57 protein-coding genes (2 of these 57 running past the window's edge) are annotated in these 57671 nt (G+C 41.1%); 16 read left to right on the top strand and 41 right to left on the bottom strand.

Features of this window, described 5'->3' with window-relative positions:
- The 4 genes in view from ABD772_RS05740 to ABD772_RS05725 are tightly spaced (at most 17 nt apart) and all read left to right on the top strand, a layout consistent with a single transcriptional unit that may run on beyond the window.
- Nucleotides 1-2080, top strand: the 3' portion of a protein-coding gene (locus ABD772_RS05740) for a BatA domain-containing protein (protein ID WP_345101654.1). The gene continues 2 nt to the left of window position 1, outside the view; 2080 of the gene's 2082 nt are visible here — the last part of the coding sequence; the start codon is cut by the window's left edge — 1 of its three bases falls inside, at nt 1; its stop codon occupies nt 2078-2080.
- 10 nt (nt 2081-2090) lie between these two features.
- Nucleotides 2091-3347, top strand: a complete 1257-nt coding sequence (locus ABD772_RS05735; RefSeq protein ID WP_345101652.1) for a dihydroorotase — start codon at nt 2091-2093, stop codon at nt 3345-3347.
- Nucleotides 3348-3349: 2 nt separating this feature from the next.
- Nucleotides 3350-4018, top strand: a complete 669-nt coding sequence (locus ABD772_RS05730; RefSeq protein WP_345101650.1) for a hypothetical protein — start codon at nt 3350-3352, stop codon at nt 4016-4018.
- A 17-nt stretch (nt 4019-4035) separates the two neighbouring features.
- Nucleotides 4036-4623: a DUF4199 domain-containing protein gene (locus ABD772_RS05725; RefSeq protein ID WP_345101648.1), complete on the top strand. Its 588-nt coding sequence runs from the start codon at nt 4036-4038 to the stop codon at nt 4621-4623.
- A gap of 98 nt (nt 4624-4721) precedes the next feature.
- Here the strand turns inward: ABD772_RS05725 and rseP are convergent, their stop codons facing one another.
- From rseP to ABD772_RS05690, 7 genes are all read right to left on the bottom strand, one after another.
- Nucleotides 4722-6080, bottom strand: a complete 1359-nt coding sequence (gene rseP / locus ABD772_RS05720; RefSeq protein WP_345101646.1) for an RIP metalloprotease RseP — start codon at nt 6078-6080, stop codon at nt 4722-4724.
- A gap of 3 nt (nt 6081-6083) precedes the next feature.
- The gene (locus ABD772_RS05715) at nt 6084-7262 is read right to left on the bottom strand and encodes a 1-deoxy-D-xylulose-5-phosphate reductoisomerase (RefSeq protein WP_345101644.1); all 1179 of its coding nucleotides are present in this window, start codon (nt 7260-7262) and stop codon (nt 6084-6086) included.
- Nucleotides 7263-7333: 71 nt separating this feature from the next.
- Entirely contained in the window at nt 7334-8875 is a 1542-nt protein-coding gene (locus ABD772_RS05710; RefSeq protein ID WP_345101642.1) for a GH3 auxin-responsive promoter family protein, read from the bottom strand.
- A 2-nt stretch (nt 8876-8877) separates the two neighbouring features.
- A complete protein-coding gene (locus tag ABD772_RS05705; RefSeq protein ID WP_345101640.1) occupies nt 8878-9606 on the bottom strand; it encodes a hypothetical protein in 729 nt (242 codons plus the stop codon).
- 6 nt (nt 9607-9612) lie between these two features.
- Entirely contained in the window at nt 9613-10581 is a 969-nt protein-coding gene (locus ABD772_RS05700; RefSeq protein WP_345101638.1) for a glycosyltransferase family 2 protein, read from the bottom strand.
- A gap of 164 nt (nt 10582-10745) precedes the next feature.
- The gene (locus tag ABD772_RS05695; RefSeq protein ID WP_345101636.1) at nt 10746-11699 is read right to left on the bottom strand and encodes a glycosyltransferase family 2 protein; all 954 of its coding nucleotides are present in this window, start codon (nt 11697-11699) and stop codon (nt 10746-10748) included.
- A gap of 85 nt (nt 11700-11784) precedes the next feature.
- A complete protein-coding gene (locus ABD772_RS05690) occupies nt 11785-12513 on the bottom strand; it encodes a hypothetical protein (protein ID WP_345101634.1) in 729 nt (242 codons plus the stop codon).
- Nucleotides 12514-12544: 31 nt separating this feature from the next.
- On the opposite strand from ABD772_RS05690, the gene ABD772_RS05685 reads away from it, so the two are divergent.
- Nucleotides 12545-13261 (top strand): hypothetical protein, encoded by a 717-nt coding sequence (locus ABD772_RS05685; RefSeq protein ID WP_345101632.1) that lies wholly within the window; start codon nt 12545-12547, stop codon nt 13259-13261.
- 170 nt (nt 13262-13431) lie between these two features.
- Here ABD772_RS05685 and ABD772_RS05680 read toward each other — a convergent pair whose 3' ends face one another.
- Genes ABD772_RS05680 through ABD772_RS05670 form a run of 3 tightly spaced genes read right to left on the bottom strand, consistent with a single transcriptional unit; the run spans nt 13432 to nt 15083 of the window.
- Entirely contained in the window at nt 13432-14022 is a 591-nt protein-coding gene (locus ABD772_RS05680; protein WP_345101630.1) for a hypothetical protein, read from the bottom strand.
- Entirely contained in the window at nt 14009-14506 is a 498-nt protein-coding gene (locus tag ABD772_RS05675; RefSeq protein WP_345101628.1) for an RNA polymerase sigma factor, read from the bottom strand. The genes ABD772_RS05680 and ABD772_RS05675 overlap by 14 nt, the downstream gene beginning before the upstream one ends.
- Before the next feature lie 49 nt (nt 14507-14555).
- On the bottom strand, nt 14556-15083 hold the full coding sequence (locus ABD772_RS05670) for a hypothetical protein (RefSeq protein WP_345101626.1): 528 nt from the start codon (nt 15081-15083) through the stop codon (nt 14556-14558).
- Nucleotides 15084-15147: 64 nt separating this feature from the next.
- On the opposite strand from ABD772_RS05670, the gene ABD772_RS05665 reads away from it, so the two are divergent.
- The 5 genes from ABD772_RS05665 to rpmA all read left to right on the top strand — a co-directional run bounded on the left by ABD772_RS05665 (nt 15148) and on the right by rpmA (nt 18376).
- Nucleotides 15148-16533 (top strand): dicarboxylate/amino acid:cation symporter, encoded by a 1386-nt coding sequence (locus ABD772_RS05665; RefSeq protein WP_345101624.1) that lies wholly within the window; start codon nt 15148-15150, stop codon nt 16531-16533.
- Between the two features lie 139 nt (nt 16534-16672).
- Complete coding sequence (locus ABD772_RS17550) at nt 16673-16930, top strand: four helix bundle protein (RefSeq protein ID WP_425562819.1); 258 nt, start codon at nt 16673-16675, stop codon at nt 16928-16930.
- 72 nt (nt 16931-17002) lie between these two features.
- Nucleotides 17003-17506 (top strand): hypothetical protein, encoded by a 504-nt coding sequence (locus tag ABD772_RS05660; protein WP_345101622.1) that lies wholly within the window; start codon nt 17003-17005, stop codon nt 17504-17506.
- A gap of 71 nt (nt 17507-17577) precedes the next feature.
- Nucleotides 17578-17886 (top strand): 50S ribosomal protein L21, encoded by a 309-nt coding sequence (rplU, locus tag ABD772_RS05655; RefSeq protein WP_345101620.1) that lies wholly within the window; start codon nt 17578-17580, stop codon nt 17884-17886.
- A 52-nt stretch (nt 17887-17938) separates the two neighbouring features.
- Complete coding sequence (gene rpmA, locus ABD772_RS05650; protein ID WP_345101618.1) at nt 17939-18376, top strand: 50S ribosomal protein L27; 438 nt, start codon at nt 17939-17941, stop codon at nt 18374-18376.
- 102 nt (nt 18377-18478) lie between these two features.
- Here rpmA and ABD772_RS05645 read toward each other — a convergent pair whose 3' ends face one another.
- The 8 genes from ABD772_RS05645 to ABD772_RS05610 form a co-directional block, all read right to left on the bottom strand.
- Nucleotides 18479-20791 (bottom strand): GH92 family glycosyl hydrolase, encoded by a 2313-nt coding sequence (locus ABD772_RS05645; protein ID WP_345101617.1) that lies wholly within the window; start codon nt 20789-20791, stop codon nt 18479-18481.
- 42 nt (nt 20792-20833) lie between these two features.
- The gene (locus ABD772_RS05640) at nt 20834-22375 is read right to left on the bottom strand and encodes an alpha-amylase family protein (RefSeq protein ID WP_345101615.1); all 1542 of its coding nucleotides are present in this window, start codon (nt 22373-22375) and stop codon (nt 20834-20836) included.
- A 252-nt stretch (nt 22376-22627) separates the two neighbouring features.
- Complete coding sequence (locus tag ABD772_RS05635) at nt 22628-23014, bottom strand: energy transducer TonB (protein ID WP_345101612.1); 387 nt, start codon at nt 23012-23014, stop codon at nt 22628-22630.
- Nucleotides 23015-23027: 13 nt separating this feature from the next.
- Nucleotides 23028-24002, bottom strand: a complete 975-nt coding sequence (locus ABD772_RS05630; protein WP_345101610.1) for a polyprenyl synthetase family protein — start codon at nt 24000-24002, stop codon at nt 23028-23030.
- Between the two features lie 86 nt (nt 24003-24088).
- The gene (rnr, locus tag ABD772_RS05625) at nt 24089-26227 is read right to left on the bottom strand and encodes a ribonuclease R (RefSeq protein ID WP_345101608.1); all 2139 of its coding nucleotides are present in this window, start codon (nt 26225-26227) and stop codon (nt 24089-24091) included.
- A 98-nt stretch (nt 26228-26325) separates the two neighbouring features.
- Nucleotides 26326-28017, bottom strand: coding sequence for an ABC transporter ATP-binding protein (locus ABD772_RS05620; RefSeq protein WP_345101606.1), 1692 nt, complete (start codon nt 28015-28017; stop codon nt 26326-26328).
- A 1-nt stretch (nt 28018) separates the two neighbouring features.
- Nucleotides 28019-28726: a 3'-5' exonuclease gene (locus ABD772_RS05615; RefSeq protein WP_345101604.1), complete on the bottom strand. Its 708-nt coding sequence runs from the start codon at nt 28724-28726 to the stop codon at nt 28019-28021.
- Nucleotides 28727-28916: 190 nt separating this feature from the next.
- Complete coding sequence (locus ABD772_RS05610; RefSeq protein ID WP_345101601.1) at nt 28917-30017, bottom strand: beta-propeller domain-containing protein; 1101 nt, start codon at nt 30015-30017, stop codon at nt 28917-28919.
- A 364-nt stretch (nt 30018-30381) separates the two neighbouring features.
- Here ABD772_RS05610 and ABD772_RS05605 point away from each other — a divergent pair, with 364 nt between their 5' ends.
- Entirely contained in the window at nt 30382-30951 is a 570-nt protein-coding gene (locus ABD772_RS05605; protein ID WP_345101599.1) for a dihydrofolate reductase family protein, read from the top strand.
- Between the two features lie 496 nt (nt 30952-31447).
- Here ABD772_RS05605 and ABD772_RS05600 read toward each other — a convergent pair whose 3' ends face one another.
- Entirely contained in the window at nt 31448-31798 is a 351-nt protein-coding gene (locus ABD772_RS05600) for a DUF2200 domain-containing protein (protein WP_345101597.1), read from the bottom strand.
- 270 nt (nt 31799-32068) lie between these two features.
- Entirely contained in the window at nt 32069-33721 is a 1653-nt protein-coding gene (locus tag ABD772_RS05595; protein WP_345101595.1) for a reverse transcriptase domain-containing protein, read from the bottom strand.
- 383 nt (nt 33722-34104) lie between these two features.
- On the opposite strand from ABD772_RS05595, the gene ABD772_RS05590 reads away from it, so the two are divergent.
- Nucleotides 34105-35241 carry a WYL domain-containing protein gene (locus ABD772_RS05590; RefSeq protein WP_345101593.1) on the top strand — a complete coding sequence of 379 codons (1137 nt, stop codon included), beginning with the start codon at nt 34105-34107 and terminating at the stop codon, nt 35239-35241.
- Nucleotides 35242-35318: 77 nt separating this feature from the next.
- Here the strand turns inward: ABD772_RS05590 and ABD772_RS05585 are convergent, their stop codons facing one another.
- The 3 genes from ABD772_RS05585 to ABD772_RS05575 all read right to left on the bottom strand — a co-directional run bounded on the left by ABD772_RS05585 (nt 35319) and on the right by ABD772_RS05575 (nt 37399).
- Nucleotides 35319-36386 (bottom strand): DUF932 domain-containing protein, encoded by a 1068-nt coding sequence (locus tag ABD772_RS05585; protein WP_345101591.1) that lies wholly within the window; start codon nt 36384-36386, stop codon nt 35319-35321.
- Nucleotides 36387-36563: 177 nt separating this feature from the next.
- Complete coding sequence (locus tag ABD772_RS05580; protein WP_345101589.1) at nt 36564-36692, bottom strand: hypothetical protein; 129 nt, start codon at nt 36690-36692, stop codon at nt 36564-36566.
- Nucleotides 36693-36772: 80 nt separating this feature from the next.
- Complete coding sequence (locus tag ABD772_RS05575) at nt 36773-37399, bottom strand: hypothetical protein (protein ID WP_345101587.1); 627 nt, start codon at nt 37397-37399, stop codon at nt 36773-36775.
- 578 nt (nt 37400-37977) lie between these two features.
- On the opposite strand from ABD772_RS05575, the gene ABD772_RS05570 reads away from it, so the two are divergent.
- Together ABD772_RS05570 and ABD772_RS05565 are read left to right on the top strand one after the other, a co-directional pair.
- The gene (locus tag ABD772_RS05570; protein ID WP_345101585.1) at nt 37978-38820 is read left to right on the top strand and encodes a HamA C-terminal domain-containing protein; all 843 of its coding nucleotides are present in this window, start codon (nt 37978-37980) and stop codon (nt 38818-38820) included.
- Nucleotides 38817-41012 (top strand): DEAD/DEAH box helicase, encoded by a 2196-nt coding sequence (locus tag ABD772_RS05565; protein ID WP_345101583.1) that lies wholly within the window; start codon nt 38817-38819, stop codon nt 41010-41012. Before ABD772_RS05570 ends, ABD772_RS05565 begins: the two co-directional genes overlap by 4 nt.
- A 70-nt stretch (nt 41013-41082) precedes the next feature.
- Here the strand turns inward: ABD772_RS05565 and ABD772_RS05560 are convergent, their stop codons facing one another.
- From ABD772_RS05560 to ABD772_RS05475, 18 genes are all read right to left on the bottom strand, one after another.
- A complete protein-coding gene (locus ABD772_RS05560; RefSeq protein WP_345101581.1) occupies nt 41083-41259 on the bottom strand; it encodes a histone H1 in 177 nt (58 codons plus the stop codon).
- A gap of 67 nt (nt 41260-41326) precedes the next feature.
- On the bottom strand, nt 41327-42595 hold the full coding sequence (locus tag ABD772_RS05555; protein WP_345101579.1) for a hypothetical protein: 1269 nt from the start codon (nt 42593-42595) through the stop codon (nt 41327-41329).
- Between the two features lies 1 nt (nt 42596).
- On the bottom strand, nt 42597-43667 hold the full coding sequence (gene traM, locus ABD772_RS05550) for a conjugative transposon protein TraM (RefSeq protein ID WP_345101577.1): 1071 nt from the start codon (nt 43665-43667) through the stop codon (nt 42597-42599).
- Between the two features lie 60 nt (nt 43668-43727).
- On the bottom strand, nt 43728-43958 hold the full coding sequence (locus tag ABD772_RS05545; RefSeq protein WP_345101575.1) for a hypothetical protein: 231 nt from the start codon (nt 43956-43958) through the stop codon (nt 43728-43730).
- Nucleotides 43955-44581 carry a conjugative transposon protein TraK gene (gene traK / locus ABD772_RS05540; protein ID WP_345101573.1) on the bottom strand — a complete coding sequence of 209 codons (627 nt, stop codon included), beginning with the start codon at nt 44579-44581 and terminating at the stop codon, nt 43955-43957. Before traK ends, ABD772_RS05545 begins: the two co-directional genes overlap by 4 nt.
- A 1-nt stretch (nt 44582) precedes the next feature.
- Nucleotides 44583-45782 (bottom strand): conjugative transposon protein TraJ, encoded by a 1200-nt coding sequence (traJ, locus tag ABD772_RS05535; protein ID WP_345101571.1) that lies wholly within the window; start codon nt 45780-45782, stop codon nt 44583-44585.
- Between the two features lies 1 nt (nt 45783).
- Entirely contained in the window at nt 45784-46434 is a 651-nt protein-coding gene (locus tag ABD772_RS05530) for a TerB family tellurite resistance protein (RefSeq protein WP_345101569.1), read from the bottom strand.
- The gene (locus ABD772_RS05525; protein ID WP_345101567.1) at nt 46421-47089 is read right to left on the bottom strand and encodes a hypothetical protein; all 669 of its coding nucleotides are present in this window, start codon (nt 47087-47089) and stop codon (nt 46421-46423) included. Before ABD772_RS05525 ends, ABD772_RS05530 begins: the two co-directional genes overlap by 14 nt.
- The gene (locus tag ABD772_RS05520; protein WP_345101565.1) at nt 47076-47756 is read right to left on the bottom strand and encodes a conjugal transfer protein TraI; all 681 of its coding nucleotides are present in this window, start codon (nt 47754-47756) and stop codon (nt 47076-47078) included. The genes ABD772_RS05525 and ABD772_RS05520 overlap by 14 nt, the downstream gene beginning before the upstream one ends.
- A gap of 80 nt (nt 47757-47836) precedes the next feature.
- Nucleotides 47837-48211: a hypothetical protein gene (locus ABD772_RS05515; RefSeq protein ID WP_345101563.1), complete on the bottom strand. Its 375-nt coding sequence runs from the start codon at nt 48209-48211 to the stop codon at nt 47837-47839.
- A 4-nt stretch (nt 48212-48215) separates the two neighbouring features.
- Complete coding sequence (locus ABD772_RS05510) at nt 48216-50681, bottom strand: TraG family conjugative transposon ATPase (RefSeq protein WP_345101561.1); 2466 nt, start codon at nt 50679-50681, stop codon at nt 48216-48218.
- Nucleotides 50665-51000, bottom strand: a complete 336-nt coding sequence (locus tag ABD772_RS05505; protein ID WP_345101559.1) for a DUF4133 domain-containing protein — start codon at nt 50998-51000, stop codon at nt 50665-50667. Before ABD772_RS05505 ends, ABD772_RS05510 begins: the two co-directional genes overlap by 17 nt.
- A gap of 12 nt (nt 51001-51012) precedes the next feature.
- Nucleotides 51013-51291, bottom strand: a complete 279-nt coding sequence (locus ABD772_RS05500) for a DUF4134 domain-containing protein (RefSeq protein WP_345101774.1) — start codon at nt 51289-51291, stop codon at nt 51013-51015.
- Nucleotides 51292-51418: 127 nt separating this feature from the next.
- Entirely contained in the window at nt 51419-52009 is a 591-nt protein-coding gene (locus ABD772_RS05495) for a hypothetical protein (RefSeq protein WP_345101557.1), read from the bottom strand.
- Nucleotides 52010-52141: 132 nt separating this feature from the next.
- Nucleotides 52142-52948, bottom strand: coding sequence for an RteC domain-containing protein (locus ABD772_RS05490; protein WP_345101556.1), 807 nt, complete (start codon nt 52946-52948; stop codon nt 52142-52144).
- A gap of 317 nt (nt 52949-53265) precedes the next feature.
- Nucleotides 53266-54195 carry a helix-turn-helix transcriptional regulator gene (locus tag ABD772_RS05485; RefSeq protein WP_345101554.1) on the bottom strand — a complete coding sequence of 310 codons (930 nt, stop codon included), beginning with the start codon at nt 54193-54195 and terminating at the stop codon, nt 53266-53268.
- Nucleotides 54196-54203: 8 nt separating this feature from the next.
- Nucleotides 54204-54782 carry a GNAT family N-acetyltransferase gene (locus ABD772_RS05480; RefSeq protein WP_345101552.1) on the bottom strand — a complete coding sequence of 193 codons (579 nt, stop codon included), beginning with the start codon at nt 54780-54782 and terminating at the stop codon, nt 54204-54206.
- A gap of 42 nt (nt 54783-54824) precedes the next feature.
- Nucleotides 54825-55997 carry a hypothetical protein gene (locus tag ABD772_RS05475; protein WP_345101550.1) on the bottom strand — a complete coding sequence of 391 codons (1173 nt, stop codon included), beginning with the start codon at nt 55995-55997 and terminating at the stop codon, nt 54825-54827.
- A 762-nt stretch (nt 55998-56759) separates the two neighbouring features.
- Between ABD772_RS05475 and ABD772_RS05470 the strand changes: the two genes are divergently transcribed.
- Both ABD772_RS05470 and ABD772_RS05465 read left to right on the top strand, forming a co-directional pair.
- The gene (locus ABD772_RS05470) at nt 56760-57422 is read left to right on the top strand and encodes a sensor histidine kinase (protein WP_345101548.1); all 663 of its coding nucleotides are present in this window, start codon (nt 56760-56762) and stop codon (nt 57420-57422) included.
- Nucleotides 57419-57671 carry the 5' portion of a LytR/AlgR family response regulator transcription factor gene (locus ABD772_RS05465; protein ID WP_345101546.1) on the top strand. Its footprint extends 479 nt past the window's final position, so 253 of the gene's 732 nt are visible here — the first part of the coding sequence; it begins with the start codon at nt 57419-57421; its stop codon lies off the right edge, out of view. The genes ABD772_RS05470 and ABD772_RS05465 overlap by 4 nt, the downstream gene beginning before the upstream one ends.

Here is a 57671-nt window from a genome sequence, read left to right as displayed (position 1 = left end):
GCATTTTATATATCCTGCTTTCTTATTTGCATTAGTATCGCTGGTTATACCGGTATTGGTTCATTTGTTCAATTTCAGGCGCTATCAGAAAACTTATTTTAGTAATGTTCAGTTCTTAAAAGAGATACAGGAGCAGCAATCGTCTCGTCGCAACTTAAAAGAGCGACTTATCCTGGCTGCACGTTTACTGGTGTTAACTTTCCTGGTTTTGGCCTTTGCGCGACCCTATATCGCTAACCATACCAACACTAAAGCAGGTACACAAAGAGTGATCAGCATTTTTATAGATAACTCTTACTCTATGCAGGCCCTTAATCGGGAGGGCTCCTTACTTGACGAAGCTAAGCGACGTGCCAAAGAGATAGCCTCGGCTTATTCTATGAATGATAAGTTTCAGTTATTGACGCAGGATTTTGAAGGTAAGCACCAGCGATTATTAAGTCGCGATGAGTTCGATGATGCAGTTGATGTCGTACATATCAGTCCACGTAATCGTAGCCTGCAACAGGTTATTGATCGTCAGCAAAGCCTTTTGAGCATGCAGCCCGGTGCCAGCAGAACTATTGATATTATTTCAGATTTTCAGAAAAACATATCCAACGGCCGGCGTTTAAAAGTAGATACCGGGATACATGTAAGCCTGGTGCAGTTGAGCGCAAATACGCCGGCTAACGTAGCTGTCGATTCGGTTTGGCTGCTTAGTGCAATCCACCGCCCGGGTGAAACTGAAAAATTGGTGGTACGACTGCATAATTACGCCAATGAAAGCTCGACTAAAATTCCGCTTAAATTAGCCATCAATGGCGAACAAAAGGCTTTGGGTGGATTTACCATTAATGCCCACGCGATACAAAATGATACGCTGACGTTTTCGGGCCTTAAACCAGGTTGGCAGCGCGGCGAGATTACCTTGCAGGATAACCCGGTTACTTTTGATAACCAGTTTTATTTCAGCTTCAATGTAAAACAGCAAATGCCGGTACTGCTGATTGATGGCGGCACTGCTAACCCATATTTAAAAGCGCTGTTTAGTACCGACCAGTTTTTTACAGCTTCGCGTACTACCGATGGCAATGTTGATTATTCAGCACTGAGTAATTATCCTTTAGTTGTATTGAGCGACGTTAAGGCGCTCTCGGCCGGTTTAGCCCAGCAATTAAAAGTTTATGTGCGTAAGGGAGGCACACTGGCCGTATTCCCTGCTGTTGACGCGGATATAACTAATTACAAAGCGTTTTTACAGCAAATGGTTGCGGCTTATCCCGAAAAGTTGCTTACCGAAAATATAAAGGTATCCTCACTCAACCTACAAAATCCGGTGTTCAAAAATATTTTTGAGGATTTTCCGCAAAATCCCGATCTGCCGGTTATTAAAAAATACTATCAGCTGAGTTTGGCGCCTGGTATTAACGAAAACTTAATGCAGCTTCAGGGTGGTGGTGCATTTTGGGCCGGATATAACAGTGGCAAAGGAAAAGTTTATGTAGCCGCTGTGCCTTTAAATGAAGATTTCAGCAATCTGCCGCGCCATGCCCTGTTTGTACCGATTATGTTTAGGATAGCGTTATTAAGCGGACATGATCAGCCTTTATTTTATTTACTCGGCCATGATGAAACTATTGAGGCCCCGCCGGTTCAATCGTCCGACAAACAGTTGCTGAAACTGGTAAAAGGAAAGGAAAGTGTCATCCCTGATGTGAAACAACAAGAAGGGAGTACATTACTGTATGTATCTGATCAGTTACAGGAAACGGGTTTGTATGATTTAAAACGACAGGACAGCACCGTGTCTGTAATGGCTTTTAATGATAACAGGAGCGAGTCTGACCTACATTATTATACTCCGCCTGAACTGGATAAAATATTGGCCGATAGGGGCAATGTCATTGAACCAACCCGGGGGGCCGTAAAAGATATTATAAGCCAGGCAGATTTTGGTGTGCAATTATGGAAACTTTGTATAATTTTGGCATTGATTTTTCTGGCTGCTGAAATATTGCTTACCCGGTATGTAAACATCAAAACCACTGCCGATAAACAGGTTTCGCAACAACAAAAATCAACCTCAATCCACACATAAAGCAGCACAAATGAATTTGCTTATCAAATCCGCTACTATTGTTGACCCTAACTCGCTTTTTAATCAACAAGTTGCTGATATTTTTATAAAAGACGGAAAAATTGCAGAAGTTGCTAAAAACATCCAAGCCGACGCTGAGGTATTCGATGCAAAAGGCAAACAGGTATCGCCTGGTTTTTTTGACTTGAACTGCAATATCGGCGAATTGGGATTGGAGACTAAAGAAGATTTGAAAACCGGTACTGCTGCTGCGGCGGCGGGTGGCTTTACCGGCGTTGCATTGATGCCAAATACTCAACCGCCGGTACATTCAAAAGCCGAGGTTGAATATTTATTCAACCGTGCCAAGAACAATCTAGTAGATGTTTATCCGCTGGGCACTTTATCTCAAAAGCGCGAGGGTAAAGATCTGGCAGAAATGTACGATATGTATCAAAGCGGTGCTAAAGCCTTTACAGACGGTAACCGGCCTGTGCAGGATTCTGGTTTAATGGAACGGGCTCTGCTTTATACTAAAGGCTTTGAAGCTACAGTGTTTTCTTATCCTGAAGATGCGGCTATTGCAGGCAAGGCGAAAGTCAATGAAGGCGAAATGAGTACGCTGCTGGGTATGAAAGGTATCCCTTCATTAGCCGAGGAACTAATGATTGCCCGCGATCTTTACCTGGCTGAATATACTGATTCAAAGATCCATTTTACAACCATATCTACAGCGCGCTCGGTGAACTTGATTCGCGAAGCAAAAAAGAAAGGCCTCAAAGTTACCTGCGATGTGGCGGCACACCACCTGGTGCTGACAGATGAAGCTTTAGCAGGCTTCGACAGCCAATATAAAGTTAAACCGCCACTACGTACCCGTGCCGATGTTAATGCGTTGTTAAAAGGCTTAAAAGATGGCGTTATAGACGCTATTGTATCTCAGCATACACCGCACGAGATAGAATTTAAAGATGTCGAGTTTGAGGTAGCCGAGTTTGGTATAATTGGATTGCAAACAGCATTTTCACTGGCTTTACTTGCTGGTTTGGATATAGCCCTTATTGTTGAGAAACTAGCTGTCAATCCAAGAAATATCCTGGAAGTTGCGGTACCAACTATTGCAGCCGGGCAAAAAGCAAACCTTGTAGTGTTTGACAGTAATGCTGAATGGAATTTCAATAAAGAGAATAATCTATCAAAATCTGGCAACTCGCCTTACCTGGGGCAGAACCTTAAAGGCCGCATTTTATTAACTTGTAACAATAACAAAGTATATCAATCAAAATAAAAATGATCGATCCAAAAATAGACAGAGCACTGGGCGCAGCGCTGGAAGCTTTTTCAAAATACAGTGGTAATGACAGTTCGGAAATTACAGGTCAGTTCAAATCTGTATTTGATCTGGAAAATAACTTTTTAAGTAAAGTTGATGCCCTGGATAAGTTATTTGATAATCACCCTAAGTTTGACGTTTTACGTGAGGTGTTTTTTGATTTGCTGATGATCAATTTCTTTAGCGCTGATGTTAAAAAACTGGAAGAAGATTATCTGGACAGCCCTGAATGGGAAGATATCGAGGAACAAACGCTGGAAAGAGGTACAGAGCTTTTAAACCTGCTGCTTTATCTTAACGAGTGCGAAGACGAAGACATTGAACCCGAACTCGAAGATTATTTGAAGGAGTTTTTGCTGGTTGATGAGGACGAATTTCAGGACGAATACCGTATTTATGAGCCGGTAATTGCTCACCAGATATTGATGGAAAGCCCTGTTGATGAAATCGCGAACGTTGCCGGTAAGCTTTCTCAAGATTCAGAATTGAAAGAGCTGTTTTACCCGCTGATGTGCTTTTTCCAGAACCCGCAACCCACTACAGACGAAAAGAACCAAATTGCAGCCAAAGCCGTAAACAAGGATTTTGACATGGCTGTATTTAGCATACTTGAATCATTTGTTTAACCTAATTATTTGTCACCATGGACAATAACGTAAGAAAAGCCACCATAGGGAAACTTGGTGTAAGATATGGCCTTTTAATAGGTGTCATTTCAATCGTATTATCAGTAGTATTCAGAATTATTGATCCGCTGATGATGTTTACCAATTTATGGATACAATTGCTCAATGGTATTATCGGCATAGCATTGATTGTGATTTTGGGCATCGAGATAAGAAAAGCAATAGGAGGTTACTGGAGTTTCGGCGAAGCGTTCAGAGGATTGATGACGATGTCTGTATTTATTTTAATCCTGACCATTTTTTACGGCTTCGTTCTGTTTAAATTTGTTGATCCTGATATGCCAACCAAAATTAATGACGTCTCTGAAACGGTGATGTCTCAGCGACTGGCAAAAATGGGTATGGATCAGGAAAAGATCGATCAGACTACTAAAATGTTTGAGAACGGAGAATTTAAAGCCAAGTTGTTGCCTACTCTAAAAAATGAAGCTACTGCATTCTGCTTCGGCTTACTGTTTTATGTTATATTAAATCTGATTGTAGCTGCCTGCATAAAAAAACAAAGACCAATTACTGTTGAAGATGCTATTGACCCCACAGTTTAGCGAATAATTAATACGATCATAAACAAAGAAGCCGTCCGGACAATCCGGACGGCTTCTTTGTTTGGTTTTAATTTATTATTTGATTGGTCAGTTATCGATTACGGTTTGCTTTTCAATACTATTTTGATAATATCATTACCAAATACAAATACCATTAATGATATTATTAGGACAAATCCAACTATTTGTGAGCGTTCTAAAAATTTATCGCTAAGTGGTTTGCCTTTGATCATTTCAATAATCAGAAACACTGCATGCCCACCGTCGAGTGCAGGGATAGGCAATAAGTTTGTAAATGCCAGAGCTATTGACAGCAGGCCAACCATAGTCCAAAAACGTACCCATATTATTTCTTTGCCAAACTGAGTAGCAATAGCAACAGGCCCGCCAATTATTTTACCAAATTTAGCATCGCCTTTAAACACTTTGCCTATGGCTTTGGCGTTGGTTGCGAAAGTTTCCCAAGCTTTTTCTGCACCAACCGGTAGTGAACCGAAAAAGCCATAATGTATCGTTTTCTCTTCTGGCAGATCAAAGTGCGCAGCAACGCCAAAGCCACCGTCTTTCATGCCCAGTGTGCCATCTTTATTTACATTGACGGTTAGGGTTTTAAACGCATTGCCACGTTTAATTTCCAGTAATACAGGCTTGTTAATGTTCTTTTTCAACTCGGCCTGTAACTGATCGAAAAATTGAATTTTAATGCCGTTTACAGCTGTCACGCTATCGCCTTTCACTATTCCGGCTATTTGCGCGTTGCTGCCTTTTACTACCGAATCAATCGAGAACCTGGCACGTGGGAGCGGGCTGATAAATTGGCCAGGGCTGTTATCAGACAGGTCATTGATGATATTAGAAGGTACGGTAATGGCAAAGTCCTTGCCATTGCGTTGTACAGTTAATACGGTATGGTCAAGTAATACTTTAGCGCCCATCAGGTCCTCAAAACGGTCAACTGGTTGACCGTTTATCGCAATGATCTTGTCGCCTGCCTGCAAGCCAATTTTTTTACCAACAGCACCCGGTACAATGCCATATTTAACGGTTGAGTTAGCTATATAGCTATCCCCTAAACGCGCAGTAAGCATCCAAAAAATAAAAATAGCCAGAACTATATTCACAAAAACACCACCAAGCATTACAATTAAACGCTGCCAGGCAGGTTTTGAGCGGAATTCCCAAGGTTGCGGCTCGCCTTGCATTTGCTCCGTGTCCATTGACTCATCTATCATACCGGCAATTTTTACATAGCCACCCAAGGGCAGCCATCCTATGCCGTACTCAACATCTTTATAGGTGAATTTAAACAGGCTAAATCCCCAGGCATCAAAAAACAGGTAAAACTTATCTACTTTAATACCAAAAGCCCTCGCAGCTAAAAAGTGGCCCAGTTCATGCAAAATCACTAAAATCGAAATTCCCAGTATAAACTGGCCAATCATTATTACTATACTCATTCTTTATATTACGTTGTATGCCTTTTGCGGCATTTGTTTTATTAAATTTTGCGCAAATATGCGTGTTTCTTTATCAGTATTCAAATAATCGTCAAGCGTAGGCTGGGTATGAAAATCAATGTGACGCATACAGCTTTCAATAATTTCACTCATCGCCAAAAAGCTTAAACTATTAGCCAAAAATCCGGCAACCGCAATCTCATTAGCTGCATTCACAATGCATGGCATATTCCCGCCTCTGTTCAAAGCTTCAAACGCAAAACCTAAATTACGAAACGTCATCAGGTCTGGTTTTTCAAATGTCAGTTCAGGATAATCTATGAAATCAAAACGTTTAAAGTTGGTTTTTAAACGGGTTGGATAGGTCAGAGCATATTGTATCGGCAGCTTCATGTCGGGCAAACCCATTTGCGCTTTGATTGATCCGTCCTCAAACTGCACCAATGAATGAACAATAGACTGCGGATGCACAATCACCTGGATCTGGTCGGCAGATAAATCAAATAGCCATTTAGCCTCAATAACCTCTAAACCCTTGTTCATCAGCGTAGCCGAATCAATAGTGATCTTTGCGCCCATAATCCAGTTAGGGTGCTTCAGTGCATGTTCGCGTGTAACATTAGCCAATTGAGCCACGGTTTTACCGCGAAAGGGGCCACCTGATGCGGTCAGGATGATCTTCTCGATTGAACTGTAATCTTCGCCTATCAAACATTGATAAATAGCTGAATGTTCAGAGTCAACCGGTAGTATTTTGACATTGTGCTGTTTGGCCAGGTTGGTGATTAACCCGCCGGCTACAACCAGCGTTTCTTTGTTTGCTAACGCGATGGTTTTACCCGCCTTAATGGCCGATATAGTGGGTTCCAGCCCTGCGAAACCAACCATAGCCGTTAATACAATATCAATCTGCGGATCAGTAACGATATCAATAATAGCTTTAATACCCGATAAAACTTTAGTGGCGGTGCCGGCTAAAGCCTTTTTAACTTGGGTGTATTTGTCTTCATTGCAAATAACAGCATAGGCCGGTTTAAATTTTAACGATTGCTGTATCAACAGATCAGCATTGCTATGTGCTGTCAAAACGTAAGCATTAAAGAGCGAAGGGTTTTCGACAATCACTTCTAAAGCCTGTGTACCGATACTTCCTGTAGAGCCAAGAATGGCTATATTTTTCAAACTATTATTATTCAAATCGGCCCCCTCTGATCTCCCCCGCAGGGAAGATTTTTGTTAATCTTAATATATTTCTAAATGCCTGCTGAAGCTCTCCCTTCCGGGGAGGGTTTGGTAGGGGCTATACATCCTTTCAATCCGTCTGCAATCTTCCTGTCGTTAGACAAGCGCGGAACCTTATTTTGACCGCCCAGCTTACCCTGCAATTTCATATAGTTTATAAACGCATCTTTTTTTAAGCTTTGAATAATCAAAGGTTGCAAAATGTTACCGTCAATAAGGTCAAAATAATAAATATTTTTTGATTGTAAAGCTTTGTCAACTTTTAATGCAAAAGCTTTCAGATCTTTCGGCTCAGAGCCAAACTCGATAAACCATTCATGGTAAGGCAGTTTGCCTTGAGCCGGGTTTACCTGCGGTGCGACGGTAAATTCTACAATATCAACATTTTCCTCATTCGCCACGCTCATCAACGCATATTCAACCTCTTCGCCAATAACATGTTCTCCAAACGCAGAAATGTAATGTTTAATACGTCCGGTCACTAATATTTTGTATGGATCTTTAGATATAAACTTAACGGTATCGCCAATACTATATCCCCAAAGACCGGCGTTGGTATTTAAAATCAGCGCATAATTTTTATCCAGCTCCACATCCGCCAAACTGATACGTGTCGGATTTTTATTAAAATATTCATCAGTGGGTATAAACTCATAAAATATACCAGAGTTGACCAATAGCAGTAAGCCTTTTTCTCTTTGCGAATCCTGGAAAGCAATAAATCCTTCGGACGCCGGGTAGGTTTCAATAGTATCTATCGCAAATCCAATACTGTCCTCAATACGTGAGCGATAAGGTTCGTAATTAACGCCGCCATATACAAACAACTTGAAGTTTGGAAAAATGTCCCTAACCTTTTTACCGCCTGACATAGCCGACAATCTGTCAAAATACATCTGGCACCAGGGCGGTATGCCCGATATAAGGCGCATATCTTCGTCAACCGTTTCGTGAACTATGGCATCAACCTTTTCCTCCCAATCTTCGATACAGTTTACCTGATAGCTTGGCAGCCTGTTCTTTTGCAGATAGGGCGGTACATGGTGAGCGACAATACCCGACAGGCGACCGGTTGGTATACCCGCCTTTTCAGAAAGCTCAGGGCTGCCCTGCAGAAAGATCATTTTACCATCGACAAAATCAGACTTACCGGTTTCATGAATGTAAGCCAGCAAAGCGTTGCGTGCAGCCTTGATGTGTTCGGGCATACTTTCTTTACTGATGGGAATATATTTTACGCCCGATGTGGTGCCGGAGGTTTTAGTAAGATAAGTGGGCTTGCCTGGCCAAAGTACATTTTCTTCGCCATTGGTCACACGCGTAATGTAAGGGCTAAGCTCCTCATAGTCGCGGATTGGGACGTGTTTTTTAAAATCCTCGTAGATTTTGATCTGATTGAAATGGTGATCATGACCAAATGAGGTGTTTGTAGCCTGATTGATCAGATTCTTAAAAGTTTTTTGCTGTAATAACACTGCATCTTTGCGGATGCGATTAAGATCATGATTAACCCACGCCGCAAATACCTTACTTAATATGGCTTTTAAACCCATCACTAATTGGTTTCGGCAATGTCGTCATCAACGTCCTGGTGGCTGTAAACCAGTTTACGATAGGTTACCGCCAGTATGATATTAACAAATGGATAGGTAAAGATGATAGCTACGGAAATAACCGGATAATAACGCGACAGGGTAGCTGGTAAAGCTATCAATACCAAAATGATGATTAACATAGTGAGTACTTTGAAAAAGTAACCACGGGTTAAATCAAAGCTTTGTCTGATGGATTCAAAAGCACCTGATTGATCATCCACAACAAACGTTATAAAAAACATGATGCGCAAGGCTATGTAAAGCGCGAATATTGCCGCAATATCTTCAAGCAGCGTTTGTAGATTTGGATAAGCATCAAACCACTCCATACCAAAATGGAACGTAGTAACAATAAATGCTATAAAGAAAACTACGACCAGGTAACTCACTATACTTTTAAAGGCAGGTAAAACCTGATTAAATTCAAATTCATAATACTCGCTGTCAATCACCGTAAATATGAGCTTATATAAACCAAGCGTGGTATATGCCTGTACAAATATCATAGTAAACGATATAGCCATTGTACCCGCAAAGGCTTCGGCCGATATAACGTACTCGGTTATTAAACCTAAAACAGAAAGTAGCAGGAATGATATAAATGAGTAGACAATTATAGTTACAAAATTTTTCTTAAAGATTACCCATGCAGCTTTGGTGGTTTCTGCAACGGAAAAAGGATGATACATATTAGTTTACCACTGTTTTAATATTAGCCTTCGCCAAATATCCTGCATAAAACCGAGCCCGTAGGCGGTAAGCTGAATAAATGACGCTACTACGCTCAAAAATGCAATTTTTACCGACTTGTTTTTAACAAGCGAATGAAAAAATATCAACAAAATAATAAGTGCGGCAATGATATTACATAAAACAGCAATTAACCAGCCAAAAATGTTTGCTACGAGTGCGAAAATAACACAAAGTGTAAAGATTGCAGGAAAGAAATGCACGAGTTTTAACTCGTTTGGAAAGAACTTATAAACATTGATACGCGCCCTGCCAAAAAAATGCAGCTGCTTGTAAAACTGCAAGAAGTTGGTACGGCGCTTATGGTATACTTTGGCTCGAGGTATTAAGCCAATTTTAAAGCCCATGTTATGAATGCGGATGCTATATTCAATATCCTCGCCAGAACGGGTGATGATAAAGCCGCCTGCTTTCTCCCATACCTGACGTGAAATACCCATATTAAAACTGCGGGGATGAAACTGCCCCAAGCGTTTTTTATTACCACGAATGCCGCCCGTTGTAAACGGAGAAGTCATGGCGTAGCTGATAGCTTTTTGAGTAGGGGTAAAGGATTCATGCGCTGCATCAGGGCCACCATACGCATCCAGCCAGTTTTCGTTTAATGAATTGTTTACTATTTCCAGATAATCCTCCGGTATGAGGCAATCAGAATCGAAAATAATAAAGTAGTCGCCTTTAGCACGTTCGAAAGCGTAGTTGCGGGCAAAACCCTGGCCGGCATTCTCTTTTACAAAGTATCTGACGTTTAGCTGAGCTTCAAAACTCTTTACAATATTTGCAGCATCATCCTTTGATCCATCTTCGATTACCAGTACCTCGAAGTTTTTATAAGTCTGCAAGGTTAATGTCTCCAACAGTTCTTTAATTTCCTGCGGGCGATTGTATAATGGTATTATAATGGAGAAAAACATGTTTGTTTGATGTGCAGATATGCCGATAGGTAAATGTGCAGATTAGTTTACTGGTTGATTTAATTTATTCGGTGTGCAAATATGCAAGGTGAACCTAAATGTTGATCAGGAAATTTATCAACAACGCACTCATCTGCACATCCGCATATCCACGCTTTGCATATCTAAATACTGTCTTCTATCTGGTATTTATTACGCTCGGGCGCAGCACGGGCCACTAATTCGGCCACAAAGCCGGTCAGAAACATTTGCGAACCGATGACAATTGCCACCAACGCAAAATAGAAAAGAGGTTGGGCGGTTACCTCGCGCGAATATTTGATGTGGTTAGCTATATCGTACAATTTTTCGCCAACCATCCATAAAGCACAAATAGTGCCGGCCAGGAAACTCAAAGCACCCAGTGACCCAAAAAAGTGCATTGGGCGTTTACCAAATTTGCCTACAAAAAAGATGGACATCAAATCAAGCAAACCATTAATAAAGCGGCTCATGCCGAATTTAGTAACACCATATTTGCGTGCACGATGTTCAACAATTTGCTCGCCTATTTTAGTGAAGCCGGCCCATTTAGCTATAACCGGTATATAGCGGTGCATTTCGCCGTAAACCTCTATATTTTTTATTACGGCTTTTCGGTATGACTTTAAGCCACAATTAAAGTCATGCAGATTGTCAATGCCCGACATTTTACGTGTGGCCCAGTTAAATACTTTGGTAGGGATGGTTTTGCTCAACGGGTCATAGCGTTTAGCCTTCCACCCCGATATAAGGTCGTAACCATCTTCAACAATACGACGGTATAACTGCGGTATCTCATCCGGGCTGTCCTGTAAATCGGCATCCATAGTGATAATTACGTTGCCCTGGGCTGCGTCAAAACCCACATTCAGCGCTGCCGATTTGCCATAATTGCGGCGAAACTTGATGCCCTTTATAAAAGGATTGTCCAGGCGAAGTTTATTAATTATTTGCCATGAACCATCAGTACTGCCGTCGTCAATTAAAATGATCTCATACAGGAAACCGTTTTCGGCCATTACACGGCTTATCCATGAGGTAAGCTCTGGTAATGATTCAACTTCGTTATATAAAGGTATTACTACTGATATGTCCATTTATTGGTAATAGGGTTGGGGCCAAGCCATTTTAAACCCATGCAAAAATATAAAAATTGAGGAATGATTTTTATATGTGCAGAATTCAATTATCTAACAATGGTTTTTCACGTTGCGATTCATGCAGCAGGTCGTTAAAGTCAAACCGGGCTACCCAGCTTTTTTCTGTCCTATTATAGTAGATAAACGCTTCAACAGCTAGGTCATCTCGTTTTTTATCATCATAATCAACATCCCAGAGGATGGCATGTATACCGTACTGTAGTCTGATTTTGGTTTTATTATGTCTGTAGACGTCTTTATGGGTTTTTAACTTGATGCCGCCGCTGTATCTGTTGTTAAAATCAACCTGCAATAAAGCCAGACGTTGATTTGTAGCGTGGTGATTCTTAGTAACAAGGTAATTAATCAGACTGCCAACCAGCATTGTGGCCATACTGGCGAGCCATAACCAATAGCCCGTTTGATAGCCGGTAATATAAGAGGTGATATTGGGTTTGACGTCTGATATCTCTGTAGCCAGTAAAAATGAAGTTGCCAATATCGTTCCGACCAAACTAAAAATCACGGCTCTTTTAGGTTTATTGTTGATTTGCGACCACGCAGCCCATAAAGCGGGATTGGCATACCAGGTTAACCCGGCCAGGCTCATGATACCACCAATGGCACCCATCGCCACTAAAGAAACGCCAGACCAATGGTTGCCGCATGCTCCCGATATGCAATACCCTTGCTGGGTCAACGAAACAAGGTATAAACTTAGGCTGATAACCAAAGTTATTTTAGATAGCGTTACATAAGATTGGCCTTGCATGCTACACAAAATAAATATTTACCTTTATATTATGCAATGTAAATCAGGTTTAAAATATTTTTTAGCAGGTGCTATAGCTTGCGGTATGTTGGTTAGTTCAGCCTATATCGCTCAAGACAATAAAGTAGTACAGATAGATATCACCAGATCGTTAAATGTTCGCCCCGTGACCGTATTAGCCGATGGTACACTAGTTCATTGGACAAAAGGTGTCGATCGTGAAAATGGTTATATGACTACCGCCGCCGCTAAAGTCAACGGAGATCAAAACTCTAATGCTCTACCTGATAATCCCGTGATACCGGCTACAGGCAAGCACCCGGCAATTCAATTGTACTACAATAATAAATATGCTTCGGGCAATCAAGCTATGTTATTAGCCGATAGTGATACATTTACGCTCAAGATACCGAAAAGCAAATACGCAGACTTTTTTATTTGCCTGACCAGCGCTTACGGAAAATCAAAGTTGGAGTATGACCTGGTTTACAGCGACGGAACGGATACGAAAAATATCACCGTACCTGACTGGGCGAATGATGTAGCAGATAACGACCCTGACTTTAGTTATGTAGTTCATGATTTACCTAAGTGGAGCAACACAGGCAAACAGACTGAACCGAACCATCATAATATACACGCACTTAATATCCATCCAGACCGCAAACGTACGCTTACCGCGGTTCAATTAAAAAATAATTCAAAAACCTACCTTTTGCTTTGGGCAGCTACAGGGGTGCAGATTTAACATAAATTAACGCTTTTGTTAATGTGTGTTAAAGTTTTATAAATCAGTTAAATAAGATATAGTTTTGATTTGCATTCAAGACAAACCCATCACAATTTGGCAGCGAGTTTGCCGGTATGGATAAGTGAGGTTGCCGGCAAACTGATTGCGCGACAAGTAACGGGTTATTGCTAATCAAACTGCTTTTGCAGTCGCGTAAGGCGATCAATGATGAGGCTTAGCTTTTCTTGCTCATTCTTTACAAATTGCCCTCTGATGTAAAAAGTCGAGAATAAAATAAAGGCTACATACACGCTGTAAGCAATAGCTTTAAACATACTGGAAGTGTTTTGAAGTACTTCCTGAAAATACAGAAACAGTCCGGTGCTCATTAATAACACATAGATATAATAAAGCTGCCCATATAGCTTTGAACGATTTCTTTGATATTCTTTCAGGTCTTGAAGGTAGGCGGCAGGATTAATGGTGATATCTTGTTTGCTGATAATGCGGTAATCTCTTAACATCACCAGTAACGACAATAAAACAGTTACCAGTAAAATGGCAATGCCCAGATAAGTAGTTATAGATTGAAATGCTAAAAATAACATTACCATAAACAACCCGCCAAGTGTTATGATCATGATAGTAATATTCCAAAACAGTTTTCTGCTCAGCCCGTTAATTCCCTTCTTTACCTGTTTCAGCACATCATCTACTGAAAGCTGATCTTTTTTTGGCTGTTCCTGCCAAACCGACATTAAATGATCAAAGTCTTTCATGCTGATTATATAATTCTGTTAATTTTTGTTTGATGCGGTGTATCTTAACCCGTAAATTACCTTCAGATATACCAGATATCTCTGCTATCTCAGAATATGGCAGCTCATCAAGCACCATGGTTATAATAATTCTTTCAGACTCTTCTAACTTGGCAATACACTTATATAACAATGCTACCTGTTCATTTTTCTCAGAAACTTCCTCCATTTTGGTTTCTGCAATTTGGGGGGTAAGCTCATCTTTAGCCTGGCGCTTTTCTGACCTAAGATATGTTAAACATGTATTTACCGCAATGCGATAGATCCAGGTAGAAATCATTGCCTGATTTCTGAACTTATCGAGGTTTTGCCAAACCTTTAAAAATGTTTCTTGTAACAGGTCGTTTGCAGCATCGTCATCGCCTGTATAGCCATAGCACAAATGAAATATCTTTTTTGAATTTGCTTCAAAAATTTGTTTAAAGACAATTTCCTTGTGAGCCACAGTAATAGTAGGTAAGTTTTTGTGATAAGACGCAAAGATAAACGGATTGTTACAACAAGTAACCACTCTTGTTAAACCAGCTTAACTTTTTTTCAGCGTCGTCAAGCATTGCATTGTATTCGTTGGTAAAATCAAGTTGCAGGTCCTCATGTAGCTTACCTATTGATGTCCGTATCTTTTCAACCTGGCGTATCAGTATCAAACGCAAAGGTTTGTAGGAGGTGCGCCTGTCGGCATACTGAATATAGTTGGTGCAGAAATTTGACAGTAAGTTGATCTCAGCCTCTTTTGAAGCCATAAACTTAGTGTACTTGCTAATCAGCCTTAATATTTTACGCAAATATTTGGCTGCTTCATAACTTCGTACAGGCAACTGGCTAAACATAAATCCAGCTTCGGCCTTTACCTTCTCAACAAAATCAGCCTGATTGTCCGACTCGAACAACAGATAAGCCAACAGTTCCTTATTTTCTTTTTTATGGCGCGCCAGTCTGAGGCATAACTCTGCTATTTGTAAGCCCGACAGATGCTGCAATTCCTTTTTAATGTCCTGTAAGCCGTAGGTGGCTGTGCTCATGTTTATGATTTATATTTTCAGCAAAATAGTAAATAGTTGTAGCTTCGCACCGTTATATCAGTAAATGAGAAAAAACAAGCTTACGTTTTTTATTTTTGTCGCACTTATTATAGGCGTTATTGTAGGCTACGTTTATAATGTAACAGTTGTTGCACCTTACAACAACAAGATCAATGCGGCTGAAACGGCCATTAAGACCTTTGATAATAAACTGGTCGAACTAAAAGATACCACCGCCGCTTTATATAAAAACCTTAAAAGTCAGCGCGCTGAACAGGCCAAGATCCGTAAAGCCAATGATGTTATTCGCGAAGGCAAAGTAGAATATTTTACCATTTTAAGCGATATTTTTCTGCGGTTGATTAAAATGATTGTCGGCCCGCTGGTATTTACTACGCTGGTTGTTGGTGTAGCTAAGGTAGGCGATATCAAAGCAGTTGGGCGCATAGGCGGCAAGACGCTATTGTGGTTTTTAAGCGCTACTATTGTTTCGCTGCTGTTAGGAATGGTGCTGGTCAATCTTTTTCAACCCGGTCATGAAATGCACCTGATGCTGCCCGATAGCCATTTAGGTACTGATATCCAAAAGAGCGCGCTATCATTGAAAGATTTTATCAGCCATGTATTCCCGAAAAGCTTTTTCGAATCTATGGCTAACAACGAGATATTGCAGATAGTTGTATTTGCGCTGTTCTTTGGTGTTGCAACCGCTTCTATAGGCGAGAAGGGCGAAATTGTTGTTAAAGCATTCGATGCCATCGCACATGTCATCCTTAAAATAACCGGGTATGTGATGATGCTGGCGCCTTTGGCCGTGTTTGGTGCTATTACTGCTATTGTAGCTAAACAAGGGGTAGGTATCCTATCTACCTATACTGTATTTATCGGTGAGTTTTATTTTTCATTGATCATACTTTGGCTGGTAATTGTTGCGGCGGGTTTTTTTGTATTGAAAAGCCGTGTATTTACTTTAGTCAATAACATTAAAGACGCTATGTTGGTGGCCTTTGGCACCTCAACCAGCGAAGCTGCTTACCCACGCGTGCTCATTGAAATGGAGCGCTTCGGCTGTAGCAATAAAATTGTAAGCTTTGTGCTTCCGCTCGGCTATTCATTTAACCTGGACGGCTCTATGATGTATATGACATTTGCTTCTTTATTTTTGGCGCAGTCATACAGCATTCATTTATCAATTGCTCACCAGTTAACCATGTTGCTCACGCTGATGCTTACCAGTAAAGGCATTGCCGGTGTGCCAAGAGCGTCGTTAGTTGTAATTGCCGGAACAATAGCTATGTTCAATATTCCCGAGGCTGGTTTAGCTTTACTGATCGGTATCGATCCCTTGCTGGATATGGGCAGATCGGCGACCAACGTTCTGGGTAATGCCATGGCAACGGCGGTAGTAAGTAAATGGGAAGGGGAACTGGGGGATCAATTATTGATTTAATGAGTTATTGAATTATTGATTTAATTATGTCAGATATTGAAAGAATTGAATTTGCTGAGGTATTCAAAAAGCGTACAAAAAAATTCGTTGTTGATAATATTGAATTTTACCGGACCTTACCAAAAACTGAAGAGGCAAGATTATAGGCCGTCAACTGTTAAGGTCATCGTCGTCCGTTGGAGCAAATTATAGAGCAGCGTGTCGCGCGAGATCAAAAGCCGAATTTCATTCAAAATTATCAACAGTAGTTGAAGAGGCAGATGAGCCTGCTTTCTGGATGGAAGTTTTGATAGAAGCAGAAATCGTTACGAAATCAGAACTAACTTATCTGTTAGATGAAGCAAACCAAATCTTAAAGATATCATCTGCTTCAAGAAAAACAGTATCAAACAAATAATCAGTAATTCTTAAATTCAATAACTCAATAACTCAATAACTCAATAACTCAATAATTCTATAATTAACCACCATGGTATCAAGATCAAAAAAAATATTCCTTGCGCTGAGCGTTATTTTACCATTCCTGTTTTACTGCCTGTACTATTATGGCCACATGCTAAAGAATGCGCCATATAAATTTACTGAGTTTGAATCAATGAGCATTCAATATGGCGACCGCGATAGTTTGCTGAATAGATTTGACTCAAAGACAGGCAATTATCAATACTTAAACAGCCGCGATTCGCTGATAAAAAAACGTTTACATTTACCTAAAGATGATCTTTTGTATCTGCACCGTAAAGCTGCCGACCTGGGTTTCTGGGATTTTCCGGAAAATGAGACCGGCGACAGCGTAAAGACCGGTCAGCAGCCCGTACGTTATATTATAGAGTTTAAATACCAGCGCAAAAGCAAAAGGGTAATATACGACTCCAACTTTGAAGGCGATCCGAGGCTGATAGACGCTAATCAACGCCTGATCAAAGAGATTATGCAGGTATTGAACCAGGAAGAACAGAACGAGAAAAAATAAAACTAAGTTGGATATTGCAAATGTAATTTCTATATTTGCACCTCGAATTTTAAAACATTAATTAACAAACCATGTACGCAATAGTAAGTATAGCAGGACAGCAATTTAAAGTTGCTAAAGACCAGCAGATCTTTGTACACAGACTACAAGGTGACGAGGGCGCTAGTATTGAATTTGACAGTGTGTTGTTAGCAGAAAACGAAGGTAAATTCAAATTAGGTACTGATTTGAAAGGCGCTAAAGTATCGGCTAAGATCGTGTCTCATTTAAAAGGTGATAAAGTAATCGTATTCAAAAAGAAAAGAAGAAAAGGTTACAAAAAGAAAAATGGTCACCGTCAGCAATTTACCAAGATCGAGATCACTGGTATCACTTTATAATAAACGATTTTTAAAACGATCAGGCTTTAGCCGGTCATAAAAATATAACACAATGGCACACAAAAAAGGGGCCGGTAGTTCACGAAACGGCCGCGAATCGCATAGCAAACGTTTAGGTATCAAGATTTTTGGTGGTCAGCCGGCTATTGCAGGTAATATCATCGTTCGTCAACGTGGTACAAAACATAACCCGGGCCTTAACGTAGGTATCGGTAAAGATCATACATTATTTGCTTTAATATCTGGGCAAGTAGTTTTTAAAAAGAAAGCAGACAACCGTTCATACGTTTCTGTTCTTCCGTTTGAAACTGCACCGGTAGTTGAAGACGCTGCACCAGCTCCAAAAGTAAAAGCTGCCGCTAAACCTGTTGCCGAAGCTGCACCGGTTGTAGCTGAAGCTCCTGCTGCAGAAGAAGCTCCGAAAGCAAAGAAAGCTGCTCCTAAAAAGAAAGCCGCAGACGCCGAAGAAGCAACAGAAGCTGCCGAGTAATCATAGCTTATTAAAATATAGAAGCCCATATCGGTTTGATATGGGCTTTTTTTATGCTTAATCGAAATAAAATGGGTGACAGGCCATTCTCGTCCTTGTATATTACACCTGCACCGGCATTTCGCCCATCTCCAAAACCAAAGTCCCGCCATTAATCAGATCATTGTGCGAAAACCACAGTTTGTCCAGCTTCTTCCCATTCATGAGGGCCGACTGAATATATTTCTTTGTTTTGGATGATCCTTTGGCTATCAGCGTAAACGTTTTGCCGTTGTGCATGTCAATCGTTACCTTGCTAAACACCGGACTGGTAATGGTGTACATCGGCAAACCCGGTTGCACCGGAAAAAATCCTATTGACGCAAATACTACTACCGACGACATCGACCCGCCATCTTCATCGCCGGCAACACCCAATACATTATCCTTAAAGTAAACATCCAGAATAAATCTTGTCCACTTTTGGGTCTTCCATGGGTTTTTTGTGTAGTTAAACAAATAAGGTATCTGAAACGAGCATTGGTTACCCATGGAGAACTGGCCTATCAGTGCCGTCATATCCGGAAATTTAGCATAAAATGCTGCGCGGCTTGTACCCAAGCCTTCGCGGAACATCTGATCCAATTCTGCTTCAAACTTATCCTGGCCGCCCATTAGTTCTATTAAGCCGGGTATATCGTGCGGCACTCCCCATTTATAAGTGTAGCCGTTATTTTCATTGTAATATGACTGTCCCTGCATTTTAGGGTCAATATCAACCCATTCGCCTTTGTCGTCCTTGGGCATAAATAGCATTTTGTCTTTGCTCCACAGTTTTTTGTAGTTATTGGCTTTAGGTAGATATCTTTTATAGACGTCGTTGTTACCCAACTCTTTAGCCAACTGTGCCACGGCCCAATCGTTATAACTTGCTGCAAGTGTCACAGCCACGGCCGAACGGGCGCTGCGATGAGCTTTAGCAACCGGATCAGTTTCCGGCCCACCGATACGCAGGGCAGGGTAGTAACCTTTTTCCTGATAAAAATCTTCAAGTGCTCCTTTAGGCCCATTAGTTGAGGCCAGCATGGTGGCCTGTTCGGCATTCTTGAGCATGCCTTCCAAAGCTTTTTTTGTGTCGAAATTGCGAATGCCTTTGCGATATCCATCTAAAAACATTACCGCCGAATAAAAACCAAACATACCTGGCCTATCGCCATATACTTTCGGATATTCAGGCATCCATCCGCTTTGTTCATACATATTCACGTACGATTGCAGCATATCGCCTTCTTGCTCAGGGTTTAACAAGGCGCGTAACGGGTGCTGGGCTATGTAATCGCCCCAGGTATAGTCTTCGGTATACATCGGGCGCTTATCTTCATGTACTTTATCATCGTAACCGCTGTAATATTTACCATATTCTCCAATGTCGACCATACGTACATAGCTTCGGTACAATGCTGTATAAAAAGTACGACGTTGTCCGGCTGTACCGCCTTCTACCTTAATTTGGTTGATGGTCTTTTTCCAGATAGCTTTCCCCTTCTCAGCTAATTGATCAAAGGTTATACCGGCTATTTCTTTCTCGTAGTTTTGTTTAGCCTGCTCAGGGCTAATGAATGATACTGCAAAACGAAACTCTACCTGGTTGGAATCTGATTTTGAGTAGCTCATAGCTACCTTTTGTCCATTCATCATCTTAGGCTTAGCCAACGCTCCCTGCACGGTATATTTACCCCAGTCTTTATCACCCTCAGATTTTGCACTTACCGGGCTGCCCGATATAGTGCCGTACATATAAGCTTTACCTTTTTGAGCATGTATAGCATCATTTACAAATTCAGTTCCGCTTACATTATTACCGGTTACATCATAAATTCCGTTATCGTAGCAATGGGTAAGGAGTACATGCTTTTCGACGCCGGTAGGAAAAGTAAAACGATAAATCCCACCTTTTTTACCCACTGTATTTTCAACGCGGATACCTTTCTCTATCAGCATGGTCGAGTAATACCAGGGACGACATATTTCCATATCATGATCGTAGGTTAAACGGTCATGCCAACTTGAATCTTCCAGCGGGCCTTTAGCAGGACGCACCGAAAATATAGTTTGCGGCGTAATCACATTCAACGATAACAATGGGAAACCGGTTATCTGGTCGTCCAGATAATCCTGACGGCGTGGATGCGTTCGCACCATTTGGTTAGGCAAATGTACTACTGGCCGGTTAGTGTTTAACAGCGGGGCTATATTTCCTATAGTTGGGTCGATATATTGAAGGAAGTCTTCATCAATTCGGGCCGTCTGCTGTTGCTCTTCAACTTTATCTGTTGATGCCTTAAGTTGTGTTGGCATAGCTGCTGCGGCTGCGATGAGGCCACCTGCCTGCATAAATTTACGGCGTGATAATCCGTTTTTATTTTCTTCTTTCATTTGTTAGATCCATCTTAATAATCATTAAATCACTTAATCGTGTCATCCTTTAGTCGCCTCGCGAATAGCCCGGCCGGCCCCGTCAATTAACTCTAATTTCATTTCCGAATATTTACGCGAGAGAATGACCCCATTTGCCCCTGCCTTGTAGGCGGCCATCGTGGCCTGATAAACGTCATCTGGCGATTGCTTACGGCTGTTTTTACCTACCGGGATACCAATATCAATACCCGGTAAAATAAGGCATTTGCCTTTCACACCATTTAGTGCCCGCTGCGTTTCACGGTAAACATAATCGGGCGACAAGCCGGCTTTTGGTAAATCATCATACGATGCCTCGCTCGGGCTATACCCCAATAAATGATTGTTAAACCGCATTAATTCGTCTAAGGGGATATCCTTAAACATGGTGGAATGAATGTTGCGGATAAAATGCTGATAACGCTCCCCGCCGCAGTTGTTATAAACAACTATCTTCAGGAAATCTACCTTTTTAGCCAGATCTTCGTAATCGCGTGTAGCGCGAAAGAATGGATTGAACGAGTTGACATGCTCAATATGCAAACCCACTAGCTGTTTTTTTCCTAACGCTTTTACCGCTTTGTTAACATCGTCGACGATCTGGTGCTTACCGAAATCAAACAATCTGTCCCAGGCTACTATCTCGGGATAATCCAACATAATGCGTTGAAATGCTACATAATATCCATCGCTTGGGCGTTGGTCGGCTCTGCAGGCTTTGACAAATTCGTCCAGTTTATGATAGCCTTCTTTGGTTCGCTCAAAGCTAATGCCCCGTGCTTTGGCTGCTGCCTGATGATATTCGCAAAAGCAGGTTGAGCGCGATGGGTCAACAGACCCAACCAGGTGGCTTGCCCCTAAAGCATTTAAAAGCGGGCCGTTACGTTCGTTAAAGAAAACCATACCATCCAGGTCATAGCTTGCACAGGTGTCGGTAGCCAGATCGACCCAGAATGCGCGGATATTTGGATTAAATAAACAGGTAGTTCTGGCTTTACGGCCCATCAGATCTACTTCTTTGCATTGGTCTATTCCCGGTACATCATCGCGCCATTGATCCTCAATGGTGGCAAAAACCCTCATGCCACGCTTATGTGCGCCTTTTATTACTTCGGCTACCAGATCGCGGTTACCATATTCGGGCGAGCGCGTATCTTTTAAAACGGTGTTTTGATAATATTTGGCATGTGGAATGGCATAGTTACCGCCATGATAGTTTTTATCGGGTTCCTGCGGGCCATGGTCAGGGAATAGCTGGCCTGCAACCTGTCGACCGGAAAGTCCGTCGCCGTAAGTAAAAGTATTCAGAAAAACAGTGTTTATAGCGCCGCGTTTTTGCAGAATATCTAAAACGGTGTCGACCCCCTCGTCGGCAAAGGATGCCATACCAACCTGGATAGCATTGATCATGTCTTTAGCAGGCGCTGTTGTGGCGAATGACGATAGTTTAATTAGCGGTGCACCGGTAGCTGCCAGGGTGAGTATAGCGCCGTTTTTTAGAAATGCACGGCGCGAATGGTTGCCCGCAGCACTATTGCCGGGCGACAGCATTTTAGCTTTCATACATGAGGTTAATTGGTTTATTTAAATATGCTGATTATTATCGGCATACCAAAAAACTGATGCTGTAAAAAAGCTGATACTAAGACTATTTTCGCTATATATTGTGAATGATTGTCGACATGGATTATTTAGCCAGGATACGAATCTTCATATTGCAGAACTTAACCACATCGCCATGATCCCTGCAGCAGAATGCGGCTTGTGTAACACGACGTAATCTACAGTGGATAGTTTATGAAAGCCTACAGACCATTAAACATCTTGTGGGAACCGTATGGGCATGGTGAAATAACATCTTACAACTTTACCATTCTTTATTCCAGGTTTAAATTTAGGAAAAGTTGATATTAATCTTACTGCTTCTTTATTTGCAGTTTCAGATAGAGGTTTAACTATATGGATATGGGTCAAGCTACCATCGCACTCAACCGTAAAAATAGTAAATACCAAACCCTTGTCTTCGCCCGGTTTGAGGTTTTTCTTTACGTATTCTGTCAATTCTTTTAAACCGCTGGGGTATTCAGGCTGTATATCTACGTGGTTGTAAACAGTGGTATCCTGTTGGTTTGTTTCAGCAGTTTGCGCTTTGGCTACAAAAAATGACAAGCTAAAAAAGGTAAATAAGATTAGGTTTTTCATATATACTAATATACTAATGCTCTCTCACCATCAAACTATCGGCAAAGTCGCGCAGGTATTGTTTGTTTTCTTCGGGTAAATTGATTTTTTCTAATGCTTCAAAGGCCTTCTCAGCATACTCGTGCATGGCGTTTTCAGCACACTGCTTTACTTGCACAGTATTGTAAATGCCGGTCACTGCTTCAACTTTCAACTGGCTATCAAATTCTTTGGCATTTATCCATTTATTTAATTCGGCAGTTTGTGCCTCGTCAGCCAGCTCGAGCGACTTGATAAGCAGGTAAGTCTTTTTGTTGGAGATAATGTCGCCGCCAACCTGTTTGCCAAATTTTTCCGGCGATCCATAAATGTCCAGGATATCATCCTGTAACTGGAAAGCAAGACCCAGGTTCTCGCCAAAATCAGCAATCAGCTCGGCATCCTTCATATCGGCACCGCCTAATATGGAACCTATCTTTAAAGCACCACCCAACACTACAGCGGTTTTAAGGCGGATCATGTAGATATATTCGTCTATCTTAACATCGTTGCGGGTTTCAAAATCCATATCCAGTTGCTGGCCTTCACAAACCCCTACAGCAGTGTCATTAAAGATGTCGAGAATGATGCGAAGTAATCTATCCTCCACCTGCATCATCAGCTTATAACCTTCAATCAGCATCACGTCGCCCGATAAAATAGCCGCATTCTGATTCCAGCGCTCGTGCACGGTGGTTTTACCACGACGCAACGGCGCATTGTCCATAATATCGTCATGCATCAATGTGAAATTGTGGAACACCTCGATAGCTAATGCCGGCGGCAGCGCTTTCTCAACATCGCCACCAAATAAATCGCAAGCCATGAGCAACAGGGCAGGGCGCATGCGTTTGCCGCCCATGCTTAATATATAGTAGATTGGCTCATATAATTCGGCCGGGTAGGGCGGATATTTGAGCTGGGTAACAGCATTATCAATTAACAGCTGCAAATCTTGTAGTTCTCTCATCTGTGGTATGTGGTGCATGGTTGACCAGGTGCTTGGTTCGCACTGTTTTAAACTAATCAACTCAATCCAACTTAATCAACTAAATACTAATCCTGTACTAACGAAAAATCAATTTGTTTCTTTGCCAGGTCTACGTTTTTTACGCGGATCTTCACTTCGTCACCCAAGCGGTAAACTTTCTTTTTACGCTGGCCTATTATCTGGTAATTTTTCTCGTCTAAAGTATAAAAATCATCAGAAATATCCCGCAGGCGAATCATGCCTTCGCATTTATTTTCAATAATTTCTACATACATACCCCATTCTGTTACGCCCGAAATAACACCGCTATAAACCTCGCCGATCTGATCCTGCAGAAACTCAGCCTGTTTGTATTTGACCGAAGCTCGTTCAGCGTCGGCGGCACGTTTTTCCATTTGCGAAGCGTGCTGACAAAGCTTTTCGTAATGTTCGGCATTCACTGATTGACCACCATGCAGGTAATGTTCCAGCAGTCGATGTACCATTACGTCGGGATAACGGCGGATAGGCGAGGTGAAGTGCGTGTAATGATCAAAAGCCAGCCCGTAGTGGCTGCTGGTTTTGGTGGTATAAATAGCCTTAGCCATTGAGCGAATGGCCAGGTGCGTCAACACATTTTGCTCTTTCTTGCCTTCGACATCCTCCATTAAATAATTGAGCGAGCGGGCAATCTCCTTGTCCGATTTTGTATTGATCTTATACCCAAACCGCGAAGCAAAATTGGCGAAACTGGCCAGCGCATCGGGTTTTGGCGAGTCGTGGGTGCGGTACACGAAAGTGTATTTATGCTGGCCCTTTCCTTTTTTACTGACAAACTCGGCCACCTTACGGTTGGCCAGCAACATAAAATCTTCTATAAGCTTGTGCGCGTCCTTGCGCTCTTTTATGTAAACACCGGTAGGTTTGCCCTTTTCGTCGAGTCTGAATTTAACCTCGGTTGTTTCAAAGCTAATGGCTCCGGCTTTAAATTTGCGTTCGCGCAGGATATATGCCAGTTCGTTTAGTTTTAATATTTCGTCGCGGTAGTCGCCTTCTTTGGTTTCAATAACTTGCTGTACCTCCTCATAAGTAAAGCGGCGGTTTGAGTGAATTACCGTTTTACCAAACCATTCACTAATAATGTTGGCTTTTTCGTCCAGCTCAAATAGGGCGGCAAAACAAAGCTTGTCTTCATTTGGCCTCAACGAGCATAAGCCGTTCGATAACCGTTCAGGTAGCATAGGTATCACACGGTCAACAAGGTAAACTGATGTACCGCGATCAAATGCTTCTTTATCCAAAGCAGAATCGGGGATGATGTAGTGCGATACGTCGGCAATATGCACGCCTACTTCATAATTACCATTCTCCAGTATCTTAAATGATAGGGCATCATCAAAATCCTTGGCATCAAATGGGTCTATAGTAAAAGTAGTAACATCGCGATAATCTTTGCGTTTGGCAATTTCCTGGGGAGTAATATCGTCTGCTATCGACTCAGCCTCATGTTCAACTTCGGCAGGGAATGACAATGGGAAACCATATTCGGCCAGTATCGCGTTCATTTCGGTATCGTTGTCGCCCTGAACGCCTAATATATGTTTGATGCGGCCAACCGGATTTTTCGCCTGTGCCGGCCAGTCGATAATCTCCGCTATTGCTTTGATACCGTTTTTTGCGCCGTTCAATTCAGCCATCGGGATGAAAATATCGTGCAGCATCTTACGGTCATCGGGGATAAAGAAAGCATAGTGCTCTGATAATTTTACGATACCCGTAAACTCCATCTTGGCACGTTGCAGTATTTCAATAACCTCGCCTTCTTTACGGCGGCCTTTGCTTTTGGCATAGACATACACTTTAACACGGTCGCCATTCAGGGCATTGCGCAGCTTACGCGGAGCAACGTAGATATCGTTTTCGTCCGGATCATCGGTAACTATAAATGCCGAACCATCAGTGGTCAGATCGACAGTACCTTCAATAAATGTTTTTAGTTCAATTAACTGGAATTTTCCGGGCGATACCTCTTTTAGTACCTGCTTAAATGTTTCTTCTTTTAAAATATCGTATATGGTGTCCCGGGCTTCCGGGTCGCGGACATTCAATTTAGCCGACACCTGCTTGTAGTTAAGCGGTGTATTGCCGTTTTGCTCAAAAATATCCAGCACCAATTGAGTTAGTACCTGGTTTATTGATGGGCTTTTTTTCTTATGTTTTGACATGCAGATAAATGTAATTATGCGAAGATACGGGAATATGTTCAACTTGCGATTTCTGAACGGTAGTTCTAGTATTAAACATCTAAATTTGACGTCGGTTTTTAAAACTGCGGAATAGCGTCTATCAGTCCCTTGGTGTATTCTTGCTGCGGATGATTATAGATCTGCTCGGAGTCGCCCATTTCCACGATCCTGCCTTTGTTCATGACCATCATGCGGTCGGAGATATGTTTAATGACGGACAGATCGTGCGAAATAAAAATGTAAGTCAGGTTCAGCTCCTGTTGCAATTCACGGATAAGGTTTAATACCTGCGCCTGTACCGAAACATCTAATGCAGACACCGACTCGTCGCAAATAATAAAACGCGGTTGCAAAGCCAGCGCCCTGGCTATAACCACGCGCTGCCGCTGCCCACCCGAAAACTCATGCGGGTAACGGTTAAAATGCTCAGGCAATAAATTAACGCGCTCTAAAAGTTCCGATACGTGCTTTTTTCGTTGGGTATCGTTTTGATAAAGGCGATGAACCTGTAAAGGCTCCATGATAGACTGCCCGACTGTAAGCTGTGGATTTAACGACGAATAAGGGTCCTGAAAAATGATCTGGATATCGCGGCGCATATAGCGCATGTCTGATTTATTTAAGCTGCACAGATCGGTCCCCTCAAAATAGAGGTTACCAGCTGTAGGTTCAATTAATCTTAAAATGCTCCGGCCTAAGGTGGTTTTTCCGCAGCCAGATTCGCCTACCAGGCCCAATGTCTCACCGGGATAGACTTCGAAGCTAACCTTATCAACAGCTTTGATCACTTTTTTTGACTGACCAAAAATTTCGGCTGTTACAGGGAACCAGGTACTCAGATTCTCCACCTTAAATAACGGCGCCTGGCTATACAATTTTTTATGCCGATTACTAAGTTCATCTTTAGTATATTGATATTCGCGGCGGATGTTTTCGACGCTATAGTCACCATTTATAAAATCAGCGATAACCGGCAATTTTTTTAACCTGAGTTTAACCGACGGGCGGCAGGCCAGCAAGCCTTTGGTATAAGCATGCTGCGGATTTTTAAATATTTGTTTGGCATCGCCTTGCTCAACAACGCCGCCTTTGTACATTACCAGCACACGGTCTGCTATTTCATTAATCACACCCAGGTCATGCGAAATAAAGATCAGGCTCATGCCGCGTTCGGCTTTAAGTTTTTTGAGTAGCTCGATGATGGTCTTTTGAACAGTGACATCCAGTGCGGTAGTCGGCTCGTCGGCAATCAGGATCTCCGGATTGCAGGACAGAGCCATCGCAATCATCACGCGCTGTTTTTGCCCGCCTGATAATTGGTGCGGATAATTGTCAAATATTGCATCGGGGCGGGGGAGTTGAACTTCTTTAAACAGGCTGATCGTTTGCTCACGCGCTTCGGTTTTAGACAGACCGAGATGGAGCTGTATGGCCTCGGCTACCTGGAAACCGCAGGTTAAAACCGGGTTGAGCGATGTCATGGGTTCCTGAAAAATCATGGCTATTTTGTTGCCTCTGAACGCTTGCATTTCGTCTTCAGGCAGATCAAAGATGCTGGTATCATACAGCGTTACCTTACCGGTAATGATCGACGTACTTTTATCAAGCAACCGCATTAGCGCCAATGAGGTAACCGACTTGCCCGAACCCGACTCGCCGACAATACCTACGGTTTCGCTCGCAGCTAATTGAAAAGAAATACCTTTAACAGCCTCAAATAAGCCGTCAGCCGTTTTAAATTGTATACTCAGATCATTTACCGTTAACATATTAACCAACAATGGTGATGTTTTCGTCGGCTATCAGTTCTTCGCCGCGGTAACGCCTTAATAATTGCGCAGTAGCTACAACATCTTTCTGGCAATAGGTGCAGATGCGCTCTAATTGGTGATCTTTCCAGTAAACTGATCCAACCATACTACCATCTATATCATCTTTTGGTGTAGGGATATCGAATATCGCCGCAAGTAAACTTAATGAGGTATAGCTCTTATAATCGCCGAATTTCCATAGCTCCATGGTATCCAGATGCGGAATTTCCCAGGGCTTTTTACCTGCAATATCTAATTGCTTGGGCAGGGGTAACCCGTTAATAAGCATCCGCCGGCATAAATAGGGAAAATCAAACTCTTTACCATTGTGCGCGCATAGAATTAAACTTGGCGGCTGGCCGGAAAGCATGTGTGAAAACTTTTCCAGCAGCTCCTTTTCCTCATGACCTGCAAATGATTTTACACGCAATCCGCGTGGGGAGCCGCCGGTGAAAATGCCGACTGATATACAAATGATCTTACCAAACTCGGCCCAGATACCGGCGCTTTCATAAAAGTCTTCGGCTGTTTCGTCCTTGCGCTGGCGAACGGTTTTCAAGTCCCAAAGTTTTTTTAAATGATCGGGCAGTTCGTCGTGCGTAGCATATTGCGGCACAGTTTCAATGTCCAGCACCATGAGCTGACTCAGATCGTATTGTTCAAGCATAGGGCTAATATAGCTATATGCAGTGTAATTGGGTAATTTTTGGTGTGTGGTGACAGGGGAGTGACAGAGTGTTGACAGCGACTTTAAATAGAGGCGTCATTGCGAGCAAAAGCGAGAAATCTATACACAAGCAAGCGAAAAGTAATATCGGTGTATAGATATCTCACTATCGTTCGAGGATCTGTTTATATCAATGCGCTGATTGCCCCGGTATTTCAGGCACCCCCGGATCATCAAGTACCTGCACGGCGGTGCCATCGCCAACAGATTTATAGTCATGCAGCACCCAAACCACCGTTTTATCGCGGGTAACTTCAACCAGTTGAGGCCCTTTTCCGTTTTGGCCGCGCGAAGTAAATATGGTATTGCCATTGGCCAGGCGCGTACAGCTCTGTGGTGCCGAGGTTAGTTGATATTGAGCAGGCAGATCGGTTTTACAGTTAAACTCCCAAACCGTTTCGCCCTTTTTATTTACTTCGCGGGTAAGCCAGTCTTTCTCATCAGTTATCAATGTATTGCCGTTTTTTAAACGGATAGCTGCCCAAGGGGATGAAATGTTATATCGCCATATTTCTTTAAAGTCTTTATTGTATTCGACAACCTGGTTCATGGTTAAAAACGACACCAGGTAGGTACCCTGCGCCGTAACACGCGCCCGCCTGAACTGGCCATGTATACCGGTGGGATCCGTTGGATTTTTGTATGGCAATTCGTGTTCAACTTCAACTTTACCCGTTTTAATGTTTACTATATACAGTTTAGGCGGCAGCCCGTTTACCACATACATTACCTTATCCAGGCCGATAGGCTGGCAAGCATGTACCTCGGTGTGATCCATACCGCCCGGTGTTTTAAAATCAACCTTCCATATTACTTTTTTGTCCGGCGTTATCTCGGCGATATATTTCATACGGGTAAACAGAATATTGCCGTTTGATAACATCCATACGTCATCATATTCCGGACCTTTGCCGGTTTGGTAGGTCCATATCACCTTGCCATCATTAACCAGCGACATGCGGTTGCAATTTTCGCCGACATACAGCATAGGGTGCTGCGCCAAACCGCTACCCGGCAGGTTTGCCGGTGTTTCCTCGGTCGGGCTGATCAATGAGGCCGGTTCCTCCTCGGGTGCCATTGCAGGCACGTTAGCGGCCGTAAAAAGGTTAAGCACATTCATGCAGGGCGTAGCGCTTTTTGATGCTTTGCTTTTCTTTTGCGAAAAAACAAAATTTGCCGTAGCTGCTACCATCAACAAGGCAAATAAACCGGTTTTTAATATTCTCATCATTACTGATTTTATAGGTTATGGTATTACCTGGCGTTTGCATTGATATGTGCTGCACTGCTGGTAAAGCCGCAATTTTTCTCATAATCAGGCAATTGCTGTTGCTAAAAAGCGAGTAATTATAAAAATATTTATAGCGATTTTAAAAATTGAAAAGCACGCGCTACGGTTATAATAAGCCGGAAAAGGGTTGTATCTTGCCTGTTTATAGGGAGAATTTAGTGCGGTAACGATTGCGTAGATTTTTTTAAAAAAACAATCGTCGTGCATTTCTCAACTATATATTAAATTTGATGACCGCACGCTTAAAAAGGGTATCATGAACGGGCAATTCACAACCATTGACAATAAATAAAAATAGAACTATATGAGAAAAATAATTTCATTTATGCACATATCGCTTGACGGGTTTGTAGCGGGACCGAACGGAGAAATGAATTGGATTAAGGTTGATGAAGAAATTTTTGACTATGTGGGCTATCGGATAAGCGAAACGGACGCTGCACTATATGGGCGGGCAACGTATCAGATGATGGAGAATTACTGGCCCACTGCGGGAGACGAGCCTGACGCCAGCAAACACGATATCGATCATTCAAAATGGTATAAAAAAGCTCATAAAATTGTTTTGTCAAAAACAATGAAGGGCGTGGATTTAGCCAACACAACAATTATTAGCGACAACCTTTCGGACAGAATAAACGAAATAAAACAACAGCCTGGTACAGAGATCTTGCTTTTTGGCAGCCCGACGGCAACACACTCCCTGATCAACGAGAACCTAATTGACGGCTACTGGCTATTTGTTAATCCAATTATTCTTGGACAAGGCATTCCGTTGTTTGTAGACATCAAAGATAAAGTAAAACTAAAACTATTGACTACCCGGCAATTTGCTTGCGGCGTAACTGAACTGAACTACACAGTGGATAGGTAACAAGGAAACCGAAACAACAGACCACGATGTTGTGATTAGAAAATTTGACGCACAAGTTGTTGGTAGCAACATCAATAACGGTGGTAGGGGGTGTCCTGCTCAGGCTCTTGAAGTATGGCGGCAAAGGCAAATGAACGCTTTGCAATCCAGCGCTCACGCTTCGGGAGCCTCAGGCCGACACCTCTTTTTCAGCGTTTCCGGGTGTTCCATTTAGATGTTTCATCTCATTTGGTCAAAAAGTTAAAAAATAATAGTTAAATTGTTTATTTACAGTTACTTATATATCGCCAGTTAAAGTATTACTACTGTTTCAAAGTGTTTCACGCTGTTTTCATAAACACCTCATTTATAATAATTTAAGATGTAAAAGTGTTTCAAGTGTTCCAAAGTGTTTCACTTTTTTGTGAAACACCTGTAGCCGAAAAAGCTGCATATTCAGCTTCAGAAAATGGCCTTTTCCAACCAACCTTAGCAGGGTGCCTTAGCCGGGATCGCTTTATTTCCGCAAGATCTTATCCATCGTCCTGCCTTTTGCTAATTCGTCAATCAGCTTATCTAAATAGCGGATTTGCTGCATTAGTTTGTCCTCAATTTCTTCCACGCGATAGCCGCAAATTACCCCCGTAATTTTTGAAACATTTGGATTTATTTGTGGTGCCTGTGCAAAGAAGGTTTCGAAATCGGTTTTATCGTCGATATGCTTTTGTAGGGTTTGCTTATCATATCCGGTCAGCCAAAATATGATATCATCTACCTCCGCTTTGGTGCGACCCTTTCTCTCCGCTTTGTTAATATACAGCGGGTAAACACTCGCAAAAGACATTCTGTATACTCTTGAATTATCCATCTTACCTAATTGGATAGAGACGCAATATCTGAAAAAACACTTAAAAACAAAAACCGCCTCTAAGGCAATTAGAGGCGGTTTTTAAAATCAAGTGACCCCAAAGGTACAAATGTCGAACTCTTTTATTGATGATGTAAAGAAAATTGTGGCATTAAAAGAAAAGAAATTAGAACGATAATAGCTTAAAGATTTAAGTTTCTGTAGAACGCTCCTCTAATGAAATAATGACGGTAATTTTTGGATAAATAAAATCAGAAACGATATTTAGAGTTACTTTTTCAGGTGTTTAGCCATTGACGCGTAGAAAATACTTTTATGGTTTCGAACTTGGCCATTAATTTGTTGGTGCGCCATTATTAAACTTGCCCTTTTGGTGTATGAAAAATAATTGCTTCCTGATTTAATGGAAATTTTCTTGAATATGAAAGAATAAAAACCTTGCTCGGTTTTTACAAGCATCTTTCGTTTCCTATATACTTTCTCTTTATTGAGATTTACATTATTGTATATCTTCCTCAACTGTCTCGGAAATATAGCCGGGTTACTATGCGAACTTTCATTAATTTTGAGCGCCCGACCAGCTTTTCGCCTTACAGATGAAATCATCCTTCTGTAGTATTTAGCCAAATTTGCCGACTTTATTAATGTTCGGTAACCATAAAATTCAAAACCTAAATAGGTTAATGGCTTTCCAACCTTTATTTTACCCCCTGAGATAAGAGTAGAGGTAATCCTGTTAATCCGTGGGCTGATTTGTTCATATTGAAAGAGGTATTTTTCTGTTTTATCCTCGCTTATTTCAACATTGCTGTCCTTAATTTCATTTAGGATAAACTTTTCGATGTCGTCTGCTTCATTAGGTTTACAAACAATCATAATATCATCAGAATACCGCCTGTAAAAGCCGTCGGAATTGTTGACGATCTTATCTAAAATCGCCTTATCAAATTCCAAAAGATATAAATTAGCCAACACCGCACTGATTGGTAATCCTTGGGGGATGCCTACAGGCCGGTTGTCTTTCATGAACGGATGTTTATAAACTTTAAGTGTTTTGTTTTTTATGGCCTTTTTAAAGTCATCAATTGAAGAAAAAAAAGCCTCTATTCCCTCATATTTTCTTATTGAAGCAAGCTTTTTTTCATCAAAGCCACTTCGTCTGCCTGTTTTTGACGGATTTATTCTTAGCTCGTCCTTTAAGATATATCTAAAATTGGTTGCTGCATTGAAAACATTAAAGTGGGCAGGGTCCAGCTTTTCCACTTTTAGTAAATCGCACCACGCTTTTTTCAACTTCTGATGATTGAGTTCGCTAAAAAAACTTTTGATATCAAACATTAACACTACGCAGCCATCAACTGAACGTTTTTTTATTTCTTCAAACGCTTCGTGAGCAAAATGTATAGTGCTTTTCCCTGGAAGTTCCTCATCTTCTTCGTTATCAGGATCATCAACTTCTATCTTCCTATATGCGATAACACAGTCTGTCAGTCCAGGATAATTTTGTAATTCGACTTCGTATAGCTTTAAAAGTTTTTCCGCATAACATCCGTAAATTAACGCATCGATATGGGTAGCATAATGTAGCGGCCTTAATTTAGCCGTTTTTTTATATTCGTCACCTTTTTTGTAAGAATGTGCGCGTCCAACACCATTGGGGATTTTCTTGAATTTACGTTCCTTAATAACGGAGTGGATTAGCGGAAAGAATCCGTGTTCAGCAACAAAGGTTTCATCATGAACCTTAGTGTATATTTCAGCGTACCTTTTATAAACGTCAATTTTAGGCGTGATATGTAGATAGCCCCTGCCTTTTAACCAAGGTGGTCTTTCACTAAATGGGGGGATCATAATAAAAAGCCTTGCAGCGCGGTGTAACGGATTTTGTTGATAAACATACTTACTTAACGGTAAAGCCAGCACCCAATAACTGAGTCACACTATTTTTTCCAAATGTAACACACGGATTAATATTTCACTTAACAACAACACTAATGCTATTGATAACCTACCTATTTATACGTATATTTGTAGTCTGCTGTATTAGCACTATAGAACATATTATAGCTCATTCAATTATTCAGCTACTCCGGGGAGCAGTTGAAGGCTTGAAGGCTCTAACTGGTCAAATAGAGGCCATACATAACAATCTCTTACCTGTTATCCTCTTCATATAACAGTAAATATTTCAGTATCAGAAATCTTAACTGAAATATTTTGCGGCTTAACTAAATGTCTATCGTCCTCAAGCTGCAAGGCAACTACAAATATAACAAACTTGTTGCAATAATTATTTAAGTTTACGAATGGAATCTAAATTTTTTAGCATTGGTGACATTGTAACCCTAAAGGTGCATCCTTATAGTAATGGTAGTACAGAAATCATCATTAGTGGCGATCATGTTATGTTACCCCCATTAATGGTAATTGCCGAAATTTATAAAAGTAAACAAAGTTTTTCCGGGGTTAAATCGGATACATATAAATATAGATGTACCTGGTTTTCACCTAAGCCATATAAGTTTATTTTTGCAGAAATTGATGAAGATGATTTAAAGCTCATACTTAAGTCTACGTCAACCATTAACAGAAATTATCTAAAAAGGGGAGATAAAATTGCTTTTAAAACTGCTTCGATTGAACTTGGCAAAAAGAAATCATCACTCAATTATGAAGATAATTCAGTAAACGCTGGAGTGGGAAGAACAGTCATTAATTCTTTATTATCATTCTTACCACCCGTCTTACAATTGGTTGATATTGAGCCTCACAAATCAAAACATGCATTAACCGATAAAAAACTAATTCCAATACGCAACGTGTCTGCCCTTGACGTAAAAGTTAATCTTTTTGATCCCACCGATGATAAAATATCGGGTTATACTTTACCCTTAGAAGCGTTGGAACTTATAGAAGAAGTAGAAGAAACAACTTTTTTAGCCCTTTCGCAGGTAATAAAGCGTTCAGGATTTGTAAATATCAAAACGGAGAAAACAGAAACACTGGCAAAGCCGAGGAATATCGCTTATCGCGGTGGCTATTACTTTTTAAGAGCATATGATTATCTGTCAAATAAAGTAGAAGAATTTGATATAGTTCAGGCAACAACCTTTGCTAAGATAAAAAGTCCTTTTATTGCGGAAGTACCCAAATTTGATATAGTTCACAAACCCGAAGCGGCCACTCCAGAATTTATTGCAACAGAAATAGCAGACGCAATTAAAGATGCGCTGGCAAGTCTTTCATACATTAGAATCAAGTATAAAAATCGTAACGACCAATTATCCCATCGCACTTTAAAAAATTATAACATTATAAACGTAAAGGAAGGTTCTTTCGATGTTACTTACCTGGTAGGGTATTGTTTATTGAGGCAAGATAACAGGAGTTTTAGAGTTGATCGTATTCAAAGTTTACAAAAATTAGATTTATCGTTTAAGTAGATTTTAGAAACTTTCCGCCCCGCAAGGGGCCGCCCGGAATTTTGGGTTAAATAAGGGGGATTGCTCCCCCTTATTGATTAGTTAAAATTTAACACTCTGTTACCATTTTTTGCAAAATCAGCGCATAGGTTAAATGTAGTTTGGCTCTTTTGCAAGCCTGTACCGTACATGATAGATTTGAATTTACTTTCTTCGTCCTTGAAATTGCGAACATTTTGAAAATAGCCTGTTACCGCATTGTATGCGCCAAACAGTGTGCCTTTGGTGGTATCTACCTGTTGGTTGGGGCTGGTCATAGCATAGTCAAATACACTACTTACCATATTGTTAAAATGGCTTGACAGTTCATCCGTTTTACCCGCCTTTAACTTTTCGTAGGTTTCTCGATTGGGTGTCATTGCAACTTGTATTAGCTTTTTTAATTCGGGGTCTGTTATCCGAACCCTTGACCAACGATTAAATACGGCTTCCAGTTCCACCGATAGTTGATTAGTAATACCGAGCATTTTATGTGCTTCTTTTAGTTTATCAGTTGCGCTTGCGGTGTGCCTTATTTTTATACAATTAACGTGATTGTTCAAAGCGGCATTAAGCGTATTCTGACATACTACCCGCACGGGTGTAAATGCAATAGTAATGCTCCCCGTGCCATCGTGCGAAGTGGTGAGAAATAAATATTTCTCAATGCAATCTTTCCTGCCGACCTTAATATAATCGGGTAATTTAGCGGTAATAAAAATACGCTCACCGTTGCCTAATGCCCCTGCGGTTTCATATAAGATGCCGTCTTTGTTTCCTACAATACTATCAAAAAAGGTAAAAGCATCTACATTTTGCACAATCTCGTAATCTTTACCAACTACGCCTAAAACCTGCTCGGTATCTGTGCGAACAGTTGCATAAAAGTTAGGTACTTCAATTTCGGGGATAATAATATCCGTATCGGCGTTACCTGTAAAGTTTTCTGTATCATAGGTAAACAAGGGGCGTTTTTCAACAGCATAATTTAACCCCGCGTATTTAATCGCTTCGGCGCTTGTCGGGTAATCGCTGATGATTTGCCCTAAACCATGCCAGGCTTTTTCCTTTACGCTGAAAAAACTATGTTTTTCAGTCTGCTCGTTATAATTGATGTTGTGTGCCATTGTCTTTAAGATTTTAAATTATACTGCATTATTGTTAGGTCCTCGATTTTCACGTTTTCCGTGTCGGTAACGAGGCAAACCGCCTGTTGCTGTAATTCGTTTATGGCGTCATGTACCTTGACATGCGTATGGTTAATAACCACTTTCACCAATAAAAAAATGGTGTCCGTCATGGCTTCACGAATTATAATAGTTGGTAAATTCAGCCAGTTCAAATTGAAAAGCTGCGGGGTTATCTATTGTTAACTGTTGTGCATAGCCTTTCCAAAATATTTGGTCGGTTAATTCGATGAAAATTTCTAACATTGTCTTAGCTTATTAAGATTTAACCATCTTAGCAAAACGCCCTATGTACTGCGAATACATAGGGCGTTGCCATTGTTAACTTATGCGGGTATTACTATACTTGCTTCCACCTCTGCCAGTTTGTCGATACAAAGCTGTTTAACTTCCTGTGCGACATAGGCGATAATGAAAGGGTTTTTAGTTACAAACTCGTTGCCGTCATCATCGGAAATAACCAACTCGCAACGTGCAAAACGGCTATCGCTTGCCATATCGTCTTTATCATCACTTTGGGCAATGGTAAAGCTGTCGATATTGCCAATCGTGTTTTCCAGTTTAGTTTTTTGCGCAATCTTTTTGCCCAATACTTCCACGATTTTTACCGTTTCGGCTAACTTGCGTTCCTGCTGTGCCTGAAACTGCTCTTTAATTTCCTTTTTGCTCGGCTCGGCTTGTGGCTTTGCTTCTTCGCCCTGTTTCAATTCTTCGGCTTTTGGGGCTTCTGAAACGTTAGCGGGTTGGTTATCCACGGTAGCGGTGCTATCGGTCTTTGCCTCGGAAGTTTTGGCTTCCTCACCCTGCGAAGTTTGGGCAGGTGTTTTGTCCTTGCCAGCTTCATCTTTTGCTTCCTTTCCTGTCAGGTTTGGGCGAATGTTAGTTTTTGCTGTTTCCTTTTTAGTGGTGGCTGTACCTTGTACTGCACCGTTCTTTACTTCCTTGTTATTCATGATTTCTAATTTTTAAATGTTTTATTATTCTCTTACTTCTCCTGTGATGGTCTGCGGTCTGCGCCGTTCCCACTGTGGTGGTGCCCTGTCGTTTTGTGTTTCCATAATCTGTCCGAATTACTTTTTTTAATCAGCCCCGTCGGCAAGAGCCTCCGGTGGCTTTTTGTAAGCACCCTCACCTGAACACGGCGGGCTGAAGGACAAGACTTTGCGGAAAAAAATACTACCCCCGAGCGAAGCGAGGGGTGTGGAGATTTTTTTCCAGCAAACCCGTAGGGCACCGGTCTTGGCATTTCAGTCCCGCCGTTCAGAAATTTGCTTGCGAAAAAGCCAATGGAGAAAATGGAATGAGATAAAAGGAGTTATAAAGTAGCCTCAAAAAATCCTGGCGGTTTGGGCGATGCGCCAGCGAGGCCCAAATCGCCAGGTGTTTTAAAATGCAGTGAAGCTGCTGAGGAACGATGCGGCTGGAACTGCTGACTTAAAAAAACACTCAAATTCGATTAATTATCTATTTTTATAAAATATTCTTTATGAACATTTTATAAAAGTCCATTCAACCACCTAATCAGTTATTAATGCCTCGACCGTTTAAATCCGATTTAGTTCTTGAAGAAAAGATTTCTGCCCCAACATTAAAAGCATATTATGTAGGGTTCGATCAGAAAAAGTTCAGAATACAGCCATTGGTTGATGTAATAAGAAATGTTATTCCTGAATTTGCTTTAGGCTATCACTGTAGTGAACAAGTACATTTAACGGAAATCATTGAACGTTTAAAAGAGGCGGCTGAAACGGTTTATATGACCGATAAATACCAAACGAGAGGTGAATTTGGCGAGTTGATTTTACACTTATTGCTAAGAGATTTTCACAATACAATCCCACTTATCTCTAAAATATTTTTTAAAGACTCACATAATGTTCCCGCACATGGTTTCGACGGTGTACAAATAAGTATAAATGGAAATGAAAAAAAGTTATGGCTTGGCGAATCTAAACTTTACAAATCAGGTTCCGGTGGAATTAAGGATCTGGCAAAGGACATTACGAAGCATGTAAACGCTGATTATCTCCGCAGGGAGTTTAGTTTGATCTCAAAAAAATTACCTAATAATATACCAGAGATAGAACACTGGAGAGATTTGATGGATAAACATCAGCGGCTTGATGTAATATTCTCCAGCATTGTAATCCCGATGGTATGTACTTATAATAGTAATCTATTTAACACCCACGATGACAACACTCCTCAATGTTTAAACGATTTTATAACGGAATGGAATTTATTAAATGATGAATTTGTAAGGTTAAAAGGTTCAATTAATGTAGAAATAATTTTGATGCTTTTGCCAGTTCCTGATAAAGATGTGCTAAATACTGAACTTGATACGCGGCTTAAATTAATGCAGAAAATATGACCTTTCAAAACGCTACCGATGCAGTAAAATTCATTTCAGAATCACAATTTATCGATTATGATGAAAGCTTCGATTTATCGAAATTCTGTGCGAAGTTGCTTAGAAACAAAGCGGAAGAAAGGTATGGCCGTGATATTGTAATTCGTGTGCGTGATGCCTGGTCAAAATTACAGGAAAACACAAAGCCCATTTGGAATGATTTAACTGAGGCTGCGGGACTATACCCATATATTGATACAGAAAATTTATCCATTAGCGGGTTATTACGTTATGAATATCATAAGTCTCCTTTTATAAACGATGTGTTTCTACATGAAGAACAGCAGTATCTTTCTGTTGAACTTCAAAGTAAAAAAGCGGTTGTTGTAAGCGCACCAACGAGTTTTGGCAAAAGTTTGCTAATTGAAGAAATTGTTGCCAGTCGTTTATACAAACAAATTGTTATCATCCAACCTACACTCGCGTTATTAGATGAGACTCGAAAAAAATTATTAAAATACAGGGATAGTTATAAGATCATTGTTTCTACGAACCAAACGCCTGACGGCGATAAGCGTAACATATTTCTTTTTACCGGGGAGCGGGTAGTTGAATATGAGCATTTTGAAAATATCGATTTTTTTGTAATTGATGAATTTTATAAACTAAGCCTTGATCGAGACGATGACCGGGCGATAGCATTAAATCAAGCATTTAATAGGTTGCTTAAATTTACCAATAAGTTTTATTTACTTGGCCCGATGGTCAGGAATATTCCATTGTCATTCAAAGAAAAATTTGATCTGACTTGGTTCCCGACGGATTTTTCTACCGTTGCGGTTGATGAGAGTAGCCTTGAAATCATCGGAAAGGTCAAAGCCACAGAAAAGAAACAATTAAAAAAAGATAGTTTATTTAATTTTTTATCAGCCCTAAACGATCAGACATTAATTTATTGCTCTTCCCCCAATAAGGCCACAACATTGGGAATTGAATTTAGGTCAGAACTAACAACAAAGGAAGTAGATATTGGAATTGTGAACTTAAATGATAATGCGGATATTCTTGAATGGATAAGTCAAAATATTAATCCTAAATGGTCATTAATTGACGCCATTAATTCTGGTGTTGCATTTCATCACGGAGCATTACCGAGACATCTCGGCAGTTCAATAGTTGATGCTTTTAACAATGGGTCGATCAGATGGCTTTTTTGTACCTCCACATTAATAGAGGGGGTTAACACTTCTGCTAAGAATGTTGTTTTATACGATAAAGAAAAAGGAACAAAACAAATAGACTTCTTTGACTATAAAAACATTGCCGGTCGATCTGGACGTATGAATAAACATTTTATAGGAAATGTTATTCGATTTGAGAAGCAGCCAGATCAGATGGAGTTATTCGTTGATATTCCTTTATTTGACCAAGAAAATGCGCCTTTGGAAATTCTTATTGCATTAGATGATGCCGACATTGACAAAAATGTGAAGCACAAATTGGACGCTTTTAATAATCTTGATGACAGTCTAAAAGCTGTTCTCCGAAAAAACTCAAGTATAAATATTGACGGTCAATTAAAAATCATACAAATTCTTGAAAGTAATTTAAGCCAATACCGTTATCTGCTAAATTGGACGGCATATCCAACTTACGACCAAATTTTATTGGTTATACAGTTGGCTTGGGACAATCTATTAAGACCAGGTGAAAATAAGGCAGATATTAGAAGTGCGGCGCATTTAGCGGTACTTACAATAAAATATAGTCAACTTAAATCGGTATCAGCTTTAATAAACGATATTATCAATGACCCTTTTTACATAGAGCGATACCCAGATCAGCAGACAAGAATAAACACAATGGCTTTTTTTATATTGAATATCACAAGACATTGGTTTGACTATAAACTACCAAAGTGGATTTCCGTTATCTCTGACTTACAGGAATATGTATTAAAAAAGAGCAACATACCTTTTGGGAATTATTCGTTTTTTGCAAGTTCATTGGAGCATACTTTTTTGCCCCCTAATTTGGCAGCTTTAATGGAATATGACATACCTGTATCTGCAATAAATAAGCTTGGTAGGTTCCTTAATCAAGATTTAAGTTCAGAGGTTTTAATTAATCAATGTAATAATCTGACCGATGAGGTATTGAAAAGCAGGGGTTTAATAAATTATGAAATTAAAAAAATCAGGAATGCCTTTTAAATGTTTCCTGGTAAACGAAAAAGGAGCCTGATCAAAATCAGGCTCCCTCTAAATAGTTTTAAATACGAAGTTATTTTGCGTTTTTCTTTTCGATAACAGCAGTGCGTACTTCTTGCGCGGTTGCTTTTAATTGCTGCATCGTATTACGAAGCCTTGTTCCTGCGGCGTTGTTGCCCTTAGTAAAAAATTTGTCGGCATCAGCTTCTGCCGAGGCGATCAGTTCCTTTAATTTTGCGATTTGTTCCATAAAATGATAATTTAAAAGTGACTAATTATTGTTCGTTTTAAAAGGCGAAAAAAATAAATTTACAGTTTTATACGGCCATTCCCTGTTCCTGCTCTTTTTCTTTGCCTTTATTTACTTGCAGTGTCTGCTCAAGTTTCGGTTCCTTTAAAAATTGTTCCCGCTTTTCCGGTTTACCGTTTTCCTGGAAGAAGTTGATCTGGCGGAAACGCGGCGCTGCTTCAATATGCAATTTGATTTCTTCGCCGTCTTTAACGGTGGTAACCAGCGGACGGTTACCATTTTCAATAGATGCCATTAATGATTCCAGTTTTTTAGGGTCACCCAATTCTTTGATGTGGTATTTTTCCAGCGCCTCTTTGGTAGTAAACCCATAAGAGGGTACATGGTATTGGTTAGTTTGATAATTTTGATACCTGTCTTTTGGGCTGTCCATATCCAGCTTGATCCAGGCAGCGTAAGGCTGTCCCCCTAAGTTTAACAGGTCATCACGGTAAACCGAACGTCCCTGTATCAGATTGGCCGCTTGGTCAACGGTGAAGCCCCTGCCTCGTTCTACGAAAAAGGTTTGTGTCTGCGCAGGTGTGCGGAAAGTACGCTGGAAGTCTTTTTCCACGTATTCCACTTTACCTGCTTTCATCTCGGCCAGTTCCGTAGCGTGCGCGGCGTCTTTTCCGGCCGCCAAACGGCTGTCACCTTTTTGGTCCTTGAAAAAGCTGATCGCATCGCTCACGTTTTCAAAAGACTTGGTAAGGTTCTTGCCAGGTTCTTTCTCATTGCGAGTAATGATAAAATATTTATGTCCCTCTTCCAAAGCCTTACCTGTATTTAAGGCTACCGCGAACTTGTTCAAATAATAGTTGTCTGACTGGCCGGACTGCCTGAAGTGAGCGGTCACATCCACCTGTCCTTTATTGCCTTTGAGTTGGTCGGCTACGGTAAACTCCGGTAAGCCTTTCTCCATTTTTTGCTGTGCTTCCTCAATGGCTTTCTTACTGAAACGCAGGTCTTTCATTTCGTTTTGGATGTTCTCTAAATTGTTCCTGTTCATATCAATTTTGTTTATGGTTAATGAATTTGCTTGTTTTATTTCTTCCAGTAACTGGTCAACGTGGCGGTAGTAAATGGGGTAGTCCGCATCCCCCGGCAGGTAATTATTTCCTGCTGCATTGTCCAGGTATTCCAAAGCCTCCCCGAGTTTTTCAAACAAACTCAATTGGTGCGGCTGTAATTCCATATCCTGCGGCCGCAATTCAAATACGACATGGGGCATCCCGACATCTTGTGCATCTTCCAGTAGGCTGATAATTTTTTCTGCATATTTGGTTTCGAGCCGCATATCAGTTTTTGTTAATGCGAAGCAGCACGGTTTCACCACCTTTCAACTTCACCCGTATTTTTCGAACTTTCCTGCCGAACAAACCTTTGGCTGCCGAGATACCCGCTGTCGCCGCCTGCGTCGATAGGCTGTTGTCCATGCTCAAAAACTGCATATTTTCGAGCGCCCCGTCTGCGCCGCTGCCCGCCGCCTCGCCCAATTCCGCTTCCGGCGCCGCAATGCCCGCCATGCCGTCCAGCGAAAACATGGTGAAATTGACCGGGATAATCGCCGTTCCTAAACGGATATTTTTAATATCAAGTAAGAGGCGCTGGTTGGTAATGTTGCAAGAGCCGAATACAGTTTGTCCTTTAGGAATTTTGATCCCGTTGATTTTGATGGTATCCTGTAAACGCAATTTGACCACGCCTCCTGGAGCCAATTTCTGGTTGCCGTCAATAATGGCAGGAATAGCTTTAAATGCGCTGTCCGTAACGGTTGCTTTAACCGTTTTTTGCTTATCCTTTGCCAGTGATGGGTTTTGGATTTGCATGATCTTATCAAGCATCGTATTAAGTTGCTGCATTTGGGGATCTGGCGCGCTGCTTTGCTGTTTTTGTTTGAGTAGCCTTTCCATCTTTTCTAAATCAGCCGATTGATCGGTTGAAGTATAATTGGGTGATGGCCGAGTGCTGACTGGTGCCGACTGGCTGATCTGCCGGTTAATTTCAGCTAACCGCTGATTGATCTTCGTTTCGCTTTCTGCTGTGCTATTTACGGATTTACCGGTTGCTTTGTGGAAACTGGCCGTATCCCAACCCAATGCAGAAAATGCCCCTGCTGCGGAATGCGACCTGGCCGAAGCGGAATCACGCTGCGCTTTGTTGTACAGGCTCATTTTGTTGGCACCTTTATCCTGCTTTAATTGTGCGCCGGGCAGTTCTGTATTGATGCCTTTACTGACCGCCGCCGTTTGCGCCTCTGCATTGCCTTTGCCGCCGCCGAGCGCAAAAAAACCTAATGCCAGGAAGGGCAGTGCCAACAGCGGCAGGAACAGTAATAGTTTTCGTTTTCTTTCTTCTTGTGTCGTCATTTTAATATTGTTTTTTCGATGAATAATTTGTTTTTAATGGCTTTCAAGACGGCTTCGCCGTTAAAAGTGAATAATGGCTTTAATAAAAATGAACAGGCAAAACCCGCCGAACAAAAGGCAAAACAGGAACAGGGCCGTCAATTTTGAGGCGTGGTTCCAATACTGTGTTTTGCGGTTAAGGTAACCGGCTACCTGGGTTTGCCTCCGATGTATGTATCCGGCGACTTGCGTGGCCAAAGCATTTTCCCGATGCTTTGCCGTACTTGCTTTTTTTCTTTTAAATAACCTCATGGCTGTGTGGCTTTAGTTTGTTCGTCGTTGTTTTGCAGTATCTGCCAACCTTGTATTAAAAAACCGTGTGGGTTATTGTCCGTTTCAGTTTTAAGGTCGCTGATCTTTCCTTGTGTAACCAACTTTCGGGTAACGGTGCTGGTCGCCCTGATCAATTTTTCAGTAGCATAGCACGTAAAAGCATAGGGATAGGTATTCAGGTCTAAACTAATACTGTCCACTTTCACCTGCTGGTTAATGTTAGCTGAGATGAGGTTATTGAAGTAACCCGCCTCTTTCAGATTATCATAGGCCGTTTTAGCGCTGCCGTCTGCTAAATACAAGGCTCTGGTAATAGTGGAGTCAATCTGCTTATCATCCGGCACCAGCGTAAAGAAATCCTCGTGAAAGGTTTTGATGTGGTCGCGTAATTCGACAGGCAGGTTGGTTTTGCGGTCTGCCGCTATGGCTTCCAGTACTTTGCCGTTATATAGGATATGCACCCGGTTCTGTGCCTGATTTGCAAACTGGTAGCTTTTATAGATGCCAAAACATAGCGTAGCCACATTGGCCAGTATTAAAAAAATGCTGAAGGTTTTGATATGCTTAAAAGCCGTATCGATATTTTTGAATTGCTGAAACATCTTATTTGCCCTCCAGTTTGTTTTTTTGATGGTTACTGCCTCCTCCGCGATAGCCCTCCCTAAAGTCGGCAGGCGCGTTTAAGATATTGCTTCTTGTCTGTTCGCCACGTTCGCTTATCGCCGCTGCTACACCGGAAGCCGCGCTAATAGTTGTTGCCGTAACACTGGTTACCCTGTTCAGTAAACCATTCCCGCCGTGGGCATGTATCACATAATTAGCTACGCTTGGTACGGAGAAATAACCCACAATTCCAATGCAGAGAAATATGAGGTAACACGTATCCGTCGGACTGAAAAACGTGTCCCCGGCGCTTTGTATCTGCGAAATATCCAATTGTAGCATTTGCTGCTGCACCTGCCCGATGATGCTGCCGAAGATATTGGCGATAGGCAGCCATAGAAAGATATTGATATACCGGGCTACCCATTGTTGCAGCGAATGTTGTAATCCGTCAAACACGGCGAAGCCAAATACCAACGGCCCTAATATGGCCAGGATGATGAGGTAGAACGTCCGTATCGTATTGATGCAAAGAATAGCGGCGGCATATAAAACCTGCAAAATTTCCGACATCCATTCTTTAATGTTGTTCTTGAAATTGTACATGTTCTTATCCATCCAAAATTTCACATCATTGCCCAAACTCGAAAAAGTGCCCTCGTTCTGGTCGTTAGGGTCATCAGGATGCGTGTATTTGTACCACTTGTCACGGTCGCCGTTCCCATCGTCGCCAACATACATTTGATAACTACTGCTGTTTTTTATCGCGTCTTCTTTTTGTTTCAATAGCAAGGCTATACTGTTGTTGCTGTTGGTCACCATATTTTGGGTAGTTGACACAATCGGTTGCATGACACCGTTCATCAGCGCAATCACCATTGGGAACAGCATTATCGCGATGCCCAAAGCGAAAGGGCGCAACAGCGGGTAGAAATCCAGCGGCTCGGCCTGCGCAATTTGCCGCCATACCCGTGAGGCGATGTACCACAAGGCCGCAAACCCCGCTATACCTTGCGCGGCACCTATCAGGTTGCTGCACATGGGGATCATTTGATTATAGACGTTATTCAATACCGGCTGCATCCCTTGCAGACTGGTTGTAATATCCTGGGCCTGGCTTAAATGCGGTAAAGCAAGCAACAACGCCAGGCCCCCTAAACCCCTAAAGGGGGAACTATTAAAGATTTGTTTCCATTTCATACTAATACAGTTTTTGCAGGGTGTTAACATCATTTTGTTCTTTCTCTCTTTGCAGTTGCAGTACCGCTACCTCGGTATTGAAATGGCGTAGGAAAACCAGCTTATTCTGCGTGTCCCCGTAGATATGGTCAATGGCCTGTAAGCGTTCCGCATCGCTCATGCGCAAGTTTCCGGCGGTGATCACGTTAGCCAGGTTGGTCAGGTTATCCACGCTTTGGCTCAACAACTGGCTGAATACGCCGTTCATATAAACCAGTTCCGTCGCGCTGAAGTGGCCGCTGCTGCTGAACTGCTTATAAGCTGCTTTGTATTCGGATACGATACTGGCCTGCGCTGAAATAATGTCGGCTATCCGCCCGTACTTCCGCACTTCGGGGCTAATAGCCATCAGGCTGTTTAAAAAAGAAGAGTGTAGGTTAAAGTTTCCTTCGGATATATCCTTAACCTCGCCATAGCCTTGTGTAAGGATGGTATAGCCGGTTTCCATATCGGATAGTATCGCTTTAAATTGGGTAAGCTTTTCAATGTCCATCAATAATTGCTGTACGTCCTGTGCTGTAGAAGCCTGCGCATTCGCCTTTTCGGGGAATAAACCAAAAGTCAAAAGCATACAGGTTAACAGCCCGATGGTTAGTTTTTTAGTTAATTCCATAAAGCTTGTTTAAGGTCTGTGTTTCGTTACTGTCCTGGTTTCTTTGGGCCGCCATAAGCCTGACGCTATTACAAAAGCTTTGCGTAAACTGGTATTTATCCAACATAGCCGCCTGTACATTCCGTATCTGCTTCAGCCGCTCATCATCACTCATTTGCAGGGCGCCATTTTTTAACACGCTGTTTAATTTGTCCAGGTCTTTTGCGCATTCATTAATGATATTTTGCACGACTGTTTGAATATAACCCCGCTCATCATTGGTTAAGCCTGCCACGTTTTGAATCGCATTTAACATCCTGATAATGCTTTGCTGCTCTGTTGCAATGGAGCTAATGTCCGGGCTGCTTTTGACCTGTGGGTTAACATTACTTAGCGAAGTGTAGTAGCTTTGGTGCAGGCCAAATTCGCCGTTTTTAAAATTGCCGATGGATGTCCATTCGCCTTTCAGCATATTATATCCCTGCCGGATGGAAGTTTCACAGGCATTTAGCGCGGCGATTTGCTGGGTTAGATATTTGATCTGCGTTTTGCCTTGCGAAAACCACTCCGCAAAAGTTTGCGCGTAGCTATGCTGAAGGCACAAAGCGGAAAGCACAAAGCAAATTAGTATTGCTTTTAGTTTTGGTCTTTTACTTTTTTGCTTATTCGATTCCATAATATTTTTTTAAGGTGAGTACTTCGTTTTCACTCTGCGCTTTTTGCAAGCTGAGCATTTCGTTCTGCGTGTTGAATTGTTGCAGGTCGCTATAATTCGTATCCATGTGATCGGCGGCCTTATTGATGATTTCCATTCGTTTGGCATCCGGCATTTGTGTTTTATTAGCATGGATTACCGAAAGTATCTGGTCAAGGTCGTTAACGCTTGCCTGCAAAATGCCCGAATAAACATTAGTCATGTAAGACAATTCTTCAGCCGTGAAATGCTTGTCATTTTTGATGAGCGCCCATGCCTGGTTATAGGAATTGACAAGGGCGACCTGTTTTTGCGATAAGTCGCTGATACGGGAATAATAGGCTATTGCCGTTTTGATGTTCCATAATTCCTGGTAATACTGGCTGAACAAATCTTTTTGTTGTTGCGACCAGCTTGATATTTCGTTTAGCTTCAGCTTGGACAGTTGGTTTTCCAATGCTTTCTGCGCATTTTGCAACCATATCGTTTGGTTCTGCATTCGCTGCACCTCCAAGTCAATAGCGCGGATCACGCGGCCAACTGTAGAGGAAATGACCGAGCCGACGACAAGCTGTGCATCCGCACCTTTGGGTATAGATACAAAGACAGTCACTGCCGACACGGGTAAAATGACCATGTATTTTTTCATAATTTCTTTAATTTTTGACACAATAGCCTCCTTATATGCCGCATTCGCGGCATATCAAATTGTATTGGTGAATAATTTTGTTAATTGATCTTTTGGTAACTGGCTTGGTTAATCAGCAACAGTTTTTTATCTGTATCAAAGCGGAATATCCTGCCGGTAGTCACTTCGTCTAACTCCTGTTTATTACTATCCCAAACTGAGTTTAGTATTTCTACTTTTTGATGTTTAGGCAATAATTTACCCTTCCTAATGGCCTGGTAGCCAGTACGCCGGGTGATCTGGTAATTGTAACCATCCGCTTGCTTGATAACTAAGGTATCATTGGCAACGGCGTATTCGCCTTTGGCTGAATTGACATAAGTGCCTGGAATAAAATCCTGCGTTTGATTCTTTTTGCTTTGGCAGGCAGCTAATAGTAATAAGGCACCAACCATTGATTTGAATGTTGCTTTCATAATTTTAGTTTTTATTAGTGAGTTCCATAGCCAGCATGGCAATACCTTTTTGTATGCCGCCATACTTCTTTGCGTACTGTTGTACTTTAACTTTCTCGCTTTCTTCGGTTGTATAGGCCAAATATTCTGTGAGGCTTACTTCTGTCCGGTAAACTTTGCTGTACTGGCCGCCCAAAGAAATAAATACCTCTTTGTATTTGCGTTTGGGGTCATTGGCCCTGTTCATCGAAAGTATCTGCGCCTTTTCCTTTTCTGTGAGGCCCAACAGTTCCTGTATTGCGTCAAACTTGTTCTGGTATTTGCTTTGGTCAAGCAGTATTTTGCAATCGCTGTTATTGATAATGGCCTGTTTAACGATAGGCGAAGAAATAATGTCTTCTACTTCCTGTGTAACTACGATAGCCTCACCAAAGAATTTCCTAACCGTTTTGAACAGGTACTTAATGTACTCCGCCATGCCGTCTTTGGCGATGGCTTTCCAGCATTCCTCAATAAGCAAAACCTTTCGGATGCCTTTTAGCTTGCGCATTTTACTAATGAACATCTCCATCAACACCAGGGTTACCACCGGGAATAAAATCGGGTGATCTTTGATGTTGTCCAATTCTATAACAATAAACGGTTGGTTAAGCAGGTCGAGGTTTTCACTGGCGTTTAACAGGTAGTCAAATTCGCCGCCCCGGTAGTAGGGGTTCAGCACATAAAGAAAGTTCCCGATGTCAAAATCCTTTTCTTTCACCTTGCCATCCTCCAGTACCTGCATGTATTCTTCCATCAGGTATTCGTAGAAAGTATTGAAGCAAGGGAAAATATCGGGGCGTTTGGTTAACTGGTCAAAATATCCCGTTAACGCATTGGACAGGGCCACATACTCGCTGCGTTTAAAGGGTTCATCATCCTTCTTCCAAAGCGCCAAAAGCAGGGTTTTGATACTTTCCTTTTTCTCGGTGTCCAGCACGTCACCCTCGGTAAGATAGAACGGGTTGAACTTGATCGGGTCACTTTCCGAATACGTAAAATAATAGCCGCCCACCAGGTCGCATAAGCCTTTATAGCTATGGCCTACGTCCACCAATACCACATGCGCCCCTTGTTCATAGTAGCTTCTAATCATGTGGTTAGTGAAGAATGATTTACCGCTGCCGCTCGGCCCTAAAATAAATTTGTTGCGGTTGGTGGTATAGCCTAACCTCATAGGCTCGTCGGATATGTCCACATGCACCGGATTGCCGGTTAAGCGGTCGCCCATTCGCATACCAAAAGGGCTGATACTGTTACGATAGTTGGTTTCGAGGTTAAAAAAACAGGCGGCCTGTTCAATGAACGTATCGAAACTGTCGTTCATCGGGAAATCCGCTTCATTGCCCGGCATTCCAGCGAACCATATTTGCGCTGCGCCATCGGTTTCCTGTTTCGCGATAGCATCCATTTGCGCCATTGCCGAACTCACAAGGTTTTTCAGGTCTTTGACTTTATTTTCATTATCCGACCAAGCCAGTAGATTGAAGTGGGCCTTAACGGGCGGCCGTTGTTGCCCGATTGCTTCGTTCAGAAAATCATTGACAGCATCCCGTGATATGGCGTTTTCGCGGGAATAGCCTGACAGGGATTGTAAACGCAATTTTTTAGCTTCTAAACGTTTGATTGTCTTTTGCCCGTCCTCAATAAAAATGTACTGGTTTAAAATATGATTACAGGGTAACAACTGACCCAATGGTGATGCAAAGCCAATACTGAATTTGGTGCGGTCGGTACTGTATTTATCGTAATTGATACGGCTACCGCAAAGTGCAGGCAGGTCTTCTACATCAGAAAGGGTATAGAGTTCGCAATGATTTTTGCCAACCCTGATCTCATCTTTGAGGTGTATATCCTGTATAACCGGATTCCCTTCGGCAGCGCCTAAAAAGCAATAACGTTCAATAATACCGGCCCGTTCCGCAGTACCTGCCAGTTCATCATCATCCAGTCGATTTAGCGTAACAAAACCACTATCTGTCAATATGCGTTCAAATTGCCCGGCGCTATCCAAAAAATCCTTATACAATACGGGATTAACGGTTTGTTGCGGTACAATGCTTTTGCGCAGGATATTGCTGTAAGCTGAACTTGCTAATTTCCGGTCTTTTGGTTTTTGAGTAAGGAAGATGTAGCAAAGATGCTCAAGGCATTCACGTTCATTAAAAAAACGTTCGCTTGAACGGGAAAGAAAACTTTTGCCGGCCTTTTCAAAATCGGCTTTGTAGCTGCTTTCGGTAAACCAATCCTGTTTATGGAAGACACTGCCCTGCGGTAATAAGCGGACGGCTTTAACCCATGCCTGGTGATAGGCTTCATAGTCCCGGTCGGAAAGGGTAAATATCTCCGGCAGGCTGACTTTATAGGCTACAGTAATATCGCCGTTCGCGGATAATATCGCACCGTTTTCGACTTTGGTTAGGGGCAATATTTTATTAATTTCTATTCCCATGATTCGATTGTTTTAAATTGATAAATACTTGCCTTGAATTGCATTTAATAAATTCCGGCAGTTGTTTTTTGGCGAAGTGTTTGGACAAGCCATGTTCACCAAACCGGTGGCTCAATCGGAACACGCTAAAGAATAAGGCCGAACCTAACCCGACGATCAAAGGCAGGATAACCCAAAGGCTTAATCCGCAGATATATAGGATAGCAAAGCTGATGAGCAGCAAAACCAAACCGATAGCCAGGTAAGCGATATACTGCGCTTTGAGGCCCTTAAATACAATTGGTTTTGATACGCCTTTATTGATCTGGTAAACTGACATATGCCCTAAGTTTTATAAGCCGAAGAATGATTTTAATACAGTTGCCACAACGACTAAGAACACGCAAGAGCCAAACCAGGCCGCTGCTACTTTGTTGGTATCCGGTTCACCAGCGTTCCATTTATTAAAGACTTTAATGGCACCGATGATACCGACTACAGCACCAATGGCATACATCAGGTTACAGCCGCTGTCAAAGTAACCTTTGACCTGGGTAGTGGCTGCGTTGATGCCACTGTTACCGTCCTGGCCGAAACAGTAATTGATGGTTACCAATAGAGCGGTAAACATGAGCGTTTTTAAAAGGGCTTGTTGTTTCGGCGTATAGGGGACGTGGTTGGTGAAAATTAAATTCACTGCTTTTATGTAGGATTTTATTGATTTTAACATGACAGAAAGATTTTTTTATGATTAGAGATTATTGCCACAAATTGTCCAGTTCTTCATCTGAGATCGGGAAAAGCACGTTTTCGCGGATGTAGTCATTAAGCGCCTGCTGGTTGGCTGTGCCTTTGATGCTATGGTACTTCGTGCTGACTAACCCGAACAAGGAAATGAAATCCTGTTTGGTGCCTTGCTGCGTTTCCAGGATATGAAAGATACTTTTCAGTTCTTCCAGCACATCAGGAATGATGCTTTGTTGCCGTTCGCGCACCTCATCAGCGCCTTTCTGTTCAGTTGCTGTGTCCCAACTTTCTCCGGCTTCTTGCTCCGTTGCCGCATCGCTTATCCGTGGTGCAAAACCGAATTGTGCCATACTTAACCTCGTCATTCCCTCGGGTAAAGCAGACTTGCCCATCAAGTCATCTTCGCCACCTAAAGGATTGTCTTCAAAATCTTCGTCCCAGGCATGTCTCAAAGGCTCCGACGGGGTGCTATCCTTGTTTTTACCATTTAAATAATCCTGTATCTTGTGATGATAAAACAACAAGATAATGACAGTGTACCAGATGATACTGAGTACTAAGGCAGCAACCAAAAATTGCTGCCATGTAAAATATTTTAACATAATTTTTGTCTTTGTCCTGCCGCTCCATTGCGCCAGGATTACAAAAGCAAAGGTTGCCCGACTGGAAATTTTTGATTAGGTAAGCCTCGGTAGTACTGTTAAATAAGTAATAACTGATTTAAATACAGCACTTTAGTCTTCATCGCTAATTGCGGAGTTGTTCTTTTTCTTGCCAGTTGGCACGTATTCATCCTCGTTCTCCATTTTCAAGTTGAGGCTGTCCCGCATTTCGTTTAGGTAACGGGTACGGCTTAACCTTTTTCTTTTTCGTAACTCGGCAAACCGTTTGGCGGGGATACCGATATTGACATGAAAGGTTTCCTCCAGCCACCGGAAGATTTCACCCAAACCGGCGGTGCCGTTATTGAGTTTACCGGTATAATAAAACCCTAAACCAATTTCGGCCAGGTCAATGGTATCACCTGTCCAGTTCATTTCTCCGGGATGTAAGTTCCCTGAGAGTGTTTGCGGATCAATACTCCTTTTTTTCAGAAGGAGTAGTCTTTCCAATACCCATTCCTTTAGTGCTTCAAAAGCCCGGAACTTGGAAAACAGGTAATCGCAACTGGTAGAAAATTCGGGGTCAAGGTCGGGTACTTCCGGGAGCAATATGCTTTGCATTTCTGCACCCCTTACAAAATACAGGTTGTCCAACTCATCCGCATTAAGGCGGTAATATTGGTAGAGAAAAGCATACTGACGAAAAAAACGTTCGATAAACAACAATTCCTGTTCGAGAAAACTTGCCTGTTTGTCCGCATCCCCATACGGCAAATTGGTTTCAATGTTGTATAGCTCGGTGTAGTAAATTTGCCATTGGTAAAAGGAAGGTTTGATATTCTTGAAAATGGGGATTTCTTCCGTTTTATTTTTGAATTTAAGGTCGCTAACATGCAACCTTAACTTTTTCAGTGCCTCGCGGATAAGTTTTAGCACCATTGTCAATCTTTTTAAAGGGTCCTTGATCTGGGAACAAACTTGTTCCACATCGTTTTCCAGTTGTTTAAGCAATCGGTTAGAAATTTCCTGAATCATTGGATATTACAGATTATAGTAAATCCCGCTACGCCCGTTCACTGGCAACAACTCTTCACATAAGCAGGAGATTTGTAATTTTTTCCCATATAATTGGTTTAAAATAGATCCATAAATAAATACAGGTCAAAATTAAATAGCTACTCAAGTGGAGAAAATACCTAATTAGTGTATTTTTAATACCTATTAAGTGGTATTTTTAGGGGATTTTAGTAGGAAAATTAAAATACGCGAATACTTTGCAGTTTGTGGATCAAAGTTGACCTATTCTTCACGCCGGTTTTGCGAAACATATTATAGATGTGTTTTTTAACGGTTTCTTCTGAAATAAACATTTTGTCAGCGGCTTCCTTATTTGTCAATCCTTTATAAAGCATCTGTACAAGGTGGATTTCAGTCTTAGTTAAATGGAAATGCAGGCAATTATCTTGGAATATTTCCAGGCCTGTACCGTCAATTGTCACATTTTGCAATAGTTGGTATTCAAGCCTTGCCCGTTGAATAGATTTCAGAATAAATAAGGTGCTAATGATAACAATACCTGTATTCGTAAATAAGACTTCCATAAGCTGACTTTCTTCTACAAGTCCAAAAAAAGCCAATGAAAGCCAGGGAGTAACCGCGCAATACATTGCGATTTCCTCCAGGTATTCGTTTCTATTCCTGTCCGCTTCATATTTTTTTCGGATGGCCCGGAACATTACCCAAAGTAATACAACCGCATAAATGAATGGCACTATCATGCCAAATCTGATATCAACATTGAGTTTGCCATTTATAGCGTAAACAATTACAAAAAAGATAAAATAAGGAAGCATGAGGAACAGAGGCACTCCATATAAAGCGTGCCAGCGCAATGATTTTAAATCAAAAGCCTTAAAAAAATATAAAGGGAAAAAAGAGGCCATTAAAAATCCGCTGCCATAAGCAATCATTTCCTGGGTGGAAATAGGTATATCAATCTTAGGATCTGGAAAAAGACCTCCGGTTATATTATAAAACTGAAATAGGAAAAGTAGTAAAAGGTACCATAAACGGATTTTATCCTGGGGACGGAATAAGTAATAAAAGATTTGGAAAATGAACATGCAAAATTCAAGCACTATAAAAATAAAAGTGACAATGTGAATTTGCGTTCCGAATACCAGCATTGTTGTAATTATTTATCGGGTTCACGCTTCAGAAAGAATAAGGTGTAGCCTAATTCTAATTCATTATAAATTTTAAACCCAAAGTGTTCATACCATGGGATGTTTTTTAATGTTGAGGTTTCAAGATAAATTGGAAGCTTTTTATCAATTGATGTTGCTATAATCTCCTCCAATAAGTTGCTGCCAACACCTTTGTGCTGGCATACTGGATCAACACCAATAAACCACAAATAGATCATGTTTTCCTTGGGCTGAAGTTTTTTAATCTCCTCCTCACGGTTCAATGTCTTTTGGATGCCTCGTATTCCAATTGCCTGAATAATAAGCCTGATATCCAGCCAGACTGATTTGACGGTCGTTCGCTTTTGATGGGGGAATAAAGTTAATGCACAAGCTTTACGGTCATCAGATAACCATACTTCACCAAAAAGACGGCACACTTCAAAAGAATAGTCCATCAATGCATGGATGCGTTTTAATTTAATGTCGTCCTGGCGAACAATAAAATTTACACTTTGATTTTCTTTAAATGATTTAGCCAATATGCTTACTACTAATTCTTTATCTTCCTGTTTTGCTCTGTCCATAGTGTAGATGTTTTTTAGAGGCTGATTGTATCTGTTTTTAATTCATGTCGGAAAGAACATTTTATTGATTTTAGCAACCATCTTTAATAACAATTCCCTTACCGCATAACCAGTGAACTGATCACTGCTATAATATAATTTATTCATACTTCCATATGAAATATGTTCCTGCTTTTTACTCATAAAATTTTTCGAAAAGAACCGAAGTAAACCAGCTATATTTTTCATCGTAAAAACGCCTTCTTCATACAAAAGCCTTATCAGCAAGGTTAATTGTGCTACTGTAAGCTTCAACTCTATCTTATGTGAAATATCGGTTTCCAATAAATCTTGATGATTACTTTTCTCTTTAATATACTCATTTAGCCAGTTTTCTAATAAATTGTTAACGGGCATGAGATCAGGGTCATAGCACGCTGTCGATATAACCGGCATAGTTTTAAGGACGATCAATTGCCTTTTTAACATGTGTAATTGATCGTTTTCCTTTAGAGTTAAACTTTCTCTGGTTAAGTTTTCATGATACCACTGACAAAAGCTATTGTGATTAAAATTAAGGTAAAATAAGGACTCTGTGACACTATGGGTTAAATCCCGACTGTCTTCAAAGGCAATAGTAACACCCAATGTTTCAGCGAATTGAAAAAAATATTCGGCAGTTCGATAGTTAATTGGGGTAAATTTATCCATGTTCGAAATGCCGTCTAAATAATCGCGGATGCATGCTTTTAATTGCACATCCAGTTCTACATATTGCATGGATGCACTGAGTTTTTCTGCTGCTTCGGCCATTTTTTTCCTAATATCCGGTATTACCGCATCTGGTATTTTGGTTTCTTGGTTAACGTAGGTATTAAAATATTGTATCTGAAAATCTTTGAGATCAAGTAATCGTTCAAGCAGAAATTCGGAGAAGGTCTGGATGGAATAATTGCTCTGTGAGGCAGATTGTTTAGCTTGTTGAATCTGCGGGTAAACCTTATCTGCTAAATCTAATAAAATTTGTTGCTGAAACCAGACATAACGTTTAATTACCTGATCCTTCGCATCGCTAAACAGCAACTCCGTCCAGACTTTTTTGATCCTTTGACATTCTGCGATGATAAGCGCTTCTTGTCCATTTCCAAGGTCAGTCTTAGAAAGATTCTCGTTACTTTCTTCGGAGAAAAATGCGTTAACAAAGTCCTCCAACAGCTTTAGCTCATCCTTAAGCATGATATTCAATTAACTTACAGGAATATTTTTTTTAACTTACGGGCAATTTTAATTATGGCATTAATTTTAGTGGACTGAGTTTATGTAACAAATGTGTAGTGGTTAATACCGTAATTGTAGTATTAGTTGGGTCAGTTTCTCCAACAGTGGTATCTGATTGATTGATCCCTGACAAACGATTATAGCGATACAAGGTATTTGTCTTTTTTTTGAATTTTTTTACGGGTAAATTTTTCATGGCGATAACTTTTCACCCAAATTATCTTCGTAAATAGGCCCATGACAACTTTGTTACACGCACGGCGGTTTGCTGTAGAAAGATAACCGGTTATGACAATGGCATTACAATCCAAAATGAAGTTTTTAAGGTTGGATGTTAGTGTGATCCTAAAACATATTTTGGGATGGTGTCTGTTTATTGCCTATGAAATTAGCTTCGTTCATTTTAACGTAGGAACCACTTATCCTTTGCGGGATTATATTTGTTATTATAGTTTAAACATAAGCTTGTTTTACATCAACGCATATGTGCTCCTTGCTTATTCTATAAAATCTTCCAGATCCTATTTGTTAATCCCAATACTTATGCTGCTGGAATTGACAATTTATCTACTCATAAAATACATCCTCGATTATTTCCTTGCAGCTCATCATTTTACATTCTTCAGGCAACTAATTTATGTAAGGAAATTCGTGTTATTGAATATTTTTCGAGGGATTTACTTTTTAGGATTCAGTTTTTTATACTGGTCGGTAATCCGAATGATTGCCTACAGGAATCAGGCGCATGAGACGGAAACCATGCGACTTACCACACTAAAAGAAAAAGCTGAATTAGAAAGAAATTTGGCAGAGGCCAGGAACGCATATTTGCAGCATCAGATTAATCCCCATTTACTATTTAATACATTAACTTTTATTCATAATACCTATTATAAATTTTCCCGTGAAGCCTCGCAATGTGTGCTTTTGCTTGTTGAGATTATGCGCTTTTCTCTTCATGAAGTTGATACAGATGGGAAAACACCACTTTCCAAAGAAATTGAACAAATTCAGAATTTCATCGAGCTTAACCAGCTTAGGTTTGATTATGCGTTGTATATAGATTACGAGGTTGAAGGTGATTTTGAGGCGCATCAAATTATTCCGCTTATCCTATTGACACTCACTGAGAATATTTTTAAACACGGGAATCTTAAAAGGGAACAAAAAAAAGCCAAATTACATATATCTGTAAGTGACCAGCACGAATTGATTTTTGTAAGCTGGAACCTAAAAAAACATCAAAGTGAAACCAAACGGCTTCGGTCTATTGGTATTAAAAATGTAATAAAGCGATTGGAATATAGTTATCAGCAACAATATTCATTGAATATAAAGGAAGACGATGAAAGTTACGGATTAGAATTGAGGATGCAATTATGAATTTAACGTGTTATGTTGTCGATGACGAATATCATTCAGTGGAAATGCTGAGGGAATATATTGAAAAAACGGATGGCCTTGAGTTGCAGGGATTTTCGACCAATCCGCTAACTGCTCTAAATGAAGTGACTGGACCTAATCCACCCGATATTACATTTTTGGACGTGGAAATGCCAGAACTTTCGGGAATGGAGTTTGCCGGATTGGTAAATTTGCATACAACAATTGTTTTCACTACTTCTTTTCGTG

It is taken from the genome of Mucilaginibacter panaciglaebae, from assembly GCF_039539265.1.
Lineage (GTDB): Bacteria > Bacteroidota > Bacteroidia > Sphingobacteriales > Sphingobacteriaceae > Mucilaginibacter > Mucilaginibacter panaciglaebae.
This window is presented reverse-complemented; position numbering and strand designations above follow the sequence as displayed.

Excerpts from the sequence above, each read along its gene's own strand:
- ABD772_RS05495 (WP_345101557.1), bottom strand. The coding sequence starts at position 52,009 with ATGTTAAAATATTTTACATGGCAGCAATTTTTGGTTGCTGCCTTAGTA.
- ABD772_RS05480 (WP_345101552.1), bottom strand. The coding sequence starts at position 54,782 with ATGGACAGAGCAAAACAGGAAGATAAAGAATTAGTAGTAAGCATATTG.
- ABD772_RS05670 (WP_345101626.1), bottom strand. The coding sequence starts at position 15,083 with ATGAGCACAGCCACCTACGGCTTACAGGACATTAAAAAGGAATTGCAG.
- ABD772_RS05505 (WP_345101559.1), bottom strand. The coding sequence starts at position 51,000 with ATGTCAGTTTACCAGATCAATAAAGGCGTATCAAAACCAATTGTATTT.
- ABD772_RS05700 (WP_345101638.1), bottom strand. The coding sequence starts at position 10,581 with ATGTTTTTCTCCATTATAATACCATTATACAATCGCCCGCAGGAAATT.
- rplU (WP_345101620.1), top strand. The coding sequence starts at position 17,578 with ATGTACGCAATAGTAAGTATAGCAGGACAGCAATTTAAAGTTGCTAAA.
- traM (WP_345101577.1), bottom strand. The coding sequence starts at position 43,667 with ATGACGACACAAGAAGAAAGAAAACGAAAACTATTACTGTTCCTGCCG.
- ABD772_RS05585 (WP_345101591.1), bottom strand. The coding sequence starts at position 36,386 with ATGGCACACAACATCAATTATAACGAGCAGACTGAAAAACATAGTTTT.
- rnr (WP_345101608.1), bottom strand. The coding sequence starts at position 26,227 with ATGTCAAAACATAAGAAAAAAAGCCCATCAATAAACCAGGTACTAACT.
- ABD772_RS05515 (WP_345101563.1), bottom strand. The coding sequence starts at position 48,211 with ATGAAAGCAACATTCAAATCAATGGTTGGTGCCTTATTACTATTAGCT.
- ABD772_RS05630 (WP_345101610.1), bottom strand. The coding sequence starts at position 24,002 with ATGAGAGAACTACAAGATTTGCAGCTGTTAATTGATAATGCTGTTACC.
- ABD772_RS05500 (WP_345101774.1), bottom strand. The coding sequence starts at position 51,291 with ATGTTTACCGCTCTATTGGTAACCATCAATTACTGTTTCGGCCAGGAC.
- ABD772_RS05555 (WP_345101579.1), bottom strand. The coding sequence starts at position 42,595 with ATGCGGCTCGAAACCAAATATGCAGAAAAAATTATCAGCCTACTGGAA.
- ABD772_RS05610 (WP_345101601.1), bottom strand. The coding sequence starts at position 30,017 with ATGATGAGAATATTAAAAACCGGTTTATTTGCCTTGTTGATGGTAGCA.
- ABD772_RS05660 (WP_345101622.1), top strand. The coding sequence starts at position 17,003 with ATGGTATCAAGATCAAAAAAAATATTCCTTGCGCTGAGCGTTATTTTA.
- ABD772_RS05695 (WP_345101636.1), bottom strand. The coding sequence starts at position 11,699 with ATGGACATATCAGTAGTAATACCTTTATATAACGAAGTTGAATCATTA.
- ABD772_RS05575 (WP_345101587.1), bottom strand. The coding sequence starts at position 37,399 with ATGAATAACAAGGAAGTAAAGAACGGTGCAGTACAAGGTACAGCCACC.
- rseP (WP_345101646.1), bottom strand. The coding sequence starts at position 6,080 with ATGAGTATAGTAATAATGATTGGCCAGTTTATACTGGGAATTTCGATT.
- traJ (WP_345101571.1), bottom strand. The coding sequence starts at position 45,782 with ATGAAATGGAAACAAATCTTTAATAGTTCCCCCTTTAGGGGTTTAGGG.
- traK (WP_345101573.1), bottom strand. The coding sequence starts at position 44,581 with ATGTTTCAGCAATTCAAAAATATCGATACGGCTTTTAAGCATATCAAA.
- ABD772_RS05665 (WP_345101624.1), top strand. The coding sequence starts at position 15,148 with ATGAGAAAAAACAAGCTTACGTTTTTTATTTTTGTCGCACTTATTATA.
- ABD772_RS05590 (WP_345101593.1), top strand. The coding sequence starts at position 34,105 with ATGGAATCTAAATTTTTTAGCATTGGTGACATTGTAACCCTAAAGGTG.
- ABD772_RS05710 (WP_345101642.1), bottom strand. The coding sequence starts at position 8,875 with ATGGGTTTAAAAGCCATATTAAGTAAGGTATTTGCGGCGTGGGTTAAT.
- ABD772_RS05645 (WP_345101617.1), bottom strand. The coding sequence starts at position 20,791 with ATGAAAGAAGAAAATAAAAACGGATTATCACGCCGTAAATTTATGCAG.
- ABD772_RS05735 (WP_345101652.1), top strand. The coding sequence starts at position 2,091 with ATGAATTTGCTTATCAAATCCGCTACTATTGTTGACCCTAACTCGCTT.
- ABD772_RS05640 (WP_345101615.1), bottom strand. The coding sequence starts at position 22,375 with ATGAAAGCTAAAATGCTGTCGCCCGGCAATAGTGCTGCGGGCAACCAT.
- ABD772_RS05580 (WP_345101589.1), bottom strand. The coding sequence starts at position 36,692 with ATGTTAGAAATTTTCATCGAATTAACCGACCAAATATTTTGGAAAGGC.
- ABD772_RS05705 (WP_345101640.1), bottom strand. The coding sequence starts at position 9,606 with ATGTATCATCCTTTTTCCGTTGCAGAAACCACCAAAGCTGCATGGGTA.
- ABD772_RS05615 (WP_345101604.1), bottom strand. The coding sequence starts at position 28,726 with ATGCTTGAACAATACGATCTGAGTCAGCTCATGGTGCTGGACATTGAA.
- ABD772_RS05545 (WP_345101575.1), bottom strand. The coding sequence starts at position 43,958 with ATGAGGTTATTTAAAAGAAAAAAAGCAAGTACGGCAAAGCATCGGGAA.
- ABD772_RS05730 (WP_345101650.1), top strand. The coding sequence starts at position 3,350 with ATGATCGATCCAAAAATAGACAGAGCACTGGGCGCAGCGCTGGAAGCT.
- ABD772_RS05680 (WP_345101630.1), bottom strand. The coding sequence starts at position 14,022 with ATGAAAGACTTTGATCATTTAATGTCGGTTTGGCAGGAACAGCCAAAA.
- ABD772_RS05605 (WP_345101599.1), top strand. The coding sequence starts at position 30,382 with ATGAGAAAAATAATTTCATTTATGCACATATCGCTTGACGGGTTTGTA.
- ABD772_RS05485 (WP_345101554.1), bottom strand. The coding sequence starts at position 54,195 with ATGCTGGTATTCGGAACGCAAATTCACATTGTCACTTTTATTTTTATA.
- ABD772_RS05475 (WP_345101550.1), bottom strand. The coding sequence starts at position 55,997 with ATGCTTAAGGATGAGCTAAAGCTGTTGGAGGACTTTGTTAACGCATTT.
- ABD772_RS05560 (WP_345101581.1), bottom strand. The coding sequence starts at position 41,259 with ATGGAACAAATCGCAAAATTAAAGGAACTGATCGCCTCGGCAGAAGCT.
- ABD772_RS05525 (WP_345101567.1), bottom strand. The coding sequence starts at position 47,089 with ATGGAATCGAATAAGCAAAAAAGTAAAAGACCAAAACTAAAAGCAATA.
- ABD772_RS05620 (WP_345101606.1), bottom strand. The coding sequence starts at position 28,017 with ATGTTAACGGTAAATGATCTGAGTATACAATTTAAAACGGCTGACGGC.
- ABD772_RS05520 (WP_345101565.1), bottom strand. The coding sequence starts at position 47,756 with ATGAAAAAATACATGGTCATTTTACCCGTGTCGGCAGTGACTGTCTTT.
- rpmA (WP_345101618.1), top strand. The coding sequence starts at position 17,939 with ATGGCACACAAAAAAGGGGCCGGTAGTTCACGAAACGGCCGCGAATCG.
- ABD772_RS05600 (WP_345101597.1), bottom strand. The coding sequence starts at position 31,798 with ATGGATAATTCAAGAGTATACAGAATGTCTTTTGCGAGTGTTTACCCG.
- ABD772_RS05490 (WP_345101556.1), bottom strand. The coding sequence starts at position 52,948 with ATGGTGCTAAAACTTATCCGCGAGGCACTGAAAAAGTTAAGGTTGCAT.
- ABD772_RS05565 (WP_345101583.1), top strand. The coding sequence starts at position 38,817 with ATGACCTTTCAAAACGCTACCGATGCAGTAAAATTCATTTCAGAATCA.
- ABD772_RS05690 (WP_345101634.1), bottom strand. The coding sequence starts at position 12,513 with ATGCAAGGCCAATCTTATGTAACGCTATCTAAAATAACTTTGGTTATC.
- ABD772_RS05570 (WP_345101585.1), top strand. The coding sequence starts at position 37,978 with ATGCCTCGACCGTTTAAATCCGATTTAGTTCTTGAAGAAAAGATTTCT.
- ABD772_RS05530 (WP_345101569.1), bottom strand. The coding sequence starts at position 46,434 with ATGGAATTAACTAAAAAACTAACCATCGGGCTGTTAACCTGTATGCTT.
- ABD772_RS05635 (WP_345101612.1), bottom strand. The coding sequence starts at position 23,014 with ATGAAAAACCTAATCTTATTTACCTTTTTTAGCTTGTCATTTTTTGTA.
- ABD772_RS05470 (WP_345101548.1), top strand. The coding sequence starts at position 56,760 with ATGATTGCCTACAGGAATCAGGCGCATGAGACGGAAACCATGCGACTT.
- ABD772_RS05725 (WP_345101648.1), top strand. The coding sequence starts at position 4,036 with ATGGACAATAACGTAAGAAAAGCCACCATAGGGAAACTTGGTGTAAGA.
- ABD772_RS05510 (WP_345101561.1), bottom strand. The coding sequence starts at position 50,681 with ATGGGAATAGAAATTAATAAAATATTGCCCCTAACCAAAGTCGAAAAC.
- ABD772_RS05685 (WP_345101632.1), top strand. The coding sequence starts at position 12,545 with ATGCAATGTAAATCAGGTTTAAAATATTTTTTAGCAGGTGCTATAGCT.